46 protein-coding genes and 3 pseudogenes (2 of these 49 cut by a window edge) are annotated in these 57,252 nt (G+C 74.7%); 23 read left to right on the plus strand and 26 right to left on the minus strand.

The annotated features are described in order from the left end of the window. The 6 genes from MF672_RS26050 to MF672_RS26075 all read right to left on the minus strand — a co-directional run. Positions 1-110 carry the 5' end (the start) of an ATP-binding cassette domain-containing protein gene (locus MF672_RS26050; RefSeq protein WP_242380370.1) on the minus strand. 655 nt of this gene lie to the left of the window's left edge, so 110 of the gene's 765 nt are visible here — the first part of the coding sequence; its start codon is at positions 108-110; its stop codon lies beyond the left edge, outside the window. Positions 111-173: 63 nt separating this feature from the next. Beyond that, on the minus strand, positions 174-2,183 hold the full coding sequence (locus MF672_RS26055; RefSeq protein WP_242380368.1) for a mannosyltransferase YkcB-related protein: 2,010 nt from the start codon (positions 2,181-2,183) through the stop codon (positions 174-176). Continuing rightward, the gene (locus MF672_RS26060) at positions 2,180-3,355 is read right to left on the minus strand and encodes a bifunctional glycosyltransferase family 2/GtrA family protein (RefSeq protein ID WP_242380366.1); all 1,176 of its coding nucleotides are present in this window, start codon (positions 3,353-3,355) and stop codon (positions 2,180-2,182) included. Before MF672_RS26060 ends, MF672_RS26055 begins: the two co-directional genes overlap by 4 nt. A gap of 24 nt (positions 3,356-3,379) precedes the next feature. Beyond that, positions 3,380-4,729, minus strand: coding sequence for a HAMP domain-containing sensor histidine kinase (locus MF672_RS26065; RefSeq protein WP_242380364.1), 1,350 nt, complete (start codon positions 4,727-4,729; stop codon positions 3,380-3,382). After that, positions 4,726-5,424, minus strand: a complete 699-nt coding sequence (locus MF672_RS26070) for a response regulator transcription factor (protein ID WP_242380362.1) — start codon at positions 5,422-5,424, stop codon at positions 4,726-4,728. Before MF672_RS26070 ends, MF672_RS26065 begins: the two co-directional genes overlap by 4 nt. Positions 5,425-5,488: 64 nt before the next feature. Further along, on the minus strand, positions 5,489-6,691 hold the full coding sequence (locus tag MF672_RS26075; protein ID WP_242380360.1) for a cytochrome P450: 1,203 nt from the start codon (positions 6,689-6,691) through the stop codon (positions 5,489-5,491). 85 nt (positions 6,692-6,776) lie between these two features. On the opposite strand from MF672_RS26075, the gene MF672_RS26080 reads away from it, so the two are divergent. Continuing rightward, positions 6,777-7,334: a TetR/AcrR family transcriptional regulator gene (locus MF672_RS26080; protein WP_242380358.1), complete on the plus strand. Its 558-nt coding sequence runs from the start codon at positions 6,777-6,779 to the stop codon at positions 7,332-7,334. 38 nt (positions 7,335-7,372) lie between these two features. On the opposite strand, the gene MF672_RS26085 is transcribed toward MF672_RS26080, so the two are convergent. Both MF672_RS26085 and MF672_RS26090 read right to left on the minus strand, forming a co-directional pair. After that, the gene (locus tag MF672_RS26085) at positions 7,373-8,890 is read right to left on the minus strand and encodes a phytoene desaturase family protein (protein WP_242380356.1); all 1,518 of its coding nucleotides are present in this window, start codon (positions 8,888-8,890) and stop codon (positions 7,373-7,375) included. Positions 8,891-8,935: 45 nt separating this feature from the next. Beyond that, a complete protein-coding gene (locus MF672_RS26090) occupies positions 8,936-9,826 on the minus strand; it encodes a LysR substrate-binding domain-containing protein (RefSeq protein ID WP_242380354.1) in 891 nt (296 codons plus the stop codon). A 70-nt stretch (positions 9,827-9,896) separates the two neighbouring features. On the opposite strand from MF672_RS26090, the pseudogene MF672_RS52220 reads away from it, so the two are divergent. From MF672_RS52220 to MF672_RS26110, 5 genes and pseudogenes are all read left to right on the plus strand, one after another. After that, positions 9,897-10,379 (plus strand): annotated as a pseudogene (locus MF672_RS52220) (putative sulfate exporter family transporter); the annotation flags it as partial. A gap of 58 nt (positions 10,380-10,437) precedes the next feature. After that, a complete protein-coding gene (locus MF672_RS51135) occupies positions 10,438-10,908 on the plus strand; it encodes a putative sulfate exporter family transporter (RefSeq protein ID WP_254723821.1) in 471 nt (156 codons plus the stop codon). A 176-nt stretch (positions 10,909-11,084) separates the two neighbouring features. Beyond that, positions 11,085-11,960: pseudogene (locus tag MF672_RS26100) on the plus strand (pseudouridine-5'-phosphate glycosidase); the annotation flags it as partial. Then, on the plus strand, positions 11,957-12,886 hold the full coding sequence (locus tag MF672_RS26105) for a carbohydrate kinase family protein (protein WP_242380348.1): 930 nt from the start codon (positions 11,957-11,959) through the stop codon (positions 12,884-12,886). The pseudogene MF672_RS26100 and the gene MF672_RS26105, both read left to right, overlap by 4 nt. Before the next feature lie 82 nt (positions 12,887-12,968). Then, positions 12,969-15,512: a hypothetical protein gene (locus MF672_RS26110; RefSeq protein ID WP_242380346.1), complete on the plus strand. Its 2,544-nt coding sequence runs from the start codon at positions 12,969-12,971 to the stop codon at positions 15,510-15,512. A gap of 52 nt (positions 15,513-15,564) precedes the next feature. On the opposite strand, the gene MF672_RS26115 is transcribed toward MF672_RS26110, so the two are convergent. Continuing rightward, complete coding sequence (locus MF672_RS26115; RefSeq protein WP_242380344.1) at positions 15,565-16,068, minus strand: hypothetical protein; 504 nt, start codon at positions 16,066-16,068, stop codon at positions 15,565-15,567. Positions 16,069-16,160: 92 nt separating this feature from the next. Between MF672_RS26115 and MF672_RS26120 the strand changes: the two genes are divergently transcribed. From MF672_RS26120 to MF672_RS26130, 3 genes are all read left to right on the plus strand, one after another. Continuing rightward, positions 16,161-16,667, plus strand: coding sequence for a winged helix-turn-helix transcriptional regulator (locus MF672_RS26120; RefSeq protein ID WP_242380342.1), 507 nt, complete (start codon positions 16,161-16,163; stop codon positions 16,665-16,667). Positions 16,668-16,749: 82 nt separating this feature from the next. Next, entirely contained in the window at positions 16,750-17,946 is a 1,197-nt protein-coding gene (locus MF672_RS26125; RefSeq protein ID WP_242380339.1) for an MFS transporter, read from the plus strand. A gap of 69 nt (positions 17,947-18,015) precedes the next feature. After that, the gene (locus MF672_RS26130) at positions 18,016-19,614 is read left to right on the plus strand and encodes an alpha/beta fold hydrolase (protein WP_242380338.1); all 1,599 of its coding nucleotides are present in this window, start codon (positions 18,016-18,018) and stop codon (positions 19,612-19,614) included. Positions 19,615-19,636: 22 nt separating this feature from the next. Here the strand turns inward: MF672_RS26130 and MF672_RS26135 are convergent, their stop codons facing one another. Beyond that, positions 19,637-20,860: an MFS transporter gene (locus tag MF672_RS26135; RefSeq protein ID WP_242380336.1), complete on the minus strand. Its 1,224-nt coding sequence runs from the start codon at positions 20,858-20,860 to the stop codon at positions 19,637-19,639. A gap of 93 nt (positions 20,861-20,953) precedes the next feature. On the opposite strand from MF672_RS26135, the gene MF672_RS26140 reads away from it, so the two are divergent. After that, on the plus strand, positions 20,954-21,409 hold the full coding sequence (locus tag MF672_RS26140) for a winged helix-turn-helix transcriptional regulator (protein WP_242380334.1): 456 nt from the start codon (positions 20,954-20,956) through the stop codon (positions 21,407-21,409). Between the two features lie 69 nt (positions 21,410-21,478). Here the strand turns inward: MF672_RS26140 and MF672_RS26145 are convergent, their stop codons facing one another. From MF672_RS26145 to MF672_RS26170, 6 genes are read right to left on the minus strand one after another with little or no spacing between them, the layout of a single operon-like run. Beyond that, positions 21,479-24,481 carry a helix-turn-helix transcriptional regulator gene (locus tag MF672_RS26145; protein ID WP_247815436.1) on the minus strand — a complete coding sequence of 1,001 codons (3,003 nt, stop codon included), beginning with the start codon at positions 24,479-24,481 and terminating at the stop codon, positions 21,479-21,481. Positions 24,482-24,530: 49 nt separating this feature from the next. Beyond that, entirely contained in the window at positions 24,531-24,965 is a 435-nt protein-coding gene (locus MF672_RS26150) for a GNAT family N-acetyltransferase (protein ID WP_242382281.1), read from the minus strand. Between the two features lie 57 nt (positions 24,966-25,022). Then, positions 25,023-26,159, minus strand: a complete 1,137-nt coding sequence (locus MF672_RS26155) for an acyl-CoA dehydrogenase family protein (protein ID WP_242382282.1) — start codon at positions 26,157-26,159, stop codon at positions 25,023-25,025. 2 nt (positions 26,160-26,161) lie between these two features. Beyond that, a complete protein-coding gene (locus tag MF672_RS26160) occupies positions 26,162-27,067 on the minus strand; it encodes a hydroxymethylglutaryl-CoA lyase (RefSeq protein ID WP_242382283.1) in 906 nt (301 codons plus the stop codon). Next, on the minus strand, positions 27,067-29,016 hold the full coding sequence (locus MF672_RS26165; protein WP_242382284.1) for an acetyl/propionyl/methylcrotonyl-CoA carboxylase subunit alpha: 1,950 nt from the start codon (positions 29,014-29,016) through the stop codon (positions 27,067-27,069). Before MF672_RS26165 ends, MF672_RS26160 begins: the two co-directional genes overlap by 1 nt. Positions 29,017-29,018: 2 nt before the next feature. Beyond that, positions 29,019-30,590, minus strand: a complete 1,572-nt coding sequence (locus MF672_RS26170; RefSeq protein ID WP_242382285.1) for a carboxyl transferase domain-containing protein — start codon at positions 30,588-30,590, stop codon at positions 29,019-29,021. Positions 30,591-30,651: 61 nt separating this feature from the next. On the opposite strand from MF672_RS26170, the gene MF672_RS26175 reads away from it, so the two are divergent. The 4 genes from MF672_RS26175 (at position 30,652) to MF672_RS26190 (ending at position 33,867) form a co-directional block, all read left to right on the plus strand. After that, positions 30,652-31,251 (plus strand): SACE_7040 family transcriptional regulator, encoded by a 600-nt coding sequence (locus tag MF672_RS26175; protein WP_242382286.1) that lies wholly within the window; start codon positions 30,652-30,654, stop codon positions 31,249-31,251. Positions 31,252-31,571: 320 nt separating this feature from the next. After that, a complete protein-coding gene (locus MF672_RS26180) occupies positions 31,572-32,033 on the plus strand; it encodes a PadR family transcriptional regulator (RefSeq protein ID WP_242382287.1) in 462 nt (153 codons plus the stop codon). Further along, positions 32,033-33,010, plus strand: coding sequence for an ATP-binding cassette domain-containing protein (locus MF672_RS26185; RefSeq protein ID WP_242382288.1), 978 nt, complete (start codon positions 32,033-32,035; stop codon positions 33,008-33,010). The genes MF672_RS26180 and MF672_RS26185 overlap by 1 nt, the downstream gene beginning before the upstream one ends. 2 nt (positions 33,011-33,012) lie before the next feature. Next, positions 33,013-33,867 (plus strand): ABC transporter permease, encoded by an 855-nt coding sequence (locus MF672_RS26190; RefSeq protein WP_242382289.1) that lies wholly within the window; start codon positions 33,013-33,015, stop codon positions 33,865-33,867. Between the two features lie 89 nt (positions 33,868-33,956). Here the strand turns inward: MF672_RS26190 and MF672_RS26195 are convergent, their stop codons facing one another. Next, entirely contained in the window at positions 33,957-35,312 is a 1,356-nt protein-coding gene (locus MF672_RS26195) for a hypothetical protein (protein WP_242382290.1), read from the minus strand. A gap of 198 nt (positions 35,313-35,510) precedes the next feature. Between MF672_RS26195 and MF672_RS26200 the strand changes: the two genes are divergently transcribed. After that, complete coding sequence (locus MF672_RS26200; protein ID WP_242382291.1) at positions 35,511-37,733, plus strand: thiamine pyrophosphate-dependent enzyme; 2,223 nt, start codon at positions 35,511-35,513, stop codon at positions 37,731-37,733. Positions 37,734-37,741: 8 nt separating this feature from the next. On the opposite strand, the gene MF672_RS26205 is transcribed toward MF672_RS26200, so the two are convergent. Then, a complete protein-coding gene (locus MF672_RS26205; RefSeq protein ID WP_247815437.1) occupies positions 37,742-38,017 on the minus strand; it encodes a hypothetical protein in 276 nt (91 codons plus the stop codon). A gap of 170 nt (positions 38,018-38,187) precedes the next feature. Here MF672_RS26205 and MF672_RS26210 point away from each other — a divergent pair, with 170 nt between their 5' ends. Further along, complete coding sequence (locus MF672_RS26210; RefSeq protein ID WP_247815438.1) at positions 38,188-39,102, plus strand: hypothetical protein; 915 nt, start codon at positions 38,188-38,190, stop codon at positions 39,100-39,102. Here the strand turns inward: MF672_RS26210 and MF672_RS52225 are convergent. Both MF672_RS52225 and MF672_RS26220 read right to left on the minus strand, forming a co-directional pair. After that, positions 38,988-39,710, minus strand: a pseudogene (locus MF672_RS52225) (serine/threonine-protein kinase); the annotation flags it as partial. The gene MF672_RS26210 and the pseudogene MF672_RS52225 overlap by 115 nt on opposite strands. Before the next feature lie 40 nt (positions 39,711-39,750). After that, entirely contained in the window at positions 39,751-40,449 is a 699-nt protein-coding gene (locus MF672_RS26220) for a M50 family metallopeptidase (RefSeq protein WP_247815440.1), read from the minus strand. A gap of 73 nt (positions 40,450-40,522) precedes the next feature. On the opposite strand from MF672_RS26220, the gene MF672_RS26225 reads away from it, so the two are divergent. Genes MF672_RS26225 through MF672_RS26235 form a run of 3 tightly spaced genes read left to right on the plus strand, consistent with a single transcriptional unit; the run spans position 40,523 to position 42,991 of the window. After that, positions 40,523-41,377 (plus strand): amidohydrolase family protein, encoded by an 855-nt coding sequence (locus MF672_RS26225; protein WP_407654781.1) that lies wholly within the window; start codon positions 40,523-40,525, stop codon positions 41,375-41,377. 1 nt (position 41,378) lies between these two features. Then, entirely contained in the window at positions 41,379-41,852 is a 474-nt protein-coding gene (locus MF672_RS26230) for a nuclear transport factor 2 family protein (protein WP_242383845.1), read from the plus strand. Positions 41,853-41,863: 11 nt separating this feature from the next. Next, entirely contained in the window at positions 41,864-42,991 is a 1,128-nt protein-coding gene (locus MF672_RS26235) for a magnesium and cobalt transport protein CorA (RefSeq protein ID WP_242383844.1), read from the plus strand. Between the two features lie 162 nt (positions 42,992-43,153). Here MF672_RS26235 and MF672_RS26240 read toward each other — a convergent pair whose 3' ends face one another. From MF672_RS26240 to MF672_RS26260, 5 genes are read right to left on the minus strand one after another with little or no spacing between them, the layout of a single operon-like run. After that, on the minus strand, positions 43,154-43,936 hold the full coding sequence (locus MF672_RS26240; RefSeq protein WP_242383843.1) for a Clp protease N-terminal domain-containing protein: 783 nt from the start codon (positions 43,934-43,936) through the stop codon (positions 43,154-43,156). 41 nt (positions 43,937-43,977) lie between these two features. Continuing rightward, complete coding sequence (locus tag MF672_RS26245; RefSeq protein ID WP_247815441.1) at positions 43,978-46,044, minus strand: transglutaminase TgpA family protein; 2,067 nt, start codon at positions 46,042-46,044, stop codon at positions 43,978-43,980. A gap of 56 nt (positions 46,045-46,100) precedes the next feature. Beyond that, complete coding sequence (locus MF672_RS26250; RefSeq protein WP_242383284.1) at positions 46,101-47,207, minus strand: DUF58 domain-containing protein; 1,107 nt, start codon at positions 47,205-47,207, stop codon at positions 46,101-46,103. Then, positions 47,207-48,229, minus strand: coding sequence for an AAA family ATPase (locus tag MF672_RS26255; RefSeq protein ID WP_242383285.1), 1,023 nt, complete (start codon positions 48,227-48,229; stop codon positions 47,207-47,209). Before MF672_RS26255 ends, MF672_RS26250 begins: the two co-directional genes overlap by 1 nt. Before the next feature lie 13 nt (positions 48,230-48,242). Then, positions 48,243-50,396 (minus strand): fibronectin type III domain-containing protein, encoded by a 2,154-nt coding sequence (locus MF672_RS26260; protein ID WP_242383286.1) that lies wholly within the window; start codon positions 50,394-50,396, stop codon positions 48,243-48,245. Positions 50,397-50,546: 150 nt separating this feature from the next. On the opposite strand from MF672_RS26260, the gene MF672_RS26265 reads away from it, so the two are divergent. From MF672_RS26265 to MF672_RS26280, 4 genes are all read left to right on the plus strand, one after another. Then, on the plus strand, positions 50,547-51,746 hold the full coding sequence (locus tag MF672_RS26265; protein WP_242383287.1) for a hypothetical protein: 1,200 nt from the start codon (positions 50,547-50,549) through the stop codon (positions 51,744-51,746). Further along, complete coding sequence (locus tag MF672_RS26270; RefSeq protein WP_242383288.1) at positions 51,743-52,978, plus strand: hypothetical protein; 1,236 nt, start codon at positions 51,743-51,745, stop codon at positions 52,976-52,978. Before MF672_RS26265 ends, MF672_RS26270 begins: the two co-directional genes overlap by 4 nt. A gap of 69 nt (positions 52,979-53,047) precedes the next feature. Continuing rightward, positions 53,048-54,616 (plus strand): coiled-coil domain-containing protein, encoded by a 1,569-nt coding sequence (locus tag MF672_RS26275; protein ID WP_247815443.1) that lies wholly within the window; start codon positions 53,048-53,050, stop codon positions 54,614-54,616. Beyond that, positions 54,613-56,094 (plus strand): coiled-coil domain-containing protein, encoded by a 1,482-nt coding sequence (locus MF672_RS26280; RefSeq protein WP_247815444.1) that lies wholly within the window; start codon positions 54,613-54,615, stop codon positions 56,092-56,094. Before MF672_RS26275 ends, MF672_RS26280 begins: the two co-directional genes overlap by 4 nt. A 42-nt stretch (positions 56,095-56,136) precedes the next feature. Here MF672_RS26280 and MF672_RS26285 read toward each other — a convergent pair whose 3' ends face one another. Further along, a protein-coding gene (locus tag MF672_RS26285; protein WP_242382707.1) for a citrate synthase crosses the window boundary here: on the minus strand, positions 56,137-57,252 show its 3' portion. It continues 174 nt past the right edge of the window; 1,116 of the gene's 1,290 nt are visible here — the last part of the coding sequence; its start codon lies beyond the right edge, outside the window; its stop codon occupies positions 56,137-56,139.

Below are 57,252 nucleotides of genomic sequence, written 5' to 3' on the forward strand. Positions count from 1 at the left end.
ATCAGCGCCACCACCTCGCCCGGCCGCAGCGTGAAGTCCGCGCCGCGCAGCGCCTCGACCTGGCCGTAGCTCTTCACGATCCCGCGGGCGGCGAGCAGGGGGGCGGCCATAGCACCATGAAGAATCGGACTGACATCGTTGTCAAGACCGAAACGGCCGCGACGGGCGGCGGGTCAGCCGTTGCCGGCGCAGTCGTAGAGGCCGTCCTGGCCGTCCACCGCCGTGCAGTTCTCCTGGACCCAGGTCGTCACCTCGCTGTTGCCCCGGCCGGGGCCGCCGCCGTCGCCGGTCAGGACGTAGCGCAGCCGGTCCGAGGAGACGAGCTGCCCCAGCCGGTCCACGGTCATGGCCGGGTCGCTGCCGGTGAAGCCGCCCATGGCGATCACGGGCTTGCCGGTGGCCAGGATCAGGCCGCCGGCCTGCTGGGCGCTGTTGACGGCGACCAGCCAGGTGGCCCGGCCCTGGTTGGAGATCAGGTACTTGGCCATGGTGTCGCTGACGCCGCCGGGGCCGCCGCGCGTGAACGCGCGCCCGCCGCCGCCCTGCCCGCGCACCCAGCCACCGTCGCGGCCGTCCTGGCCGGTCTGGCCGGTCTGCTGCGGGCCCGGCGGGCGGCCGCCCGGCAGGCCGCCCGGCCGGCCGAAGCCCATCCCGCCCGACGACGGCCCGGCCGTCGGGTTCGTGCCGTTCCCCTGGGACGCCAGCGGCGTCACCGCGTACGCGGCGGGCCCGGCCAGCGTCGCGACCACCGTCGCCGCCAGCGCGAACGCCGCCACCCGCGCCGTCACCTGCGCCCGCACCCGCGCCAGGACCAGCACCGCCACCGCCGCCAGGGTCGCCCCGAGCACGACCCAGGCCAGCCACGGCGTCCAGTCCGGCGTGCGGCGCAGCACGGCGAACGCCCACGCCCCGGTCGCGGCCACCGCGATCGGCAGCAGCCAGGCCCACGCCCGCGAACCCCGGTACGCCTGCCACATCACGACCGCGCCCATGCCGCTCAGCGCGGCCACCGCGGGCGCCATCGCGGTCGTGTAGTACGGGTGGAAGGTGCCGCTGGAGAAGCTGAACACCGCGAAGTGCACGGCCAGCCAGCCGCCCCACACCAGCCAGGCCGCGCCCGAGGGCGCCGCGGCGACCGGCAGCCGGCGCACCCGCAGGAGCACCGCGACGGCCAGCGTCACCGCGCAGAACGGCAGCAGCCAGGAGATCTGCCCGGCCATCACGTCGTTGAACAGCCGCCCGGCCCCGGCCTCGCCGCCGAAGCTCGCGCCGCCGCCCCCGCCGAAGCCGCCCCCGCGGTTCTGGCCGAAGATCCGGCCCAGCCCGTTGTAGCCGATGACGAGGTCCCAGACCGTGTTGTCGGTGGAGCCGCCGATGTAGGGCCGCGAGTCCTTCGGCCACAGGTCGACGACCGCCATCCACCAGGCGCTGGAGACCAGCAGCACCAGCCCGGCCGCCAGCAGGTGCCCGATCCGCCGCCCCCACGACGCGCGGGCGCAGGCCAGGTACGCCACCCCGAACGCGGGCACCACCAGGTACGCCTGCAACATCTTGGCGTTGAAGGCCAGCCCCACGAAGAGCGCGGCGAGCAGCAGGGAGCGCGGCCGCCCGGTGCGCAGCGACTCCAGGCAGAACCAGGCCGCCAGCACCAGCAGCAGCACGAGCACGGTGTCGGGGTTGTTGTCCCGGTTGATCGCCACGGTGATCGGCGTCAGCGTCATGACGACCGCCGCCACCAGGGCCGCGACGTGGCCGGTCCGGCCGGCGGGGAAGGCCCGGCGCACCGCGGAGTGCACGAGCGCGACCGCCGCCACCCCGGCCAGCGCCTGCGGCAGCAGCATGCTGTAGGTGCCGTAGCCGAAGATCCGCGCCGACAGCCCCATGACCCACAGCGCCAGCGGCGGCTTGTCCACCGTGATGAAGGAGCCCGCGTCGATCGCGCCGAAGAAGAACGCCTTCCAGCTCTTGGTGCCCGACAGGACGGCGGCCGCGTAGTACTCGTTGGCGTTGCCGCTGAGCGCCCAGGCGTACAGGACGGCGGCGGCGGCCAGCACCGCCCACAGGGCGGGACGCGCCCAGCGCGGGCCGGTCTCCGGGCCGAGGAACAGGCGGGCGGGCAGGGCACGGCCCGGCGCGGCCCCGTGCGCGGGCCGCGGTGCGGTGTCGTTCATCGTGTCGTTCATCGCGCGTTCCTCCGCCTGGGGTTGAACACCCACACGCGCAGGAGCAGGAAGCGGACGAGCGTGGCGGCGGCGTTGGCGGCGATGACCGCGGCCAGCTCGACGCCGTGCGCGACCCCGCCGGGCAGCAGCGCGAGGCTGCCGGAGGTGAGCGCCAGCCCGACGAGGAAGGCGATCAGCCCCTCGAACTGGTGCCGCACGGCCCCGGCCGTGCCGGTGACGCCGAAGGTGAAGCGCCGGTTGGCGGCGGTGTTGGCCACGGCGGTGACCAGCAGCGCGATCGCGTTGGCGGCCAGCGGCGGGACGGCCAGGCGCAGCAGCGAGTACAGCGCCAGGTAGGCCAGCGTGCTGATCACCCCGACGATCGCGAAGCGGGGAAGCTGCCGGGCCATGCCGCGCGGCAGCTCGGCCCGCCGCACCCGGGCCGGCATGGGGATGCCGGCCGCCCCGGACAGCGTCTTGCGCGCCACCCTGGCCAGGCCGCGCAGGTCGTCGAGGGCGGTCCGCAGGATGTCCACCCGGCTGTCGGGGTCGTCCACCCAGTCGACGGGCACCTCGTGGATGCGCAGCCCGTGCCGCTCGGCCAGCAGCAGCAGCTCGGTGTCGAAGAACCACTCCTCGTCCTCGACGCCGGGCAGGAGCGCCTGGGCGATCTCGGTGCGCACGGCCTTGAAGCCGCACTGGGCGTCGGAGAACCCCGCGCCCATGAGCGAGCGCAGCAGCAGGTTGTAGGAGCGGGAGATGAACTCCCGCTTGGGCCCCCGCTCGACCCGCGAGGCCCGCGCGAGCCGGGTGCCGATGGCGAGGTCGCTGTGGCCGGACAGCAGGGGCGCGACCAGCGGCAGGAACGCGTCGAGGTCGGTCGAGAGGTCCACGTCCATGTAGCTGACGACGTCGGCCTCGCTCTGCGACCAGACCCGGCGCAGCGCCCGGCCGCGGCCCTTCTCGTCGAGGTGCACGGCCCGGACGTGGGCCAGCTCCCGCTCCAGCTCGGTGGCGATCTGCCAGGTGTTGTCGGTGCTGGCGTTGTCGGCGATCGTGATCCGGAATCCGTAGGGGAAGTTCCTGGTGAGGTACCCGTGCAGGCGGGTCACGCTCGCGCGGAGCGCCCGCTGCTCGTTGTACACGGGGACGACGACCTCGACCAGGCGCGTCCTCAGTGCTGTTGTGTCCATGCACCCAGCTCACGATTCGGGTCTTTAACCTGACTTATCCGATTCTGAGTGACGGATGAGAGTTCCCGGTAGATCCAGAGTTGCGATCGCTCCGCCACCCGGCGCGTTCGCCAGGCTCACCTGACCGCCCGCCTCCGCCACCGACTGGGCGACGATGGCCAGGCCGAGGCCGCTGCCGGGCAGGCCGCGGGCGGACGGGGAGCGCCAGAACCGCTCGAAGACGTGCGGCAGCTCGTCCTCCGGCAGCCCGGGGCCGTGGTCGCGGACGGTCAGCCGGCCGTCGCGGAGCGACACCTCGACGCCGCTGTCGGGGCTGAACTTGGCGGCGTTGTCGATGAGGTTGAGCACGGCCCGCTCCAGTGAGGCCGCGTTGCCGACGACGTACCAGGGGCGCAGGTCGGTGACGACCTCCGCGCCGCGCAGCCGCGCCCGCTCCACGGCGGCCGTCACCACCTCGTGGAAGGGCAGCTCGACGTGCGGCTCGTGGTCGGTGTCGCCGCGGGCGAGCTGGAGCAGGTCGGCCACCAGCGTGGACAGCTCGGCGAACTGCGCCTTGACGTTGACCAGCAGCCGCCGCTTGGCGTCGGGGTCGAGGCTGCGGCCGGTCTGCTCGCTGCGCAGCAGCAGGTCGATGTTGGTGCGCAGGGTGGTCAGCGGGGTGCGCAGCTCGTGCCCGGCGTCGGCCACGAGCTGTTTCTGGCGCTCGCGGGAGCCGGCCAGGGCGGCCGTCATCGCGTTGAAGGAGGACGACAGGCGGGCGATCTCGTCGGTGCCGCGCACCGGGATGCGGGTGTCGAGATCCTCGGTCTGCGCGATGTGCTCGACCGCCCGGGTCAGCTCGCCCACGGGACGCAGGGCGGTGCGGGCGACCGCGAACCCCGCCATGGCCGCGCCGAGCGCGCCGAGCGCCGCGATGCCGCCGAGCCCGGCGGCGGCGTAGCGCAGGGTGCGCTGGATGTGCCACAGGGGCCGGGCCTCCAGCACGGCCTTGCCCGGCTCCAGGTTGACGGTGACGACGCGGACCTGCTTGCCGTCGCGCGTCACGCCGTCGCGGAAGACCGGCTCCGACAGGGGCTCCAGGGCCCGGGCGTCCTCCGGCGCGGGCACGATCGCCGGGCCGAGCGAGCAGGTGCTGCCGTCGGGGTAGAGCACGGTCGCCATGCCCTCGAAGAACGGCCCCCGCGTGCCCTCGGGCCGGCACTCCTCCAGGAGGTACTTCTTGTCGCCCTTGGTGTCCTGGATGCTCATGTCCACCTGGGCGACGACCAGCATCCTGATGATGAACCAGGACAGGACCGCGCACAGCACGACGGCGAACGACACGGCCGCGGTGACCAGCACGATCAGCCGCGTGCGCAGGCTGCCCTTGCTCACGCGGCGGCCCGGAGCACGTACCCCACCCCGCGGACGGTGTGGATGACGCGGGGCTCGCCCCCGGCCTCCGTCTTGCGCCGCAGGTACATCACGTACACGTCGAGGGAGTTGGAGGTCGGCTCGAAGTCGAAGCCCCACACCTCGCTGAGGATCTGGTCGCGGGTGAGGACCTGGCGCGGGTGCGACAGGAACAGCTCCATCAGCAGGTACTCGGTCCTGGTCAGGTCGAGCCGGCGCGCGCCGCGGGTGACCTCGCGGGTGGCCGGGTCCATGCGCAGGTCCGCGTACGTCAGCGTGTCGCCCTCGCGGCCGCCGGTGCTGAGCGCGCCGCGGCGCAGCAGGGCGCGCACCCGGGCCAGCAGCTCGTCCAGCTCGAACGGCTTGACCAGGTAGTCGTCGGCCCCGGCGTCGAGCCCCGAGACCCGGTCGCCCACCGCGTCGCGGGCGGTGAGCATGAGGACCGGGATGTGGTTGCCCGAGGAGCGCAGCCGGCGGCAGGCGGTGAGCCCGTCGAGGCGCGGCATCATGACGTCGAGCAGCACCGCGTCGTAGGGCTCGCGGGCCAGCTCGTCGAGGGCCGCCTGCCCGTCGTTGGCCGTGACGACCTTGTAGCCCTCGAACTCCAGGCTCGACTGCAGCGCCTCCCGCAGCGCGGGCTCGTCGTCCACCACCAGCAACCGTGCGGCCTCACTCATGCCTTCAACGCTAGGGGACCATCATGAGAACCCTATGAACGGGGCCGTCCGCGTTTCCTGAGGATCACCACGCGACGGGCAGCGCGGTGAGCCCGAAGATGGGGCCGTCGTACTTGGCCGGCAGCTCCTCGTCGGGCGCCGTGACCCGCAGGCCGGGCAGCCGCTCGAACAGCACGCGCAGCGCGATCTCCAGCTCGGCGCGGGCCAGGTTCTGGCCGAGGCACTGGTGGACGCCGTAGCCGAAGGCCACGTGGTTGCGCGCGCCGCGCCGCACGTCGAACTCGTCGGGCCGCTCGAAGGCCCGCTCGTCGCGGTTGGCGGAGGCGCCGAGCACGAGAATTCCCTCGCCGCGCCGGACGAGCTGCCCGCCGATCTCCAGGTCCTCGGCGGCCACCCGGTCGAAGGCCGCCCAGTCGACGATCGAGTGGTAGCGCAGCAGCTCCTCCACGGCCATCGGCCAGCCGGACGGGTCGGCGCGCAGGGCGTCGAGCTGGGCGGGGTGGCGCAGGAGGGTGAGCACGGAGAGCGGGAGCATGTTGGCGGTGGTCTCGTGGCCGGCGACGAGCAGCAGGAAGATCACGCCGACGATCTCGGCGTGGGTGAGCCGGCCGCTGCCGATGACCCGGCCGAGCAGGTCGTCCTCGGGGCCCTTCTCGGCGGCGGTGACGAGCGCGTCGAGGTAGCTCCTGATCTCGGCCATCGCGGTGAAGCGCGCCCCGTCGTCCGCGGAGACGGAGAGCATCCTGCGGGTGCGCGACTGGAAGAACTCGTGGTCCTCGTACGGGACGCCGAGCAGCCGGCAGATGACCAGGGACGGCAGCGGCAGCCCGAAGTCGGCCACCAGCTCGGCCTCGTCGCCCTTGGCCAGCATGTCGTCGATGAGCCGGTCGGCGATGTCCTGGATGCCGGGGCGCAGCTCCCTGACCCGGCGGACGGTGAACTCGGGGATGAGCAGCTTGCGGAAGCGGGTGTGCTCGGGCGGGTCGAGGTCGATGAAGTGGCCGACGGAGAACTCGGCGAGGACCGCGATCTCCTCCGGCGTGGGCGGCTCCGGCCGCATCGCCCGGCTGGGGTGGCCGGGGGTGGCGGGGCTGGTGCTGATGCCGGCGCCGGACAGCACCTGCTGCGCCTCGGCGTGCCGGGTGACCAGCCACGCCTCGCCGCCGGGGAGCGCGGCCCGCACGAGCGGGGCCTGCTCGCGCATGGCCGCGTACTCGGGGGGCGGCTCGAACGGGCACCTGCGCGGGACGGGGAAGGGCTGAGCCATAGTCTGCTCCCTACAAGCCGGACGGCATTGCTTACTTACACGAAAGTAAGCAATGCCGGGACCGGCCGTCAAGGATGGGAGCGGAATGGCAGGGCGGCGGACGGACACACGAGAGCGGATCCAGCAGGTCGCGCTGGAGCTGTTCGCCGAGCGCGGATACGACAAGACCACGTTGCAGGAGGTCGCCGAGCGGCTGGAGATCACCAGGCCGGCGCTCTACTACCACTTCAGGACGAAGGAGGCGATCCTCTCCAGCGTCGTGGACCGGCTGGCCGAGTCCATGGACGAGCTGGTCGCGTGGGCCAGGGAGCAGCCGCCGACCACCGAGGCCAGGAAGGAGATCCTGCGCAGGATCTCGGGCATGCTGGAGGACCAGTGGCGTCCCCTGTTCCGGTTCGCGCAGGTCAACCAGGGCGTGATGCGCGACCTGCCGGCCGGCGACCGCATGCAGCGGGGCCTGCTCGGCATGCTCTCGGTGTTGTCGGCGCCGGGGGACGACCCGGTGCGGCAGTTCGAGGCCCGGCTCGCGGTGTTCGCGGTGATCCTGGGCAGCGTGCCGTTCCTGTTCGAGCTGGACCTGCCGGAGGCGCAGCGCACGGCGGTGGCCCTGCAGGTCGCCGGCAAGCTGATCGCGGACGACTGACCACCGGCGGGGCACCGAGCCGGCGCCCCCGCCCGGCCTCACCGCCCCAGCAGGGCCATCGCGGCGTTGTGGCCGCCGATGCCGCTGACGCCGCCGCCCCGGCGGGCGCCCGCGCCGCACAGCAGGACGCGCTCGTGCTCGGTCTCCACGCCCCAGCCGCCCCGGCCGTCCTCGTCGTAGGGCCAGCTCAAGTCCGTGTGGAAGATGTGGCCGCCGGGCAGCCCGGCCTCCCGCTCCAGGTCCACCGGGCTCTTCGCCTCGACGCACGGGGTGCCGTCGGGGGCGCGGAGCAGGCAGTCCTCGATGGGCTCGGCGAGGACGGCGTCCAGGCCGGCGAAGGTGGCGCGCAGGGCCGCGCGGCGCGCGCCCTCCGGGTCGGCGCGGAACAGGCGGGCGGGCATGTGCAGGCCGAACAGCGTCATCGTCTCGGCCCGGCCGCGCAGCTCCGGCCCGAGGATCGACGGGTCGGTGAGCGAGTGGCAGTAGACCTCGGCCGGCGGCAGCTCCGGGATCCGGCCGGCCGCGGCCTGGGCGTGGGCGCGGGCGAGCTGGTCGCGGGACTCGTTGACGTGGAAGGTGCCGCTGAAGGCGGCGCGCGGGTCGGCGGCGGCGTCCTTGAGCCTGGGCAGCCTGCTCAGCACCATGTTGACCTTGAGCTGCGCGCCCTCGGGGACGGCCGGGGGGCGGCCGAGCAGCCGGTCGAGCACCGCGGGCGGCAGGTTGGCCAGGACGTGCCGGCCGGTGACGGTGTGCTCGGCGCCGCCCTCGCTCTCGCGGAAGGTGACCTCGCCGGACGGGTCGATGGCGACGATCTCCGCGCCCGTCCTGATCTCCGCGCCCGCCCGGCGGGCCGCCGCCTCCAGCGCGCCGGACACCGCGCCCATGCCGCCCACCGGGACGTTCCACTCGCCGGTGCCGTCGCCGATCACGTGGTAGAGGAAGCACCGGTTGGCCAGCAGGTCGGCGGCGGGGTCGGCGAAGGTGCCGATGAGCGCGTCGGTGAGGACGACGCCGCGGACGGTGTCGTCGGCGAACCGCTCGTCCACGGTCTGCCCGATGGGCCGGGCGAACAGGTCCCGCCACGCCTCCGGGCCGACCAGGCGCTCGATCTCGGCGGGGCGGCGGAGGGGTTCGAGGAGGGTGGGGGCGAGGGTGCGCGCCACGTGCCCGGTCAGGGCGTAGAAAGCCTCCCAGGCCTTGTGGTCGGCCGCGCCGCCGGTGACGGCGGCGAAGGAGGCGGCCGTGCGGGCGGCGTCGTCGTTGTCGACCAGCAGGCCGCTCCCGCCCACCGGCGTGTACGAGGCGTAGCGGCGGCGGCGCAGCTCCAGCTCAAGCCCGAGGTCGCGGACGATCCGGGAGGGCAGGAGGCTGACCAGGTAGCTGTAGCGCGACAGGCGGACGTCCACGCCGGGGAAGGCGCGGGCCGAGATCGCCAGGCCGCCCGCGTGGCCGAGCCGTTCCAGCACCAGCACGCTGCGCCCGGCCCGCGCCAGGTACGCCGCCGCCACCAGCCCGTTGTGCCCCGCCCCCGCCACGATCACGTCATACGCGCCCATTCCGGCACCTTAAGTCCCGTAGCACGCCATCCGTCAATGGCCGGGTCAGCGCTGGGTGGCGACGGAGAGGAGGGTGGCGGCCGGGGCGGTGAGCGACCGGCCGCGCCGCCACACCGCGCACAGCCGCCGCCCCAGGTCCAGCCCGGCCAGCGGCACCTCCACCAGCCGCCCGGCGGCCACCTCGGCCTCCACCGCGTACGCGCTCAGCACCGCGGGCGCCGCCCCCGCCTGCGCCGCGCCCTTGACCGCCGAGTTCGACCCCAGCTCCAGCCGCGGGCCGGCCCGGTGCAGGCCGCTGAAGGCGAGCTCCAGCGTCTCCCTGGTGCCCGACCCCGGCTCGCGCACCACGAGCGGCGTGGCGGCCAGCTCCGCGCCGCGCAGCGCCGTGCGCCGGCGCGCCCAGGGATGCCCGGGCGCCACCACGACCACCAGCCGGTCGGTGCCGACGACGCGGCTGGCCAGCCCCTCGGGCACGCTCGGCCCCTCCACGAACCCCAGCTCGACGTCCCCGCCCAGCACCCGGGCGGCGACGTCGGCCGAGTTGACCACGTCCAGGCCGACCTGGACGTCCGGCTCGCGGTGCTGCAGCTCGCCCAGCCACCGCGGCACCAGGTACTCGGCCACCGTCATGCTGGCCGCCACCCGCAGGTGGGCCCGGCCGGCGTGGCGCACCGCCGCGACCGCGCGCATCAGCTCCTCGGCCGCCGCCAGCACCTGCGCCGCCCAACCGGCGACCATCTTGCCCTCGGTGGTCAGCGTCGAGCCGCGGGGCGTGCGTTCCAGGAGGGGGACGCCGAGGCGGCGTTCGAGCTGGGCGACGCGCTTGCTCGCCGACGGCTGCGCGATGCCGGCCGCCTTCGCCGCCCGTCCGAGGCTGCCCAGCTCGCCGACGTCCACGAGCAGCCGCAACGACTCCAGGTCGGGCAACCCTCTCATAGCCACAGGCTATGACCTCCAAGGCAACGACCGGCTACCGGCCGCCCGGACCGCCGCGAAGACTGGGATCATGCTCAGTTCGCGCGGCACCGCCACCGCTCCGGCGCAAGCCCTGGCGCCGGGGGTGGCGGTCACCGCCGTGGCCTTGGTGCCGGCCCTGGTGGTCAACCGGTTCGTCCCCGCGCTCAGCCCGGCCGTGGTCGCGGTGGTGTGCGGGGCGGCGCTGGCGAACCTGGCCGGGATCCCGGCCCGCCTGCGGCCGGGGCTGGCGTTCGTGTCGCGCCGCGTGCTGCGGGTGGCGATCGCCCTGCTCGGCCTGCAGATCGCCGTGCCGGACGTGCTCGCGCTCGGCCTGCCGACGCTGGCCGTCGTGGCGGTGGCGACGACGGTGACGTTCCTGGTGACGCCGCGCGTGGGGCGGGCGCTCGGGCTGTCGCCCGGCACCTCGCTGCTCGTGGCGGCGGGCGTGTCGATCTGCGGCGCGTCGGCGATCGCCGCGATGCGCGACGGCGTCCCCGGCGGCGATGACGACGACGCGGCCAACGCGCTCGGCGTCGTCGTCCTGTACGGCACCGCCGCGATCGTGGCGCTGCCCGCGCTGGCGGCCGTCCGTGCGCCTGCCGCCCGCCCGGCTGGCCGTCTGGACGGGGGCCGCCGTGCACGAGGTCGCCCAGGTCGCCGCGATCGGCGCGGCCACGGGCGTGCTGGCGGCCGCCGTGACGGTCAAGCTGGCCCGCGTGATCCTGCTGGCCCCCATGGTCGCGCTGACCGCCTGGGCCCGGCGCCGGGCGTCCCCGGCGGGCGCGGGCGACGTGGCCGCCGGGCGGCCGGCGGTCCTGCCGCTGTTCGTGGCCGCGTTCCTCGGGCTGGCCGCGCTGCGCGGCACGGGCTGGGTGCCGGGGCCGGTGACCGCCGTGGTGCCGCAGGTGACGGGGGTGCTGACGGCCGCCGCCCTGTTCGGCCTCGGCACCGGGATCGACGTGCGGAAGCTGGCGAGGGGCGGCCGGGTGCTGCTGCTCGGCGGGTTCGCCAGCACGCTCGTCGCGGGGATCTCGCTCGCCGGGGCGATGCTGTTCGTATGATCGTCCTGGCTGGACGACAGGCTCCCGGAATGGCCGTAACCTGCAGTATCAGCGACATATGTCGTAAAGTTCGCCATTCCCCCCGTACCGGGGTCCAGGATCACGCGAGGAGCACGAGACCCACCATGCGCAGCACCGCCGACACCGTCCTCCAGCCGTCCGACGAGGTAGCCGAGGCCCTGGCCGCCGGCGCCCCGGTGGTGGCGCTGGAGTCCACGATCATCTCCCACGGGCTGCCGCAGCCGCGCAACCTGGAGGTCGCGCGCGAGCTGGAGGGCATCGTCCGCGCGGCGGGGGCCGTGCCGGCCACGATCGCCGTGCTGGACGGCGTGCCCCGCATCGGCCTGAGCGAGGTGGAGCTGGAGCGCATCGCCACCGAGTCCGGGCTGCGCAAGCTGGGCCAGCGCGACCTGCCCGTGGCCGCCGCGCTCAAGGCGAGCGGCGCGACCACGGTGTCGGCCACGTCGTTCCTCGCCGCGCGCGCCGGCGTGCGGATCTTCGCCACCGGCGGGCTGGGCGGCGTGCACCGGGGCTGGACCGAGGACCAGGACGAGTCCGCCGACCTCGACACGCTCGCCCGGACCCGCATCACCGTCGTCTGCGCGGGCGTCAAGTCGATCCTCGACGTGCCCGCGACGCTGCAGCGCCTGGAGACGCGCGGCGTGAGCGTGGTCGGCTACCGCACCGCCACCTTCCCCGGCTTCTACCTCAACAGCTCCGGGCAGCCCATCGACTGGCGGATCGAGACGCCGGAGGAGGCGGCGGCCGTCATGCGCGGCCAGGACGCGCTCGGCGGCCAGGAGACCGCCCTGATCGTCGCCAACCCCGTCCCGGTGGACCAGCAGCTCGACCCCGCGCTGCACGACCGCGTGCTGGCCGAGGCGCTGGCCGCCGCCGAGCGCGAGGGCGTCAAGGGCCAGGCGATCACCCCGTTCCTGCTCGGCTACCTCGTGGACGGCACCGCCGGCGCCTCGCTGGAGGCCAACCTCGCGGCCGTGCGCGGCAACGTCGCCCTCGCCTCGCAGATCGCCCTGAGCTGGGCCCGCGCGTGACCGACCGCGGCCTCCTGGTCGTCGGGGACGCCGTCACCGACGTGGTCGCGCGGCACGCCGCACCCGTCCAGCCGGGCACGGACACCGCCGCCGACATCGTGCTGCGGCCCGGCGGCTCGGGCGCGAACACCGCCGCCTGGGCCGCCCACCTGGGCGCCGACGTCCGGCTGCTGGCCCGGCTGGGCTACGACAGCAGCGACTGGCACATCGCCGAGCTGACCAGGACCGGCGTCCGGCCGCAGGTGACGGTGGACCCCGACCATCCCACCGCCGTCGTGATCGCGATGGTGGACCACAGCGGCGAGCGCTCCATGCTCACCAACCGGGGCGCGGGCAGCCGGATCTCCGAACGCGACTGGGACCCCGCCCTGCTGGACGGGGTCGCGCGGCTGCACCTGTCCGGGTACGTCTTCTTCGCCCCGCCGGGCCTGCGCCTGGCCAGGGCCGCGATGGCGGACGCGGCGGCGGCCGGGGTCGCGGTCAGCCTCGACCCGGCCTCCACCGGGCCGCTGCGCGACTTCGGCGTCGAACGTTTCATGGCCGAGACCGCCGGGGCCGGCCTCGTCATCCCCAACCTCGACGAGGCGCTGCTCCTGTCCGGCGCGCCCACGCCGGAGCGGGCCGCCGAGGCGCTGAGTGAGAGATACGGCACAGCGGTCGTGAAACTCGGCGCCGGCGGCGCGCTCGCGGCGGTGGACGGGGCCCTGGTCGCGCGCGTGCCCGGCGTGCCGGCCGACGTCGTGGACACGACCGGAGCTGGGGACGCCTTCGCCGCCGGGTTTCTCACGGCCGCCTTGCGGGGATGCGGGGAAAGAGCCGCTCTGGAGGAAGGTTGTCGTGCAGGTGCCGCATGTGTGGCCCAGGTGGGGGGTCGTCCACGGTACGGTTTGGATCTGAACCGTCTTTACCCTATTCACACTGATTGATAGCTTGCCGCGTAGGCTGCACCATTAGCCACATGCGCAACGGGCAGCACACGCGGCACACTGGGGAGGATAAGGTCCGCCGATGGAAGTCGAGTCATCGATCTGCCTGAGCGACCTGGTCCCTGCTCTGCGCTGGAGCCGACCACAGCAGGTGGCGGAGGCGCTGGGCGATTCCCGGCTGCCCGCGGGATGGTGGTCCTCCCTTCCGCTGTCCAAGGCGCTCGGCACGGCGGGGCTCGACTGGATCTGTGAACGGCTCGCCCGGCTGGCCGCCTCCCGCTGGGACCACCTGCCGCTGGCCGACCTGCTGCCCGCGCTGAGCGTCCACACCGTCGATCCCGCGCTGCCCGGCTGGTCCGAGGCCACCCGTACGGCGGTGATCGGGCTCGGCGGCTGGCAGCGGCTGCGCCGCCTGTCCCCCAGCGACCTCGGCACCCCGTCGGCGACGCCCGAGGTGGTGGTCACGGCGGTCCTGCGCGAGGTCATCGCCCGCATCCCGGCCGCGCCGGCCGCGGCCGACCGGCCCGAGGTCACCCGCCCGCTGCAGCGCGGCACCGCCGCGGGCGCGGGGGCCGGCGCCGGGGGTCTCGCCGAGGACCCCAGGAGCACCGGAGCCTTCCCCGCCGTCGGGCAGAGCGGCCCGTTCGCCGCCCAGCCCGCCACGCCCGGTTCCCCCTTCCCCGCCACCCCGAACGCCCCGCTCCCGGCCGCCGGCCAGAGCGGGCCGCTGCCCGGCCAGAGCGGGCCGCTGCCCGGCCAGACGGGGCCGCTGCCCGGGCAGAGCGGGCCGTTCGCCGCTCAGGGCAACCCGCGCCCCGGCCAGGGCACGGCACAACCGGGCAGCGCACAACCGGGCGCCGCACAACCGGGCGCCCAGCAACCCGGAGCCGCACAACCGGGCGCCCAGCAACCCGGAGCCGCACAGCCCGGCACCACGCCTCCCGGCCTCACGACGCCCGGCACCACAGCGCCCGGCGCCACCCCTTCCGGCACCACGACCCCCGGCACCACGCCTCCCGGCGCCACGGCCCCCGGCCCGAACTTTGGTCAGCCCGGCCAGAACACGGCCCAGCCCGGCCAGGGCGGCGGGGGTACGTCGTCCGGTCAGCCCGGCCAGTCCAGTCAGTCCGGTCCGTTCGGCGCGCAGCCGGGCGCCCTCCCCGGCCGTCCCGGCGACCGCGGCACCGGCTCGTTCCCCGCGCAGAGCGGTTCGTTCCCGGCCCAGAGCGGCTCGTTCCCCGCCCAGCCCCAGAACGGCTCCCCGCGCCAGGGCTTCGCGGGCGACGCCCTCCCGCAGCGCCCGTCCCCGGGCCAGCCCGCCCAGCCGGCGGGCCAGCCCGACCGCCTGCCGCAGCGTCCGGGAGCGGCCCGGCAGCCCGGTCGCGAGAGCACCGGCTCCTTCCCCGCCTTCTCGAACGGCCCCCTGCCGAACGGCACCACCCCCAACGGCACGGCGAACGGCGCCCCGAGCCCCGCCTCCCCCGGCGGCCCGAGCACCGGCTCCTTCCCGGCGGTCCCCGGCGCGGACCCTGCCAAAGCCGCCAAGTCCTCCCCGGTGCCGTTCGACGCCGACCACGCGATGGTCCGCGTCGTCGACAACCTGTTCCGCGGCCTCGACAAGCTGGAGCTGGCCGTCGCCGTGCACCGGCTGTTCGCCGAGGACCCGGTCAGCCTGCGCACGCTCGCCCACAAGCTGCTGGTCGAGCGCGAGGCCCTTTCCCACGCTCAGCGCACGGCCGAGGAGCGGGTCCTGACCTGGCTGCGTTCGTCGGAGTCCGCGCCGGTGACCGGGCACATGTTCCGGCTGACGGAGTGGCTGGGCGCGGCGGCCACCGAGGAGCAGCTGATCGGCGCCGACCCGGCGCACCCGGTGATGGTTCCGTCGCTGCGCACCCCGCTGTGGCGGGTGCTGGTCACGCTCATGCCCGACCGCCGCCTCCAGGACGGCTGGCTCGTGGTGGGCGACATCCACGGCCTGCAGGCCCGTACGCGGCAGCTCCTGGCCGCCGCCCCGCCGGACGCCGACCTGGTGGAGCTGATGGCCGAGCTGGGCATCCGCGCCCACTCCGCGAAGGCGTGGCTGGAGGCCCTGCCGCCGGAGTCCGCCGACCCGATGGCCTCGGCGCCGTCCTCGTCCCAGCCCCTGCCCCGCCGCACCCCCGGCGCGAACGGCCACCACCACCGCGGCGGCCAGCCGATCCCGGCCGCGACGGCCAGCTCGATCGACCCGTCGGCGGCGCTCGCGACGTTGTCGGCGCTGTCCGGCGGCCGGTCGAACATGCTGCCGAACGGCCTGGTGGCGGGTTCGCCGGCCACGCCGCCCCCGCCGCTGCCGAGCCCGTCCTCCGACCCGCGCCGCTGGCAGCGCATCGAGGTCACGCCGGAGCACCTGCGCGGCGGCCCGGTGCCGGTGCCGGAGGGGTACGCGGCCCAGCTCGGCATGCGCCCCGGCACCCTGCTGTCGGTCACGGGGCCCGGCGACAACGCCATCGTCCTGGTGTGGCAGGGTCACCAGCCGGTCTTCGACTCCCTCCAGCCGGTCCTCATGCGGCTGAACGCCCGGCCGGGCGACCAGGTGTACGTGACGGTGGACGGCTACCGCCTGGAGGCCCAGCTCACCGCCTGACCCCGGCCGCGCCTCACCCCGTACGGGAGCGCGGGAGGCGGGCCCGCTCGGCTCACCCGTACGGGAGGCGGGCCCGCTCGGCCCGGGCGGCGGCGATGCGCTGCGCCGCGAGCGCCCGCGCCCGCCCGCCGTCGCTGCCGGTGAGCCGCGTCAGGATCGACGCCAGCGGCGTGATCCGCCCCTGCCCGCCCCAGCGCCCCTCGGGGATCTCGGTCGGGAACACCCACACCCGGCCCGCGTCCCGCGGCCAGGCGCCGTCCTCGGCGTCCAGGATCGCCTCGGTGACCTCGGCGACCACGGCGGCCCGCGCCTCCTCGTCGAGCTGCCCCTCGGGGACGGAGGGGACGACCTTGTAGCGCGGGGCGTCCGCCGGCGCCCCGCCGACGTACACCGCGGCCGGCCGGTGCAGGAACACCCAGGAGACGGACCGTGTCACCGGGTCGGCCGGGTCGAACCCCTCGTGGCGGATCAGGATCTCGGTGAGCCGGTTCACCAGCGCCGCTTCCGCCTCGCGGCCGAGCGCGCCGTCGGGGATGTACACGTCGAGCATGGGCATGACCGTCCTCCTGGATTTAATTCAGCAACTTAGCGCGACGACCGTACGGAGGCTGAGGAGCAGATGTCAACCCAGGGGGTTATGATCGCCTCGTGCAGACGCAGCGCATCGACCCGGCGAACTGTTCGGTGGCCCGTGCCCTGGCGGTGGTGGGCGAGCGCTGGTCGCTGCTGATCGTGCGCGAGGCGCTGGACGGGGCGCGCCGCTTCCAGGAGTTCCGTACGCGCCTCGGCATCGCCAGCAACCTCCTCGCGACCCGGCTCGACACCCTCGTGGCCGCGGGAGTGCTGCGGCGCGTCCCGTACCAGGACCCGGGCGACCGGCGGCGCTTCGAGTACCGGCTGACCAGGCAGGGGCTCGACCTGCGGCCCACGCTGATCGCGCTGCTCGAATGGGGCGACAAGTACCTCGCGGACCCGGAAGGGCCCTCGGTCGTCGTCCGCCACCGGCCCGACGACGAGCAGGACGCCTGCGAGGAGCCGGTCAGGGTCACGCTCGAATGCGCCGCCGGGCACACCCACCTGCCGTCCGACGCCGTCTACCGCGCCCCCGGCCCGGCCGCCCGCTTCCTCACCGACCCCGCACCGCCACCCCGCTGACCGGCCCCGCCGACCGGCCCGCCACGCGGCGATGCGCGAACTCCCGCCCTCCCCCCACCACGCACGCACGCGAAGGAGTTCCATGACCCCCCGTCCCGCCCCGGCCGAGCAGCGCACCCCCTGGGGCACGATCACCCTCGTCTACCTCGGCGGCGTCGTCGCGGCCATGAGCCTCGGCAAGTTCGCCCCGGTGGGGCCGGCGGTGACGGCCGAGCTGGGGCTGTCGCTGGCGCAGCTCGGCTGGGTGATCTCCACGGTGGTCGGCGTCGGGGCCGTCGCCGGTCTGCCGGCCGGCTACCTGGTCCGCCGGTACGGCACCGACCGCTCCCTGGTCGCCGGGCTCGTGCTGGTGGCGGCGGCGAGCGGCGCGGGCGCGGCGGCGGGCGGCTACGCCTGGCTGCTGGTCGCCCGGGGCGTCGAGGGCGTCGGCTACCTGCTGGTCACCATCGCCTGCCCGGCGCTGATCGTACGCCTGGCGCGCGACCGGGACCGCGGCACCGCCCTGTCGATCTGGGCCACGTTCGTCGCGGTGGGGCTGGGCGCGAGCACGCTCGCCGGTGGCGTGATCGGCGGCGCCGCCGGGTGGCGCGGCTGGATCGGCGTGCTCGCCGCGCTCACGCTCGGGACGGCGGTGGTGGTACGGGCCCGGCTGCCGCGCGAGGCCGCCCGGCGGCCGGAGGCGGGGGCCGTTCCCCGGGCCCGGGCGCTGGTCTGGCCGGGCGTGCTCGCCGCGGGGTTCTGCCTGACGGCGCTCATGACCATTCCGGTGATCGTCCTGCTGCCGACGATCCTGGTCGAGCGGCACGGCCACTCGGCGGCGTCGGCGGGCGCGGCCACCTCGGTGATCTCGCTGCTCAGCGCGCTCGGCGGGGTGGCCCTGGGGATGCTGCTGCGCCGCGGCACGCCGATCGGCGTCCTCGCGCCGGCCGGGCTGCTCATCCTGCCGGCGGCCTGGCTCATGTTCGGCGGTCACGGGCCGGGGCCGGCCGTGCTGGCCGGCGCGGGCGTCATCTCGGTCATGAACGGGTTCCTCGGCGCCCTCGTCTTCGCCGCCCTGCCGCTGCTGCTGGAGCGCCTCGACCACGCCGACGTCGGCAACGGCGTGGTCGCGCAGGCGGGCAGCCTGGGCTCCCTGCTCGGCCCGCCCCTGTTCGGCCTGGTCGCCGAAGGGGCCGGCCTGCCGGCTCTCGTGCCGGTCATCGCGGCCGGCGTCACGCTGTCCGTCGCCGCGCTCCTGCTGGCGGGCAGGCGGACGGCACACCCGCTGCCGAGCGCGTGATACCGCCCGGCCCGCGGGAGAGGCGGCGGAAACGCCGAGGAAACACCCGCTGCCGTAGGACTGGCCCCCATGACGTACCGAACCACGGTGCCGGCGCTCGCCCTGGCACTGGCCGGGCTGGTGGCGCATCCCGCCGTCGCCGCCGCCGCCGTGAACCCGAGCCCGAGCCCGAGCCCCAGCCCGAGCACGAGCACGAGCACGAGCACGAGCACGGTCGCGCCGTCCGTGCAGTGGAAGCCCTGCCCGTCCTATTCGGACGAGGTGGCCCGGGCCCTGGGCGCGACGACGGAGGCGAAACTGGCGGCCTTCCGCGGCCTGATGAAGCGCCTGGAGTGCGGGACGGTCAGCGTCCCGCTGAATCACGGCGACCCCGCCGGGCGGCGGATCGACATCGCGGTGACGCGGCTGGCGGCCACGGACCGGGCCCGCCGCCTCGGGGCCATCTCCATCCTGCCGGGCGGGCCGGGCGGCAGCGGGTACCTGGACGCGGTCCTGCGGGTGGTGCCCAGCAACGAGCGGATGGCGGGGCTCAACGAGCGCTACGACCTCATCGGCTTCGACCCGCGCGGGGTCGGCTACAGCACGAAGGTCGCCTGTGTCCTGCCCATGGGAGGCCCGGCGGAGCCCGGCCCGCTGACGAAGGAGACGGCCAGGACGCTGTACGACGCCCAGGTCGCCGCCAACCAGGAGTGCGCGGGCTCCGACCCCGCCTTCATCGGGCAGCTCACCACCGAGAACGTGGCCAGGGACCTGGACCTGGTGCGGGCCGCGCTGGGCGAGAGCAGGTTCAACCTGCTCGGCTTCTCCTGGGGCACCTACCTGGGCATGGCGTACCGCAGCCGGTACCCCGGCAGGACCGGCCGCGCCTTCCTCGACAGCGTGGCGCCGCCGGTACTGAACGTCGAGCAGCACGCCGAGGGATACACCGAGGCGACCGAGCGCAACTTCGGCCGCATGGCCGCCTGGCTCGCCGGCCACGACGGGACCTACGGGCTGGGCGCCACCGCGCGCGAGGTGCGCGAGCAGGTGGCGAAGCTGATCCGTGCCTACGACCGGAGCCCCAGGACCTACTCCGACCTGCAGCGTCCCGTGGACGGCTCGGTCGTCGCCGACCTGGCCGCGCGCGCCTCGGTGGACTGGGCCCGCGCGGGCAAGGCGCTGGCCGAGCTGCGCACGGCGACGGGCGCCACCGCCCCGCCCACCGTCAAGGAGCTGATCGGCGCCCCGATGACGCGGACGCCCGTCCCCGGCATGCCGGAGCTCTCGAACGGGACCATGAACCTCGCCACCGTCTGCAACGAGGACAGCAGCCGGGCCGGCTTCGACTCCGCCTGGAGCACGTACCAGCAGATCCTCAGGCGTTATCCGGTGACCGGCCGGGCCGCGCCGCTGCCGGTCCTGTGCTCCGGCTGGCCGCTGCCGGTGCAGCGGACCACGCTGAGGCGGAGCGGCGGGTCACTGGTGCTGGCCGGGCATCTGTACGAGTTCATGTCCCCCTACGAGGGGGTGCTGCGGTCGTGGCATGCCGTCGGCGGCACCGTCTACACGGTCGCCGACGACGTGCACGTGTCGGCCACCCGGGTGGCCGGATGCGCCGCCGACGTGGCGCGGTACTTCGAGACGGGCCGCATCGGCAAGGGCTGCGCGGGCATGCCCAGCCCGAGCTGACCACCCGCTCCCCGGCCGCGCCTCACCGGCAGGGCGGCGCGGCCTGTGCGGCTTCCGGCGCGCGGGCCCCCGGCAGGACGGTCTCGGGCCCGGCGGTGTCGCGCCGGGTCGCGAGGGCGGTGAGGAGCGCGAGGGCGGCGTAGGCCGCGCCGAGGGCGCTCGCGGCGGGCCAGCCCAGCGCGCTGGAGGCCCAGGTGGTGGTGATCGCGCCGAGCGCGGAGCCGAGGGAGTAGAAGGCCATGTAGACGCCGATGACGCCGCCGGGGCGGGCGGCGGTGAGCAGGTGCTGGTTGCTCACGTGGACGGCCTGCACGGCGAAGTCCAGGACGATGACGCCCGCGACCAGCGGCCAGAGCGACCACCCCGCCTGCGCGATGAGCAGCCACGAGCCCGTGAGCAGGGCCAGCGACCACAGGGTGACCGGGGACGCGAGCCCCCGGTCGGCCCAGCGTCCGGCCCGGGCCGCGCCCAGCGCCCCGGTGAGCCCGGCGAGCCCGAACGCGCCGATCCCGGCCGGGCCGAGGTGCCAGGGCGCGGCGCCGAGCGGCAGGGCCAGCCCGCTCCACAAGGTGCCGAACGAGGCGAACAGGAAGAACGCCACCGCTCCCCTGCCGAGCAGCAGCCGGTCGCTCACCGCCAGCCGGCCCAGCGAGGACAGCACCTGCCCGTACCGGGCCCGGGGCCGTCGCGCGTCGGCCGGGAGGGTGAGCCGGACGGCGAGCGCGAGCGCCGCGCAGAGCGCCGCGATGCCGGCGTAGACCGCCCGCCAGCCGGTCAGCTCGCCGAGCGCGCCGGCGAGCAGCCGTGCCCCGAGGATCCCGGCGACCACGCCGGAGGTGACCGCGCCGATGTTGCGGCCGCGTTCCCCGTCCGGGGAGACGGCCGCGACGTAGGCCACCGTGATCTGGACGACCACGGCGAACAGCCCGGCCAGGGCCAGCCCCGCGATCGCGACGGCCGCGCCGGGCGCGGCGGCGGCCGTCGCCGCGCCGGTCGCCGTCAGCAGCAGGTGGGCCGTGATGAGCCGGCGGCGGCCGAGCACGTCGCCGAGCGGGACCAGCAGCAGCAGCCCGGCGAGGTAGCCGATCTGCCCGGCGGCGACCAGCCACCCCAGCGCGCCCTGTCCCAGCCCCAGGTCCTCGCCCGCGGCCTGGAGGACGGGCTGGATGCCGTACACGGCCGACACCGCCGCCGCGCACACCAGCGCGAGCAGGGCCCGCCGCCTTCCGGTCAGTCCTGACGCCATGCGACCCCCCGATAGGTTTCGAAATGCAACTCTTCGGACGGTAGGGCATACTGGTTTCAGATTGCAACTCATCGCACGGGTACGGAGGAGCCGGTGGACGTCACACTCGCGGCCGGAGGCGCCTGGACCGATCCGGCCTGCCCGGTCGCGCGCGCCGTCGACCTGGTCGGCGACCGGTGGAGCCTGCTGATCGTCCGGGACGCCATGGACGGGGCGGCCACCTTCACCGAGTTCCACCGGCGGCTGGGGATCGCCCGCAACATCCTCACCGACCGGCTGCGGCGGCTCGTCGAGCACGGCGTCCTCAGCAGGAGCGCCGCCGACGGCGACGGACGGCGGCACGTCTACCGGCTCACCGAGGCCGGGCAGGACCTCTTCACCGCCGTCGTCGCCCTCCGCCAGTGGGGCGAGCGCCACGCCTTCGCCCCGGGCGAGCCGCACTCGGTGCTGGTGGACGGCCAGGGGCGGGAGCTGCCCGAGCTGCGCCCCCTCGCCCAGGACGGCACGCCGCTCTCCGCCACGACGTCCCGCGTCCGCAAGACGCTCTGACCGCCCAGCCGAAGGCGGACCGGGCGGCTCCCGGGCTGCGGCGCCCCTTGCGAAAGGCGGACGATCGAGTCAGGGCAGGTCGTCGAACAGGTGGAGGCGGTGGGCGGTGGCGGCGGCCTCGCCGCGGCTGGCGACGCCGAGCTTGGCCAGGATGTTGGAGACGTGCACGCTCACCGTCTTCACCGAGATGACCAGCTTCTCGGCGATCTCGCGGTTGCTGTGCCCCTCGGTGACCTCGCGCAGCACCTCCAGCTCGCGCGCCGTCAGCCCGAGCGGCTGCCCCTCCCCCGCGGGCTCCTCCGCGACGGCCCCGCCACCGCCACCGCCGCCGCCGATGCGGGCGCGGCGCCGGACCGTGTCGAGCTGCTCCAGCAGCGGCGCGGCGCCGAGCCGGGCGGCCAGCTCGCGCGCCCGTTCGAGCCGCGCCGCCGCCTCCTGCCGGTCGCCCGCCGCCAGCAGCGCCTGCGCCGACGGCAGCAGGCTCCTCGCCTCCGCGTACGGCTGCCCGAGCGCCACCCAGGCGCGCACCGCGCGCTCCCACGCCTCCACCCGCCAGCCGACCTGTTCCGCGGCGTCGGCGTCGGCGGCGGCGGCGTGGGCGGCCGGCGTCTCGGGGCCGAGCAGCGCCTCGAACGTGAGCCGCTGCGCCTCCTGCAGGTCGCCCTCGGTGCCGAGCTTGCGGGCCGGCTCACGCAGCCTGGGCAGCAACGCCGCCGCCCGCGCCCTGATCGCCTCGGACGCCGGCCCGCCGGCGCTCGCGATGCCGGTCAGCAGGCGGGCGAAGCTCACCAGGAGCTGCCACACGTAGCGCGGGCTGGACACCAGGTCGCGCTCCTCCAGGGCCCGCGCCACCGCCTCGACCGCCTCGCCGTCCGCGCCGCGCGCCGCCAGGATCGACACCTCCCGCCGCAGGTGCGGCAGCAGCGTCTGGTCCCGGTACGTGCCCCGCGACAGCACGCTGCGCGAGGCGTTGAGCAGCTGCTCGGCCCGGTCGAGCTGGCCGCGCGCGAGCGCGATGTCGGTGACGAACCCCTGCAGGCTGGCCCGGTAGGGCGGCGGCGGCGCGAGGTCGAAGGCGTGCTCGACGACCTGCAGCGCCTCGTCCCACCGGCCGAGCGAGACCAGCGGCTCGGCGAGGTTGATCGCGAGGAAGGTGCCGGAGGTGCGGGCCAGGCCGTAGTGGGCGGACTCCTCGATGCCCTCGCGGGCGACCCGGGCGGCCCGCTCGTGCCAGCCGGCGCCCTCCAGCGCGTCGGACTCGGAGATCGCGCAGCGCATGAGCGCGTTGTACGCCTCGCCGTCGGCGGCGATGCGGCGCGCCTCGGCGAACGCCTCGAGCTGGGCCTCGACCTCGGTGTAGCGGAAACGCGCCCAGGTGGCGGTGATGAGGCTGTGCGCCTCGACGTTGGGGTCGCCGACCACGCGGCCGATGTCGCGGGCCACCTCGGCCGTGGCGATCTTCTCGGTGAGGTCCTCCGGCCGGTAGAGCATCCGCGACAGGCTCTCCAGCACCTGCCCGCGCAGCCGGGTGGGCGGCTCGGCGGGCACCAGCGTGGCGGCGCGGCGCAGGTCGTCGAGATTTCCCTCGCGGCCCAGGTCGTAGCGGGTCAGGCCGCGCTGGCGCAGGATGGCGGCGGTGCGGATCGGGTCGGTCGCGGGGTCGAGCTCGGCCAGCGCGGCCCCGGCCATGGCGATGCCGCGTTCGTACTCGCCGGCCAGGTGGGCGACGACGGCGGTGTGGCGGAGCACGTCGAACCGGTCGCGGCCGATGCGCGCGGCGGCGTCGGGCACCTGGTCCCACAGCTCCAGGACGCGGGAGAGCATGCGGAGCTGCTCGTCGTAGGCGGTGGAGGTGCGGGCCGCGGCGGCCGCGTGCCAGGCGCTGACCAGCGCCCAGGTGGCGTCGTGGGCGGCGTGCCAGTGGTGGGCCAGCTCGATCGCGCCGCGCGGGGCGGGCAGGATCGACAGGTCGCGCTCCAGCGCCTCGGCGTAGCGGGTGTGCAGGCGGGTGTGCTCGCCGGGCAGCAGGTCGTCGTGCAGCGCCTCGCGGATGAGCGCGTGCCGGAAGCTGTAGCCCTCGCCGTCGACCACGAGGACGTTGCCCGCGACGGCCGGGCGCAGCGCCCGGGACAGGGCGTTCTCGTCGAGCCCGGCCACGGCCGACAGCAGGTCGTGCTCGATGCGCTGGCCGCCCGCGCTGGCCACCCGCAGCAGCTCCTGGGTCTCCTCCGGCAGCCGCTCGACGCGGGCCAGCAGCAGGTCGCGCAGCGACTCGGGCAGGTCGCCGCCGCCCCCGCCCCCGCCCTCGCTGAGCAGCGCCTCGACGAACAGCGGGTTTCCCTCGCTGCGGGCGTAGACGAGGTCCATGTCGGCGGCCGGGAGCTGCCGCTCCAGGATGCTGGCCGCCTGCGCCACGGCCTCGCGCCGGGTGAGCCTGCGCAGCTCGGCCCTGCTCACCCACTCGACCCGGCTCAGCTCGGCCAGCATGGGCCGCAGCGGGTGGGTGCGGTGCAGCTCGTCGGTGCGGTAGGTGACGACGAGCAGCAGCCGGCCGGCGGTGCGCTGGTAGCGGACGAGGAAGGACAGCAGGTCGCGGGTGGAGCGGTCGGCCCAGTGGGCGTCCTCGATGACGAGCACGACCGGGCGGTCGTCGGCCAGCCGCTCCAGCAGGCCGAGCACCAGCTCGAACAGGCGGGCCCGGGCCTCGGGGCCGTCCTTGCCCGGCTCGCCGAACTCGGGCAGCAGCCGCGCCAGCGCGCCCGTCGCGCCGCCGGGCACCAGCGCGGCGACGCCGTCGTGGCCGAGCCGCCGCACCAGGCCGCGCAGCACGGCGGTGAACGGCGCGAACGGCAGGCCGTCGGTGCCCAGCTCCAGGCAGCCGCCGACGAGCACCAGGGCGTCGTCGGCGCGGTCGGTGAACTCGACCAGCAGACGCGTCTTGCCGACGCCGGCCTCACCGCCCACGAGGACGGTGGACGACACCCCGGCGCGCGCCCTGGCCAGGGCGTCGCCGAGGACGGCGAGCTCGCGGGCGCGCCCGACGAACAGCGGGCTGACGGCATGGACACTCACGTAGGCAAGGATGCCATCCGGCTCCGACAGAAGTGCCGCCCGATCGCCCTCAGCGCAGGACCTTGCGGAAGAACGTGGCCGACGCCTCGTAGCCGAGGGCGTGGTAGAACTCCGGCGCCCGCCGCGTGGCCATGGCGACGTAGCGGGCCTCGCGCGAGCGGGCCCACCGCTCGAACTCCTCCAGCAGCGCCCGCCCGATGCCCTGCCGCCGCGAGCCCGGCTGCACCATGGCCTCCTCCACCCAGGCGACCGGCCCGTTCGCGAACAGCGTCAGGTGCACGAACCCGAGCAGGTAACCCCGCACCCGCCCCTCGCCGACGGCCGCGAGCAGCAGGGCGTCCTCGTTCGCCAGCAGCTCGGGGAGGGCGGCGTCGAACGCCTCGCGCTCGGGCCGGAACGTCAGCCCGAAGTCGCGGGCGAGGGCGAACACCTCGTCCGCGTCCGCCTTCTCGGCCCTCCTGATGAGAAGATCGTCAGCCGTCATGACCCATGACAGTAGATGTTCCCGCCCGGCCCGCGCAATCAGCGAAGTCCTCGCACGTCACAGGTCCGCCAGCCCGAGCTGGCGGGCGATGAGCATGCGCTGGACCTCGCTGGTGCCCTCGCCGATCTCCAGGATCTTCGCGTCGCGGTAGAAGCGGCCGACGGGGTACTCGTTCATGAAGCCGTACCCGCCGAACACCTGGGTGGCGTCGCGGGCGTTGTCCATGGCCGCGTTGGAGGCGACCAGCTTGGCGATGGCGGCCTCCTTCTTGAACGGCGCCCCGGCCAGCATGCGCTCGGCCGCGTGGTAGTAGGCCAGACGCGCAGTGTGGGCGCGGGCCTCCATGTCGGCGACCTTGAACTGGATGGCCTGGTAGTGGCCGATGGGGTTGCCGAAGGCGCGCCGGTCCCTGACGTACTTGACGCACTCGTCCACGCAGCCCTGCGCGAGGCCGACGCTGACGGCGGCGATCGCGATGCGGCCCTCGTCGAGGGTCTGGAGGAACTGGGCGTAGCCGCGGCCGCGCTCGCCGAGCAGGTTCTCGGCGGGCACCCGGCAGTCGGCGAAGGCCAGCTCGCGGGTGTCGGAGGCGTTCCAGCCGACCTTGGAGTACTTCTTCGACACGGTGAAGCCGGGCGTGCCGGCCGGGACGAGGATCGTGGAGATCTCCCGCTCGCCGGTGAGCGCGGCCACGCCGACGACGCTGGTGAGGTCGGTGCCGGAGTTGGTGATGAACGCCTTCGTCCCGTTGACCACCCATTCGCCGCCGTCGAGCACGGCGGTGGTGCGCATGCCGCCGGGCACGTCGGTGCCGCCGCCGGGCTCGGTGAGGCCGAAGGCGCCCAGCTGCTCGCCCCTGGCGAGCGCGGGCAGCCAGCGGGCGCGCTGCTCGGCGGTGCCGAAGCGGTAGATGGGCATCGCGCCCAGCGACACCGCCGCCTCCAGAGTGATCGACACGCTGGAGTCGACCCGGGCGAGCTCCTCCAGGGCCAGGCAGAGGGCGAAGTAGTCGCCGCCCATGCCGCCGTACTCCTCGGGGAAGGGCAGGCCGAACAGCCCCATCGCGCCCATCTGCCGCACGATGTCGTACGGGAACTCCTCGCGCTCGTAGTAGCCGCCGATCACGGGGGCGACCACGTCGCGGGCGAACGCCTCAACCGTCTTGCGCAGTTCTTCGTACTCGTCGTTGAGCATGGTCAGCCTTTCGCGAGCGCCTGTACGACGCGGGACGGGCTGGGCCGGCCGAGCAGACCGGCCAGCCAGATGCTGGTGGCCACGAGCTTGTCCAGGTCGAGGCCGGTCTCGATGCCGAGCCCCCGCAGCATCCAGACGAGGTCCTCGGTGGCGAGGTTGCCGGTCGCCGACCGGGCGTACGGGCAGCCGCCGATGCCGCCGGTGGAGGCGTCGACGGTGGTGACGCCCGCCCTGAGCGCGGCCAGCGTGTTGCCGAGCGCCTGGCCGTAGGTGTCGTGGAAGTGCACGGCCAGCCGCTCCGGCGAGCGGAAGGCCCGGATCAGCTCGGTGACGTGGCCGGGCGTGCCGACGCCGATCGTGTCGCCCAGCGACAGCTCGTGGCAGCCGAGCCCGAGCAGCCGCTCCCCCACCCGCACGACCTGCGCGATCGGGGTCGGCCCCTCCCAGGGGTCGCCGAAGCACATCGACACGTACGCCCGCACCCGCACCCCGTGGTCGAGCGCCCTGGCCACGACCGGCTCGAACATCTCGAACTGGCTCTCCAGGCCGCGGTTGAGGTTCTTGGCGGCGAAGGTCTCGGTGGCGCTGGCGAAGACGGCGATCTCCTCGACGCCGCGTTCGAGGGCCCGGTCGAGGCCGCGCTCGTTGGGCACCAGCACCGGGTAGCGGACGCCGGGCCTGCGGCGCAGCCGGGTCAGCAGCTCGTCCCCGTCGGCGAGCTGGGGCACCCACTTGGGGTGGACGAAGCTGGTGGCCTCGACGACCTTGTGCCCGGCGTCCACGAGCCGGTCGATGAACTCGGCCTTGACCTCGACCGGCACGACCGCCTGCTCGTTCTGCAGCCCGTCGCGCGGCCCGACCTCGTACACGGTGACGCGCTGCGGGAGACCTTCCATCGGGTACGGCATCACGCCTCCTCGGGGGTCACGACGGCCAGGACGGCGTCCATGTCGACCGGCTGGCCGGGCTGGACCGGCAGCTCGGCGAGCACGCCGGCGCAGGGGGCGGTGACCGTGTGCTCCATCTTCATGGCCTCGACGATGACCAGCGGCTGCCCGGCGCTCACCCGGTCGCCCGGCTGCGCCTTGACGACCAGGACGGTGCCCGGCATGGGGCTGCGGACCACACCGTCGCCGGCCGCGGCGGCGCCAGGCCGGTCGCCGGGGTCGCCGATGAGGTGGCGGGTGAACGACCAGGCCCGCCCGTCGCGGCCGAGCCAGAGCGTGTCGCCGTCGCGGGCGCACAGGTAGCGCGTGGTGCGATCGCCGAGCGTGACGGCCAGGCCGCCGCCCTCCTGGCGGATGCGGGCGGGCACCGCGCGGCCGTCCAGCAGCACCTCGGCGGCCTCGGCGGGCAGGCCGCGGACGCGGACCGCGTGCCCGCCGTCCCTGGACTCCAGCCGCCAGGTCGTCCAGGCGCGCTCGCCGACCCGCCAGCCGTCGGTGACCTCCCACGGGTCGTCGCCCTGCGGCAGCGCGTGGAAGGCGAGCCCGGCCGCGGCGGCGACCTCGGCGGGCGCCCCGGCGGCGGGCACCAGCTCGGGCAGCGCCCGCTCGACCAGGCCGGTGTCCAGCTCGCCCGCGCGCACGGCCGGATGGCAGGCCAGGGCGCGCAGGAACGGCACGTTGGTGACCACGCCGAGCACGGCGGTGCCGGCGAGCGCCCGGTCGAGGACGCGCAGCGCCTCCTTGCGCTCCGGCGCCCAGGCCACCACCTTGGCGAGCATGGGGTCGAACTCGCTGCCGACGACCCCGCCCTCGGCCACCCCCGAGTCCACCCGCACGACGGCGTCCGCCGGGGAGGCGGGCTCGCGCAGCAGCAGGACGCGCCCGCCGGTCGGCAGGAAGCCGCGCGCCGGGTCCTCGGCGTAGACGCGGGCCTCGACGGCGTGCCCGTCCAGGCGCACGTCGTCCTGGCCGAACGGCAGCGGCTCGCCCGCCGCGACCCTGAGCTGCAGCTCCACCAGGTCGAGGCCGGTCACCAGCTCGGTGACGGGGTGCTCGACCTGGAGGCGGGTGTTCATCTCCATGAAGTGGTAGGCGCCGGTGGCGCCGTCCACGATGAACTCGACCGTGCCGGCGCCGACGTACCCGACCGAGCGGGCGGCCTCGACCGCCGCCGCGCCCATGCGGGCGCGCAGCTCGGGGGTGACGAACGGCGACGGCGCCTCCTCGATGATCTTCTGGTGCCTGCGCTGGAGGCTGCACTCGCGCTCGCCCAGGTGCACGACGCCGCCGAGGGCGTCGGCCAGGACCTGGATCTCGATGTGGCGGGGGCTGTCCACGTACCGCTCGATGAGCAGCGTGCCGTCGCCGAACGCGGCCCGCGCGGTGCGCCGGGCCGACTCCAGCGCGTCGGGCAGCTCGGCGGCCGAGCGCACCACCACCATGCCCTTGCCGCCGCCGCCCGCGGACGGCTTGATCAGCGCTGGGAAGTCGCGCCACTCCGTCAGGACGTCGTCGGGCTCGGCCCCGCCGGGCACCACCGGCACCCCGGCGGCCGAGACCGTGGCCTTGGCCCGGATCTTGTCGCCCATGGCGTCGATGGCCTCGGGCGGCGGCCCGACGAACGCCGTCCCGGCGGCGGCGCAGGCCCGCGCGAAGGCGGCGTTCTCGGCCAGGAACCCGTAGCCGGGGTGCACGGCCTGCGCCCCGGACGCGAGCGCCGCCCCCACGATCGCGTCGGCGTCGAGGTAGCTCGGCACCTCCACGGCGGCGTCGGCCTCGCGCACGTGCCGGGCGCCCGCCTCGGACGGCGTGTGCACGGCCACCGCCGTGATGCCGAGCCGGCGCAGCGTACGGGCGACGCGCACGGCGATCTCGCCCCTGTTGGCGATGAGGACACGGTCGAAGAGCATGATCACATCCGGAAGACGCCGTACCCGGCGGGTTCGAGCGGGGCGTTGGCCGCCGCGGACAGCGCCAGGCCGAGGACGGTGCGGGTGTCGAGCGGGTCGATCACGCCGTCGTCCCACAGCCTGGCCGTGGAGTAGTACGGGTTGCCCTGGTGCTCGTACTGGGCCCTGATCGCGTCGGCGTCGGCGTCGCCGACGGTGGTCAGCACGTTCGCGGCCTGCTCGCCGCCCATGACCGAGATGCGGGCGTTGGGCCACATCCACAGGAAACGCGGCGAGTACGCCCGCCCGGCCATCGCGTAGTTCCCCGCGCCGAACGACCCGCCGATCACCACGGTGAACTTCGGCACCCGCGCGCAGGAGACGGCGGTGACCATCTTCGCGCCGTGCTTGGCGATGCCGCCCGCCTCGTACGCCTTGCCGACCATGAAGCCGCTGATGTTCTGCAGGAAGACGAGGGGGATGCGGCGCTGGTCGCACAGCTCGATGAAGTGGGCGCCCTTCATGGCCGACTCGCTGAACAGGATGCCGTTGTTGGCCACGATGCCGACGGGGTGGCCGTGCAGGTGGGCGAAGCCGGTGACGAGGGTGTGGCCGTACTCGGCCTTGAACTCGAGGAAGCGGGAGCCGTCCACGAGCCTCGCGATGACCTCGCGCACCTCGTACGGCTGCCGGGTGTCGGCGGGGACGATGCCGTACAGCTCGCGCGGGTCGTGGCGGGGCGGCTCGGGCGCGATGACCGGCCAGGGCCGCTCGGCGCGCGGCGCGAGCGTGGCGACGATGTCGCGGACGATCGCGAGGGCGTGCGCGTCGTCCTCGGCCAGGTGGTCGGTGACGCCGCTGACCCGGGCGTGCAGGTCGCCGCCGCCCAGCTCCTCGGCCGTGACCTCCTCGCCGGTGGCCGCCTTCACCAGCGGCGGGCCGCCCAGGAAGATCGTGCCCTGGCCGCGGACGATGACCGCCTCGTCGCTCATCGCGGGGACGTACGCGCCGCCGGCCGTGCAGGAGCCGAGCACGGCGGCGATCTGCGGGATGCCGCGGGCGGACATCGTGGCCTGGTTGTAGAAGATGCGGCCGAAGTGGTCGCGGTCCGGGAACACCTCGTCCTGCCTGGGCAGGAAGGCGCCGCCGGAGTCGACGAGGTAGACGCACGGCAGGTGGTTGTGCAGGGCCACCTCCTGCGCGCGCAGGTGCTTCTTGACGGTCATCGGGTAGTACGTGCCGCCCTTGACGGTGGCGTCGTTGGCGACGATCACGCACTCCCGGCCCGAGACCCGGCCGACGCCGGTGATGATGCCGGCGGCCGGGGCCTGGTCGTCGTAGAGGCCGTGGGCGGCCAGCGGCGACAGCTCCAGGAAGCGGGAGCCCGGGTCGAGCAGGCCGTCGACGCGGTCGCGCGGCAGCAGCTTGCCGCGCTCGACGTGCCGCTGCCGGGACCGCTCGGGGCCGCCGGGCGCGGCGGCGGCGAGCCGGTCGAGCAGGTCGGCGGCCAGGCGCTCGTTGAGCTCGGCGTTGCGTTTGTACGCCTCGCCGGACGGGTCGGCGGCCGATCCCAGGACCGGCCAGGCGCTGCTCATGAGTCCCCTCTCATGCCCCGAATGTTAGTCAACGTTAACGTCAGCGTCTAGTATGTGAGACGTGACCACTGCCTCCTCGTCCCCTGCCCGCCCCCGGCGCAACAGGCGCGCGGAGATCCTGGAGGCCGCCGCCCGCCTGTTCGCGGCGCGCGGCTTCCACGGCGTGTCGATCGAGGACCTCGGCGCGGCGGTGGGCGTCTCGGGCCCGGCGCTCTACCGCCACTTCAGCGGCAAGGAGGCGCTGCTGGCCGAGATGCTGCTCGACGTCAGCTCGCGGCTGCGCGAGTCGGCCGTCGCGGTCGTCACCTCCTCCCCCGGCCCAGAGCAGTCGCTCGACGCCCTGCTCAACGTGCAGATCACGTTCGCGCTGGAGCAGCCGGCGCTGATCACCGTGCACGACCGGGAGCTCGGCAACGTGCCCGAGCCGCAGCGCCGGCAGATCCGGCGGCTGCAGCGGCTCTACGTCGAGGAGTGGGTGACCGTGCTGGCCGAGCTGCACCCCGCGTGCCCGGCCGCCCGGCTGCGGGCCGCCACGCACGCGGTCTTCGGGCTGCTGAACTCGACCCCGCACAGCGCGGGCGAGCTGCCGGGCACCGACATGCGGCCGCTGCTGCGCGTGATGGCGCGGGCCGCGATCCAGGCCGCCGTTAACGTGCGCTAACAAAGTGCGGGGTCGTGTAACGGCCTTGTCCGTCGCAACTATCTAGATATATCGTCGCGATATCTCGATAGTTGGAGGTCGTCATGGACGAGCCCGATTTCTGGGATGACAATCCCCCCGTACCGCCCCCGTTCCCGCCGGGGCCCCTCGGCCCGCCCGGCCACCCCGGCCATCACGGTCCCCCCGGCCATCTGGGTCCCCCCGGGCACCTCGGGCACCCGGGCCACCACCTCGGGCACCCGGGCCACGCGCCGCTCCCGCCCCTGCCGCCGATCCCGCCGATCCCGCCGGCCCCCCCGGTCCCCGGCTTAGGGCCCGGGGTGCACTGGGGGCGGCCCGCGCCGCGGGTGCGGCGCGGCGACGTCCGGGCCGCCCTGCTCGCCCTGCTCCACGAAGGGCCGCGCAACGGCTACCAGATGATCCAGGACATCGAGGAGCGCAGCGGCGGCGTCTGGCGGCCCAGCCCCGGCTCGGTCTACCCCGCGCTCCAGCAGCTGGAGGACGAGGGCCTGGTCGCCGGCGACGAGACGGGCGGCAGCCGGACGTACCGGCTGAGCGACGGGGCCCGCGCCCAGGCCGCCCGGCACGCGGACGAGGCCCCCTGGGAGGAGGTGGCGAGGAGCGTCCCCGCCGACCAGCACGAGCTGGCCGTGTTGTGGTCCCAGCTCAACGAGGCCTTCGCGCACCTGGTGCGCACCGCGAGCGACCGGCAGGTCGAGGAGGCCAAGAAGCTCATCGGCAAGACCCGCAGAGCCGTGTTCCAGATCCTGGCGGAGGACTGATGGACGGGGAGGCAGCCGTCGCCGTACGGGGCCTGCGCAAGGCGTACGGCAAGGTCGAGGCCGTCAAGGGCGTCGACTTCGAGGTGCTGCCCGGCGAGGTGTTCGGGTTCCTCGGCCCGAACGGCGCCGGCAAGACCACCACCATCAGCATGCTCTGCACCCTGGTCAACCCCACCGGCGGCAGCGCCACGGTCGCCGGGCACGACGTGGTGCGCGAGCGCGACGAGGTCCGCAGGAACATCGGCCTCGTCTTCCAGGACCCCACGCTCGACGGCTACCTCAGCGCCGAGCAGAACCTGCGCTTCCACGCCGAGCTGTACGGGGTGCCGAAGAGCGTCGTCGGCGACCGCATCCGCCAGGTGATGGAGATGGTCGCGCTGTGGGACCGCAAGGACGCCAAGGTGAACACCTTCTCCGGCGGCATGAAGCGGCGGCTGGAGATCGCCCGCGGCCTGCTGCACTCGCCGCGCGTGCTGTTCCTCGACGAGCCGACGGTCGGGCTCGACCCGCAGACCCGCTCGGCCATCTGGGGCTACATCAACCGGCTCCGGCGGCTTGAGGACATCACCATCTTCATGACCACCCACTACATGGACGAGGCCGAGTACTGCGACCGGATCGCGATCATCGACCACGGCGAGATCGTGGTCATCGACTCGCCCGAGGCGCTGAAGGCCAGCGTCGGCAAGGACCGCGTGCAGATCCAGACCGGCGACGACGCGGCGGCCATCGAGGCGCTGCGGGAGCGGTTCGGGCTGGAGGCGGCCGTGCGCGAGGGCGCGGTGACGTTCGCGGTGGCCTCCGGCGAGGAGTTCGTGCCGCGGCTGTTCGCCGAGCTGGGGATGCCGATCACGGCGGTGAGCGTGTCACGGCCGTCGCTCGACGACGTGTTCATGTCCTACACCGGCTCCACCATCCGCGACGCCGAGGCCGGGGCCGACACCATGACCTTCATGCGCGCGATGGCGAGGAGGTAGCGATGGCGACAGAGGCGATCGGCGTCCGCGTCCCGGCCCGCAGCGCCGGGCACGACCTGCGCGCCGTCAAGATCGTGCTGCACCGGGAGATCCTCCGCTTCGTCAACGACCGCACCCGCATGGTGTCGTCGCTGGTGCAGCCCGTGCTCTGGCTGTTCGTCATGGGCGCGGGGCTCGGGTCGCTGGTGCGGGGCTCGATCCCGGGCATCGACTTCCGGACGTTCATGTACCCCGGCATGATCTCCATGACGGTGATCATGACCGGCATGTTCTCGGCCGGCTCCATCGTGTGGGACCGCGAGTTCGGCTTCCTGCGCGAGATGCTGGTCGCGCCCGTCTCGCGCGGGGCGATCGTGGTCGGCAAGTGCCTCGGCGGCGCGCTCGTGGCCACCGCGCAGGGCGTCATCATCCTGGCGATGGGCGGGCTCGTGGGGGTGCCCTACGCGCCGGGGCTCATGGTCACGCTGCTGGCCGAGATGTTCCTCGCGGCCTTCACCGTGACGGCGTTCGGCGTGATGCTCGCGGCCCGGATGAAGAACATGCAGTCCTTCTTCGGGCTCATGCAGATGGCGATCATGCCGATGATGTTCCTGTCCGGGGCGATGTTCCCGCTGGCCAACCTGCCCTCGTGGCTGCACGTGCTCACCGTGGTCAACCCGATGACGTACGCGGTGGACCCGATGCGCCAGGCGGTCTTCTCCCACCTCGACGTGCCGCCGCAGGTGAACGCGCTGCTGAACCCGGGGGTGCGGTGGTTCGACCTCCAGGTGCCGGTGCCGCTGGAGCTGGGGCTGGTGGCGGCGCTCGGCGTCCTGCTGATGGGGGTCGGCATCGCCCAGTTCCGCCGCGCGGAATAGCGGCGGAGAAGAGCAAGTTGCCCAATTAGCTGTTCGGCGTCATGGGCAAGGCCCGGAGCGTGGGCTCCGGGCCTTGTCGTTGCTCATTTTCACCGGGTCACGCGGACATAATCCGTACGGCTGTAAGACCCGTACGTGTCGCCGTCACCCTGGTACACGAATCGCCAGTACCCGGAGTCCCAGGCCTTGGCCTTGACGTAAAGGCGTCCGCTGTCGCTCGACCGGAACATCTTCACGTACTCCCACTTGCCGGATCCGGCCTTCTTGAAGTACAGCGCCACCTTGCCGGCGTAGCCCTCCCAGGTCCCCTCGTCGGAGATCTGCAGCTTGCCCTTGAACGTGAGGTACTTGCCGCGGGCGATCGGCTCGGGGTAGGCGTTGAACTTGCTGAGGCGGGTGTCCGCCTTGGCGGGCGCGGGCTGGTCGACCGTCACCCAGTCGGCGCCGCTGACGGTGCCGTTGACGCCGCGGGTGCCCACGTACTGGGCGCGCCACCAGCCGGAGGCGACCGCCGTGGCGGCGGCCTCGAAGCGGCCGTGCCTGCCGGTCACCGCGCTGGTCACGTACTCCCACTGCGAGGAGCCCGCGGCCCTGAAGAAGATCGCCACGCGCTGGCCGGGGAGCCCGTCGCGGCCCTCGGCGAGCAGGGCGCCGGTGAAGGTCAGCGAGTCGCCCTTGACGACCGGCTCGGGCCGGGCGTCGAAGCCGGCGATCGTGCTGTTCACGACGCGGTGCCGGACGAGGACGCGGGCGAGGTCGCTGGTCGCGGCCTTGGCGGCGGAGGTGCCGGCGAAAACGGCACGGAACGAGCCGCTCTCCCGCACCCGGACGCCGGCGCCGAACCAGCCGCCGTCCCCGGTGGTCACCTTGGCGACCTCGCGGAAGTCACCGGAGTGCCGACCGCGGAACTGGATCGAGACGCTCTGGCCCGGGTACCCCTTGCCGTCGGCGAGCAGGCGGCCGAACACCTTGACGGCGTCGCCGCGGTCGACCACGCCGGGGCGCACCCCGAACGAGGCGAACGAGGTGTCGGCGGCCTTCTTGACGACGACCTCGAACGTGCCCGTGCTCGACTTCTCCTGGCCGCCGCCCGTGGCCGTGGCGAGATAGCTCCACGTGCCGGTGGGCGAGGTCTCGAACTTCTTGGTGCCGGTCCACCTGGTCCACTCATGGCCCGGCGACTTGGTCAAGGCGCCGACGGAGCTGTAGACCCCGAGCGGCGGCTTGAGCTGGAGCGTGGCCGTGTCCGCGCCCTTCGTGAAGAAGGTGAAGGTGGCGGTGACCGGCCCGCTGGTCACGTCGATCGGCGGTTTGGGGGTGATGTACACCTGGCCGATGGTGACGGTGTTCTGCGGGGCCGCCGACGCTGCGGCCGGCGCGAGGGCTACCAGGGCCCCGGCGCCGATCATGACGGCGAAGGCGGCGACACGGATGCGTTGTAACATGTGGGTTCCTTTCTGGAGACCCCAGTGCTTCAACGCGGCATTGAGGGTGCCACGTGTGTCTATTAAGTAGACGTGCGCGTGACGGGGATAGTTGTGAATACTGACAAACGGTTATAGATCAGGGTCGATTAGGACCGGACCGCAACATGTCCCCCGCGTCCGGCAGACGTCGAGCCCATTGGAAGACATAATCGGGGTGTGGCGCGGGACACTGTTGAGACGCATTTCATCGAGGCCGTTGCGACGCTGAAGTCGGGCCCCCCGCGAGATCCGGCCCTGCCGGTCCGCGAGGGCACGTCGCTGACCGGCGAGCGGTGCCGGGCGCTGTTCCGGCGCCAGCTCGACAGCCGGCTGCTCGACATCGCCGCCCGCTGGCTGCGCGAGCAGGACGAGGGCTTCTACACGATCGGCTCGGCCGGGCACGAGGGCAACGCCGCGGTCGCCGCGGCGCTGCGGCCCACCGACCCGGCGCTGCTGCACTACCGTTCCGGCGCGTTCTACCTGACCAGGTCCGAGCAGCAGGGCAGGCTACCCGAGCAGGGGCTGCGCGACGTCCTCATGGGCCTGGCGGCCGCCGCCGACGAGCCGATCGCGGGCGGCCGGCACAAGGTGTTCGGCCACCCCGACCTGGCGGTCATCCCGCAGACCTCGACCATCGCCAGCCACCTGCCGCGGGCCGTCGGCGTGGCCTTCGCCGTCGAGCGGGCCAAGGCGCTCGGCGCGCCCTCCAAGTGGGGGGCCGGCGACGCGGTCGTGGTGTGCAGCTTCGGCGACGCCTCGGTCAACCACGCGAGCGCGCTGTCCGGCCTCAACACCGCCTCCTACGCCACCTTCCAGGGGCAGGCGCTGCCGATCCTGTTCGTGTGCGAGGACAACGGGCTCGGCATCAGCGTCCGCACGCCGAAGGGCTGGGTGGCGGCGGCGGCGCGGCGGCCCGGCATCGAGTACTTCGCCGCCGACGGCTGCGACCTCGCCGACGCCTACGACGCCGCCGTCCGCGCGGCCGAGCACGTACGGGCCCGCCGCTCCCCCGCCTTCCTGCACCTGTCCACGGTGCGGCTCATGGGGCACGCCGGCTCCGACGTCGAGGTGGCCTACCGCACCCAGCGCGACATCCGCGCCGACCTGGAGCGCGACCCGCTGCTGCGCACCGCCGCGCTGCTGGTCGAGGCCGGCCTGGAGACACCCGACGAGCTGCTCAAGCGGTACGAGAGCGCGCGCGAGCACGTGCTGCGCATCGCGCTGGAGGTCACCCGCGCCCCGCGGCTCGGCACCGCCAAGGAGATCATGGAGCCGATCGCGCCGCGCCGGCCCGACCTGATCGCCCGCATCAGCCCCACGGCGGCGACGGCCGCGGCCAGGGAGAAGGCGTTCGCCGGGGCGCTGCCCGAGCAGGAAAAGCCGCTCACGCTCTCCCTCGCGATCAACCGCACGCTCGCCGACGCGCTCACCGTCTACCCCGAGATGATGGTGTTCGGCGAGGACGTCGGCAGGAAGGGCGGCGTGTACGGGGTGACGCGCGGCCTGCAGAAGCGGTTCGGGGCCGGGCAGGTGTTCGACACGCTGCTGGACGAGCAGGCCATCCTGGGGCTGGCGCTCGGGTCGGGCGTGTCGGGGCTGCTGCCGGTGCCGGAGATCCAGTACCTCGCGTACCTGCACAACGCGCTCGACCAGATCCGCGGCGAGGGGGCGACGCTGTCGTTCTTCTCGCGCGGGGCGTACCTCAACCCGATGGTGGTGCGGGTGGCCGGCTACGCCTACCAGAAGGGGTTCGGCGGGCACTTCCACAACGACAACTCGGTGGCGGCGCTGCGCGACATCCCCGGCCTGGTCATCGCCTCGCCCGCGCGCCCCGACGACGCCGCCGCCATGCTGCGCACCTGCCTGGCCGCCGCCCGCACCTGCGGGTCGGTGTCGGTGTTCCTGGAGCCGATCGCGCTCTACCACACGCGCGACCTGTTCGAGGAGGGCGACGGGGGGTGGCTGGCGCCGTACGTGCCGCCGTCGCGGTGGGCCGAGACGCACGTGCCGATCGGGCGGGCCCGCTCGTACGGCGACGGGCGCGACCTGACGATCGTCACGTTCGGCAACGGGGTGCGGATGAGCCTGCGGGCCGCCGTGCGGCTCACCCAGGAGGGGTACGGCTGCCGCGTCCTCGACCTGCGCTGGCTCGCGCCGCTGCCCGTCGAGGACCTGCTGCGCGCGGCCGAGCTGACCGGGAAGGTGCTGATCGCCGACGAGACCCGGCACAGCGGCGGCGTCTCGGAAGGGGTCATGGCCGAGCTGGCGGACGCCGGGTTCGACGGGCCGATGGCGCGGGTGACCTCGGCCGACAGCTTCATCCCGCTGGGGGCGGCGGCCGAGCACGTGCTGCTGTCGGAGGCGGAGATCGAGCAGGCGGCGCGCAAGCTCCTGGGCTGAGCCTTTTATTACTGGCGGCGGGCCTTCGCGCCTCTGATGCAGGCCGGCTTGGACCAGGCGACCGTCGTCTGCTCGGAGATGCGCAGCGGGACGCCCACCAGGAAGCAGTAGCCGGCGCCGGGGTCGAGGCCCGCCACGCGGGTGGTGGTGGCGCCCTGGCCGAGGGCGGTGATGGGCTGCTCGCCCTTGGCCACGGGGCTGCGTTGCAGGACCACCGGGTAGCGGCGGGCGTTCGCGGGCAGGGCCCAGCTCAGCTCGACCAGGGCGCCCTGGTCGGCGGTCACCTTGAGCTTGCGGGGGGCCAGGGCGGCGATCTCCTGCTCCTCGATGGGGGTGGTGTCCTGGGGGGCGGCCTGCTGGGTGGCGGTGTTCCTGGGGGGGGGTGTCGCCCGGGAGGGAGACGTAGACGGCCGCGGCCGTGCCCGCCACGGCGGCCAGCGCCACCGCCGCGCCGATGAGCAGCGCCTTGGGGGCGCGGCCGGGTGACGTGGACGGCGCGGGCGCGCGGTGCGGGGCGGGCGCGGGCGCGGCCTGCCCGTGGGTGGCCAGGGAGTGGGCGGCCTGCGGGTGGGCGGCCTGTCCGTGGGCGGCCTGCTCGTTCGGGGGTGCGGTCGGTGCCGCGTACGGGGTGGGGTGCTGGAGCGGATGGTGCGCCGGGAGAGGCGCGGCCGGGTGCTGGTGCGCGGTGGGCGGCACGACCGGGTCGGGCGCCGCCTGCGGTTCGGCCGGGGACGCCGCGTGCCGGGCGTGGCGAGCGGGCCGGGTCGGCCCGTGGACGCTGCCCGCGCCCTGCGTGCCCGCCCCCTGCGCACCCCCGCCGTACGTGCCCCCGCCGTACGTGCCCCCGCCGTACGTGCCCGCGCCCGGCCCGGTCTGGGGGCCGGAGCCTGGGGAGGCGCCCGCCGCCCCCTGCCCCGAGGGCGGCGCCGGGGCGTGCTGCCCGGTGGACGGGAGCCCGCCGGACCACGTCACCCCCTGCGCCTCCGGCGCGAACGGCGACACCTCCGCCGCCGGCAGGTGGTGCCCGGTGGAGGGGATGGGCGACGGGTCCGGCTGCGGGGCGTCGGGGCGCGGGCGCGGGACCGTGGACAGGTTCGGCCCCGGCCCCGGGTCCTCGCCCACCAGGTCCGTCACCGGCAGCCCCAGCTCCGCCTGGAGCGCCTGGAGCTCGCGGGCCAGCTCCCGCGCCGACGCCTGCCGCGCCTCCGGCTGCTTGGCCATGGCCCGCAGGATCGCCTGGAAGACCTGCGGCGGCAGGTCGGCCCGGCCGATGGGCGGCGGTTCGAGGCTGAGCACCCGGTACATCAGCGGCGCGATCGACGGCTCGGCCGGGTTGTGGAAGGCGGGCTGCCCGGCCAGCAGGTGGTAGAGGGTGGAGCCGAGCGAGTAGATGTCGGTCGGCACGCTGTGCGGCGCGCCGGTGAGCACCTCGGGCGCGGCGTGCAGCGGCGTGAACGCCTGCGAGGTGGCCGAGATCTCCGACGAGTCGACCACCCGGGCCACGCCGAAGTCGGCGATCGCGGGCTCGCCGTACCGGGAGATGAGGATGTTCTGCGGCTTGATGTCGCCGTGCAGCACCCCGGCCTCGTGGACGGCGGCGAGGGCACCGGCCAGCTTGACCCCGGCCCGCAGCACGTCGGGCACCGGCAGCGGGCCCTCTTTCCTGACCTTGTCGCGCAGCGAGCCGTTCTCGAAGAAGTCCATCGCGATGTACGGCTTGCCGGAGCGGGTCACGCCGGTGTCGAAGACAGTGACGACGTTGGGGTGGCCGGTGAGCCGCCCGGTGAGCTGGAGCTCGCGCTGGAAGCGGCGCATGGTGCGCTGGTCCACGCGGTCCACGGACAGCACCTTGAGCGCCACGACCCGGTCGAGGCGTTCCTGGTAGGCCCGGTAGACGACGGCGAATCCGCCCTGGCCGGCCTGGTCGAGCACGCGGTAGCCGGGCGCGTCCTCCGCTGGCAGCACGGCGGCGCTCACTCCCCCCTGTTGCAGGCGAGTTTAGTGCGAAATTTCGCGATTAGAGCGGGTTCATGAGGTAAGCGCCGAACGCGGCGGCCGTCACCGCCACCACGAAGAAGAAGAACACGAAGAACCCGCCCGGCAGGATCGTCAGCCGGGCGAGCTGGTCGGCGTCGGAGTCGCGCGCCTGACGGCGGCGCCGCTTCTGCTGCAGCTCGATGATCGGCCGGATGCCGCCGAGCAGCAGGAACCACACCGCGACGAAGGCGACGCCCTGCTGGACGGCGGCCGGGGCGTACATGATGAGCGCGAACACCGCCCCGCCGGTCGCGAGCAGGATCAGCGCGCCGTACAGGTTGCGGACCAGCAGCAGCATGCAGACCAGGAACAGCAGCACCGCCCAGATCAGCAGCGTGATGCGCCCCTCCTCGGTCAGCCAGGCGGCGGCCAGGCCGAGCAGCGGGGGCGCGAGGTAGCCCGCCATCGCGGTCAGCACCATGCCGGGCCCGGTCGGCCGGCCCCGGGTGAGCGTGACGCCGGAGGTGTCGGAGTGCAGGCGGATGCCCTCCAGCTTGCGCCGGGTGAGCAGCGCCATGAGCGCGTGCCCGCCCTCGTGCGCGATCGTGATCAGGCCCCGGGACACCTGCCACGGCATGCGGAAACCGACGATCACCAGCGCGACGAGAGCCGAGACCACCACGACCCAGGGGTGGGGGTCAGGCTGCACCTTGATCAGGTTGGCCCAGAGCTTGTCCATCGAGAGAGAACCCTATCCAGGTAAAGTCTCGGCCGTGGCCACAGAACGACATTCTGCCCAGTCCGACCAGGGAGTGCCGGAGTGGTGGCGGCGGCTGGGGCTGCCGGGGCTGATCGACCTGCACGTGCACTTCCTGCCCGAGCGAATGGAGCGGCGGGTCTGGCACCACTTCCGCAACGGCGGCCCGCTCATGGGCGACGGGTGGCGCATCTCGTACGCGTGGCCGGCGGCCGAGCGGGCGGCGCACCTGCGGGCCATGGGGGTGCGGAGCTTCCCCGCGCTGGCGTACGCGCACAAGCCGGACATGGCGGCCGACCTCAACGCCTGGACGCTCGACTTCGCCCGCCGCACGCCCGGCTGCCTGCCGTCGGCGACGTTCTATCCCGAGCCCGGGGCGGCGGGCCACGTGCGGCGGGCGCTGGCGGACGGCGCCCGGGTCTTCAAGGTGCACCTCCAGGTCGGCGGGTTCGACCCGCGGGCGCCGGAGCTGGCGGAGGTCTGGGGGCTGCTCGCGGAGTCGGGCGTGCCGGTGGTGGTGCACGCCAGCTCGGTGCCGGTGCCCGGCGGCTACGTCGGCCCCGGCCCGATCGGCGACGTGCTGCGCCGGCATCCGCGGCTGCGCGTGGTGATCGCGCACCTCGGGATGCCCGAGTACGAGCCGTTCTTCGAGCTGGCCGGGCGCTACGAGCGGGTGGCGCTGGACACCACGATGGCCTTCACCGACTTCAGCGAGGCGGGCATGCCGTTCCCGGAGCGGCTGCGGCCGGCGTTGCTTGATCTGGGGCTCGCGGGGAAGGTGGTGCTCGGCAGTGACTTCCCGACCATTCCGTACCCCTACGCGCACCAGCTCGACGCGCTCGCCCGCCTGGACCTCGGCGAGGACTGGCTCAGGGCCGTCTGCTGGCACAATGCCCAGGCCATGATCTGATATGAAGGTGAACGATCGTCACGTGGCGCTGATCAGCGCTTTCTACGACGCCCTCGGGCGGGCCGACCTCGCGGCCATGGAGAGCTGCTACCACCCCGAGGTCAGTTTCGGTGACCCCATCTTCCAGGAGCTCGAGGGCCGCGACCGGGTCATGCGGATGTGGCGCCTGCAGCTCGGCGTGCGCGACGGCCTGCGTTCCGACTACCGAAACGTCTCGGCCGACGACCACACCGGCACCGCGCACTGGACCGCCCGCTACACCTTCTCCAGCACCGGCCGGGAGGTGGTGAACGAGGTCGAGGCGCTGTTCAGGTTCGAGGACGGGCTCATCGTGCGGCACCATGACGACTTCGACTTCCGGCGCTGGTCCAGGATGGCGCTCGGCCGGCCGCACGGGCTGCTGTTCGGCTGGACGCCGATGTGGCGCAAGTCCATCAGGGACCGGGCCACGCAACAGCTCGACGCACTGGGGTAGCAAGAGGGGGCATGAGGAACATGGCCAGGGTCAGGAGTCTGCGCCGCGGGGCCGACGTGCGCGAGGAGCCGCCGGAGCACTCGATGGACCCGCGGGCCACCGAGGAGCCCCCGTACCGGCCCACCGTCATCGACAACGCGATCTACCGCGACGGCGAGCGCGTCGACAACCCGGGCTCGCTCGCCGACGCCTTCGAACGCCTCAAGGAGATGCCGGGCAGCATGGCCTGGATCGGCCTGTACCGGCCGAAGGAATGGGAGCTGGTCAAGCTCGGCGAGGAGTTCGAGCTGCACGAGCTGGCCCTGGAGGACGCGATCGTCGGCTCCCAGCGGCCGAAGTCCGACCGGTACGGCGACACGCTCTTCGTGGTGCTGCGCGCGGCCCGCTACCTCGACGACGTGGAGGAGGTGGCGTTCGGCGAGCTGCACGTCTTCGTCGGCCCCGACTTCGTGATCACCGTCAGGCACGCCGAGGCCCCCGACCTGCAGGGCGTGCGCCGCCGCATGGAGTCCGACCCCGAGCTGCTGCGGCAGGGCCCGCAGGCGGTGCTGTACGCCATCCTCGACACGGTGGTCGACGGCTACGCGCCGGTCGTGGCCGGGCTGCAGAAGGACATCGAGGAGATCGAGGTCCAGGTCTTCAGCGGCGACCCGTCGGTGTCGCGGCGCGTGTACGAGCTGTCCGGCGAGGTGATCGAGTTCCAGCGGGCCACGGCGCCGCTGGTCGGCATGATCCACGGGTTCATCGCGGGCGCCCCCAAGTACGGGCTGAACGACGAGCTGCAGAGTTACCTGCGCGACGTGGCCGACCACGCGATCACTGTCTCCGAGCGGGTGTCGTCCTTCCGGCAGATGTTGCAGAACATCCTGGTCGTCAACTCGACGCTGGTGACGCAGGCGCAGAACGCGGAGATGGCCCGGATGACCGAGGCCAGCATCCGGCAGGGCGAGGAGGTCAAGAAGATCTCCGCGTGGGCGGCCATCCTCTTCGCGCCGACCCTGGTCGGGACGATCTACGGCATGAACTTCGACTTCATGCCGGAGACGCACTGGGCGCTCGGCTACCCGTTCGCGATCGTGCTGATGGCCGCCGTGTGCCTGGTGCTCTACATGGTCTTCAAACGCCGCGACTGGCTGTGACCCGGCGCGGGTCACGGGTGGTGGCGCCTCCGGAGGAACGGAAGCGCGGGTCGAGGCCGCTGTTGTCCACGTCCACCTAGGGAGCCGATCACCACAGGGCGGCGACGATCAGGCCGACGAGGACGAGGGCGACGAGGACGGCGCGTAACGCGCTGAGCGCGCTCATGGCCGGAGGCCGGCGTGCTCCTCCAGGCGCTCCAGACGCTGCACGAGCGGCTGGAGTTCGGCCCGGAGCGCGGCCTTCAGCAGCTCGGCCTGGCCCTGCGCCGGCCCGGGCGCCTGGGCGGGCTGGGCGGGGCCGGGCTGCTGGGCCTGGGCGCGCAGGTGGACGTAGCCGGCCAGGGCGGCCGACACGGCGCGGCGGGTCAGGCGGGGCTCGGCGCCGAGGGCGCGCAGGACCTGCCCGCCGGTGCCGTCCGGCTCGGCGACGAGGCCCAGCAGGAGGTGCTCGCAGCCGACGTAGTTGTGGCCGAGGGACAGCGCCTCGGTGACGGCGAACTCCAGGGCGTTGGCGGCGGAGGTGCTGAAACGCCGCGTCCCGGCCTCGGCTTCGGCATCGGGCTGAGGGACGGGGCGGGCGTGCTGGTCGAGGTCGCGGCGGACGTGGTCGAGGCTGATCTCCATGGCCCGCAGCACGTGCAGGGCCAGGTTGCCGCCCTCGGTGAGCATCGCGCCGAGCAGGTGCTCGGTGCCGACCTCGGCGGCGCCCTGGGCGCGGGCGCCGTCGGCGGCGAGCTTGAGCACGGTGCGCGTCCGGCCGGTCAGGTGGGTGAGGGCGCCGGTCGGGGTCTCCAGGTCGAGCTCGCCGAGCGAGGACTCCCTGATCGCGGTCACCCGGCGGACCGCCTGCTCCAGCGCGCGCTGGCAGACGGCGGACACCGGCACGCCGGCCTCCTTGACGGCCTCGGCGAGGTCGTCGGGCAGGTATACGTTGATCTTTGGCATGCCCCCACTGTAACCCCAATGGGGGTAGACGTCTATAACCCCTACCGGAGAAGGAGGCGGCGGCGCAGGCGGGCCGGCAGCGGGGTGCGGGCGCGGAGCGTGCGGCGGAGGGCGTCGCTGTGCCGCCAGGCGGCCGCGGCGGTCTCGTCGGTGACGGCGTCGGGGGCGTATCTGGCGAAGTTCGACAGGTCCGCCAGCGGGCGGAGGTCGGCGGCGACGTCCGGCGGCTGGGCGGCGAGAACGTCCGCGGCCGTCAGCGCCCGGTCCCCGGCCAGGCCCAGGTCGTCGCGGGCCTGCCGCCACGCGCCGAGCACCCGGCCCTCCGGGCTGCCCGCGCGGCGGCGTCTCCTCCGGCGCCACGGCGGCAGGGCCGCCGCCAGGCCCGCGTACGCCAGCACCAGCGCCCCGCCCGCGACCGCCGCGAGCGTCCACGGGGACGGGCCCGCCTCCTCCCGGCCGCCGCCGCCCTGCGGCCGGGACTCCGGCGCGCGGTCGCCGCCGCCGCCCCGCGTGAACTCGCCCTCCAGCTGCTCGCTCTCCTCGATGGCCGACGACACCACCTCGTGGTCGTCCTTGGCGCCGCTGCGGCCCGGCGTCGGGTAGAACGGCCGCCAGCCGATCCCCTCGAACTCGATCTCCGCCCACGCCATCACGTGCCCCGACCTGACGTGGTAGACGCCGCCGGCGGGCGTGCCCGGCCGGAAGCCGACGACCACCCTGGACGGCAGCCCGAGCGTCCTCGCCATGAGCGCGAACGTGGTCGCGAACTGCTCCGACGTGCCCCGGTGCGTGGTCCGCAGGAAGAACTCCAGGCCCTTGAGCGAGTGGCCGGGAGGGGCGGTGACGTCGTAGCGGGCGCTGGTGCGGAGGTAGCTCTGCAGCCGGTACGCCTGCCGCATCGGCTCCTCCGCCCCCTTGACCGCCTCCCTGGCGAGCCTGCCGAACAGCTCCTTCTGCGGCCCGCCGGGGAACGCGGTCAGCGCGGGGTCGCGCGCCGGCACGGCGGCCAGCAGGTCCTCCTTGGACGGCTTCGGCACCCGGGAGGTGACCTCGTAGCTGAAGCCCTTGGCGGGCTTGACGCCGGCCAGCAGCGCGCCGCTGGCCGGGTCGGCGGCCAGGCCGCGCACGCCGTCCACCTTCTCGGGCCGTTCGGCCGCCGGCAGCCAGGTGCCGGGCAGGCCGTCGAAGGTGATCCGCTGGCGCACGACGTCGGCCTCGCCGGTCCACGGGCCCTCGGGGACGCGGCCGCCGGTGGGCTGGAAGCGGGCGCCCGAGGTCCAGCGCACCCCGTCGTAGCGGTCGAGCACGGCCAGCCGCCAGTTGAGCGGTTCGCCGGCCTGGACGGTGAACAGCTCCCGGTCGGGGATCTGCAGCCAGGCCGAGACCCGGTCCAGGGGGCTGACGCTGTCCACGCGGACGGGCGGCGGCAGGTCGGCGTCGTCGCGCGGGTTGTACGGCTGCGCCGCGATCGGCAGCAGCGGGCCGGCGACCAGCGCGACGGCGGCCAGCGCGGCCGCCACCGGCAGCCCGGCCAGCAGCCAGGACGCGGGGCGGCCGGCGCGCACCAGGGCGAGGGCGGCGATCAGCGTGAACAGCGCGGCGGCGACCGGCAGGTTCGAGCCCTCGCCGTCCACGCCGAGCAGCAGGGCCAGGCCGTACACGAGGAGGGCGGGCAGCGCCGGGGCGATCCTGGTGGCGGTGCGGGTGAGCAGCTCGGCGCCGGTCGTGGCGGCCGCCCACACCAGGGTGTGGACCAGGACCAGCAGGCCCGGGTCCGGCTGGGCGGGCAGCAGGGTGGTGAGCAGCGCGTGCCAGGAGTTGGCCACGTCCCTGAGGAGGGCGGGCTCCAGACCTCCGTAGAGCGGGACGGTCCCGGCGAACCAGACGACGAGATCGAGCATCAGCGCCAGCCAGAGCGGGCGCCTGGCGGTGAGCGCGGCGACGAGCGCGGGGGCGACGGCGGCGGGGACGACGGCCAGGAGCAGCTCCTGACCGGCGGGGAAGACCCGGTGGAAGCCCCACCCGGCGGTCCCGGCGACCGCCGCGACCAGCGCGAGGCCGGCGGCCCGCCGCCACAGCGGCGGGGTGCCGCCGGCGGGAGGGACCATCGGGGGCCCTTGGGCGGCGGAAGGCTGCATCTGGGGCCCCCGGGTGGTGGCCGCCGTCATCGGGAGCCCCAGAGCGGCGGGAGGGCGTCGAGCGTGGTGACGGGCAGCAGGGTCACGCCGGGGACGGCGACCGGCGCCGCGCCCACGTACACGCAGATGACCCGGTCGAAGCGGCGGCGCACGCCCGCGACCCGCCCCGCCTCCGCCGGGTCGGCGGTGACGAGCACGAGCGACCCGCCGCCGCGCGCGAGCCGCAGCGCCTCGCCGACGCCCGCCGCCGTGCCGCCGACGACGGCCAGCCGGTCCAGGACGGCCTCCGCGTCGGGCCTGGCGTCCGGCAGCGGCCCGTCGCCGGTGATCACCCGCACCGGGAACCCGGCGCGGGCGGCGGCGACGGCGACCGAGGCGGCGGCGTCCACGGCCAGCTCGGACAGCTCGCCCCGGGTGTCGAGCACCACGGTCGTGGTGGGCAGGCTGGCGTCGATGAGCTGGCGCACCATGAGCGTGCCGGTGCGGGCGCTCGAGCGCCAGTGCACGTGCCGGAGGTCGTCGCCGACGACGTACTCGCGCAGCGTGTGGAAGGTGACGGTGCCGCTGGGCGCGTTGTCGCTGGTCGGGCCCTCCAGGTGGTGGGCCCGGCCGGACGGGGGCACGGGGAGCGGCACGGTGCGGGGCCGCACCAGCAGCGTCGCCGGGCTGCCGTACGGGCGCACCCGGCGGGTCAGCCCGAACGGGTCGGCCCGGACCACGACGAGCGGCCCGACCGGGATCTCGCCGCGCACGCCGGTGGGCAGCGGGTACGACACGGTGCGGACCCCGTTCCTGGGCAGCCGGGGCAGCTCGACCGTGTGCTCGGCGGCGCCGATGCGGTCCTGGGCGCGCAGGCCGGACAGGCCGCGGCGGCCGAGGTTGGCGACGGTGAGCACGGCCACGGCGGCCTCGCCGCGCGGCACCTTGAGCGGCGTCACCTCGCGCCGGACGTCCAGCCGGGGCCGGGGCGCGGTCCAGGCGAGCGCGGCGGCCAGCGCGAGCAGCCCGCCGGTGGCCAGCACGACGGGCTCGGGGTAGCCGAGGGCGAACCCGGCCGCGTACAGGACGATCGACCCGGCCAGCGTGCCCCACCCGAGCGGGGTGAGCACGCCGCTCCACCGCGCGGCGTCCACTACGCCGCCTGGGGCACCGGCGTCCCGGCGGTGATCTCGCCGAGCACGGCCGCGGCCGTGACGTCGCGCAGCTCGGCGTCGGGCGAGAGGATCAGGCGGTGCGCGATGACCGGGACGGCCAGCGCCTTGACGTCCTCGGGCACCACGTAGTGCCGCCCGGCCGCGGCGGCCTTGACGCGGGCGGCCCGCAGCAGCGCGAGGCTGCCCCGAGGGCTCGCGCCGAGCCGCAGGTGGGGGCTGGTCCTGGTGGCCGCGCACAGCGCCACGACGTAGTCGTAGACCGGGTCGGCGACGTGGATGCGGGAGGCGAAGTCGATCATCCCGGCCACGTCGGAGGCGCGCGCCACCACGGGCAGCCGCTCGACCTGCGGCCCGGTCGGCATGCCCTTGAGCACCTCGACCTCGGAGACGTGGTCGGGGTAGCCGACGGAGATCTTCATCAGGAACCGGTCGAGCTGGGCCTCGGGCAGCGGGTACGTGCCGTCCATGTCCACCGGGTTCTGCGTGGCCACGACGAGGAACGGCCGGGGCACCGGGTGCGGCTCGGCGTCCACCGTGACCCGGCGCTCCTCCATGACCTCCAGCAGCGCGGCCTGCGTCTTCGGGGAGGCGCGGTTGATCTCGTCGGCGAGCACGATGTTGGCGAAGACGGGCCCGTGGTGGAACTCGAACTTCTGGTGCGCCTGGTTGAAGATCGACACGCCGGTGATGTCGCTGGGCAGCAGGTCGGGCGTGAACTGGATGCGCCGCCACTCGGCGTCCACGCTGGCCGCGAGCGAGCGGGCGAGCGTGGTCTTGCCGGTGCCGGGGACGTCCTCGATGAGCAGGTGCCCCTCGGCGAACAGGCAGATCAGCGCCAGCTCGATCGCCTCGTGCTTGCCCCGGATGATCCGCTCGATGTTGCCGGCCAGGAGCTGGAAACGCTGGGCGAACTGCTGCGCCAGCTCCTGCGGCTGGTGCTGGTACGCCTGGGCGGCCGGCTCCTGGTGGTACTGGGTCGACTCGTAGTGGTACTGGGTCAACTGAGTCCCCTTCTCAGTCGGTGCACTCGAAGAGCGGGCCCTCGGGGAAGCCGCCGTCGGGAGTGGCCACCAGGGTGTCGTTCAGGTAGCCGTTGCCGTACTGGGTCTCGACGCGGTTCCAGATGTCGCTGCTCTTGCCGGTCGAGGGGTCGGTGTAGGACGAGCCCTTGACCTGGCAGACCACGGTGAGCGTGATGTACGCCTTCCTCGGGATGCGGCCCGCCTCGCCCGACCCGGAGGGGCCGGGGCGGATGAGCGTGTCGCTGTCCTCGTTGCTGGCGTTCTGGTACTGCTGCTTCGGGTAGGCGAGGTCCACCTCGGCCGTCGCGACGTCCGGGCTCTCCCCCGCCGCGTTCCTGGCCTTGAGCTTGAAGGCGTGCTTCTGGTTGTTTTTCAGGCCCTCCACCGTGTACGACGTGCCCTTGATGGAGTCCGCGGTGGCCGCGCCGGTCAGCTCGTACGTGGTGTCGTCGCCGGCGTTCTCCGGGGCGTTCCAGGTCAGCTCGGCGCCCCGGTTCTTGGCCTTGGCCGTCAGGCCGGTCGGCGCGCCGGGCGCCACGCAGGGCCGCACCCCGGCGCTCGGCTCCGAGCTGACCTCGCCGCCCGCCCAGTGGGCGACGACGGTGAAGGTGTACTCGCGGGAGCAGTCGCCGCCGGTGAACTCGAACTGGTACGGCCCGCCGGCGGGCACCGACTGCGGCTCGGCGCGGCCGGAGCCGGCCGTCTTGAGCGTGTAGCGCTCGACCTTGCCGCCGGTGGACGGGGTGAAGCCGATCGTCACCTTGCCGGGGCCCGAGCGGGCGGTCACGCCGCCGGGCGCGCCGGGCGCGCTCGGCGTGGGGGTCGGCGTCGGGGTGGGCGTGGGCGTCGGGGTCGGGGTCGGGGTGGCGGTCCGCGTGGGGGACGGCTCCCGGGTGGGCGTCCCGGCCGGGCGCGACCGGGTGGGGCTGGGCGCGCCGGTCGTCTCGACCGGGTCCGGCTGCGGCGGCGCGTCGGTGTTGGTCGGCTCGTTGCGCGGCGTCTGCCGGGGTTTGGGGGTGTTGGTCGGGCCGGGGACGTCGGAGTCGTCCTTGTCCACGTCGTGCTTGCGGCCCTCGGGGTCGATGACGACCGCGCGGTCGCCGTGCTCGTCGTTGGCCCACAGCAGGCCGTCCTTGACGAACACGTCCACCGGGCCGGGGCCGTCGGCGACCTGGAGCGTGGTGGGCCGCCCGCCGGCCGCGCTGTCCCAGACGATCAGCGCGCCGCTGCCCTGGTCGGGCACGTACACCTTGGTGCCGAGGACCTGCGGCACGCCGAGCTTGGCCGGGTCGCGGACGGTGAACTTGGTGCTGAGCACCGCGTTGGAGGCGGTGTCGAGCACGACGAGCAGGCCGGAGTCGCCGGCCGTCAGGATCGGCACCAGCGAGCCCTCGGTGGCGGCCGGGGCGAGCGCGCCGCCCTTCGCGGCCTGGGCCACGCCCTTGGGCAGGGCGATCTCGCCGACGCCGCCGTCCGAGCCGACGACCGTCGCGGTGGCGGCCCGGGTGTTGACCACGACCGGCAGGCCGCCCGCGATCGTCACCGACAGCTCCTCGCCGGGCTCGCCGACCTTGAGCGGGCCCGCCGCCGCGCCCTGCGTGACCGGGACGACCTCGCCCCGCGCGGTCACCGGCACCCACAGCCGGCCGCCGCCGTCGACGCGGGCCGCGCCGAGCGGGCCGGGCAGGGTGAGGGGGTCGCCGACCGAGTTCAGCGTGTACGGGTGGATCTGCTGCACCGTGCCCGCCGCCGGGTCGACGGCGTAGGCCGTGTCGCCGGACAGCGCGAGCTGCAGCCCGGCCGCGCCGAAGTCGCGGGTCTGGGTGACGTCGAGCTGGCTGGGCTCGATCCGGCTGACGAAGCCGGTGCGCTCGTCCACGAGCAGCACGTTGCCGCCGTCCTGGACGACGCGGAGCTGCCGGCCCGCCTTGTCGTTCAGGTAGCCGTCCACCTCGCCGGACAGGCCGTTGACGTGCACGATCCGGCCTTTGGCCGCGGTCCAGAGCCAGGCGCCCACGTCGGCGAGCTTGGGATTGGCGCTGGAGACCCCCACGCCGAACCACGCCGCCGCGGCGACCAGGACCACCGCCGCGACGCCGGCGACGACCGCGGTGGTGCGGTCGCGCCGGAGTGCGGGGATACGCATCCTCACTCACCCCGTACGTACGATTACTTACCGTTTGCCCCCGTATTATCGGGGATCACCCTAGCGCCCGGACATGACAAATGGGGGCGTACCGACTGGTAGCAGCGTCGGGTTCTCTGACTGTCGGTGTGAAGCCGTACCTTAGAGCGCGTGCCCGAGCAGCCCCTGACCCTCGACGCGGTCCTCACCGACGAGGCGGTCCTGTCCACCTACCGCCGCATGTTCGCCGCGCTGGCCCGCGACAGCGGGGCCGTGGTCGACGACCCGGTGCTGGTCGACATCGCCGAGACGCTGTTCGCGGCGTTCGCCGAGGCGGGCGAGGAGTGGCTGACGCACGAGCAGATGCGTTTCGCCTGCCGGGCCTACCCGGCCGAGCAGTTCGACAACCGGCTGCGGGTGCTCAAGGGGCTGGGCGCGATCCGCGAGGTGTTCCCCAAGCCCAACCAGCTCCGCTACCGGGCCTCGTTCACGAGCGTCGTCGGGCTGATGTTCATCCGGCGGATGATGGACGACGGCGGGCAGTCCGAGATGCACCGGCTGCTGGCCCTCGAAGACCTCAACGTCGCCGACCCGCGCACCACCGCCGAGGAGGCCAGGCAGAGCGCGGTCAACCTGGCGCGGGCCTTCCGGCTGTGGGCGCTGGAGCTGATCACGCTCACCACCGGCACCATCGAGGAGCTGCGCGAGCAGGCGCCCAAGCTGTGGGGCACCGAGGAGATCGCGCGGCGGGCCCAGGGCCTGCACGGCACGATCCTGACCCGCTGGCCCGAGCTCGACCGGGTCTGCACCGACCTGCGGGCCGCCATCTACGCCTACAGCGACGCCTCCCGGCGGGCGGCCGGGCGGCTGGCCGACTCCGCGGGCACCACCCGCAACCTCACGCTGCTGCCCACCGAGACGTGGCGCACGTTCGCGCAGACCGCGTCCAAGGAGCGGCTGGCCGCGGTGCTCGACGGGTTCCTGTTCGACGCGCCCGCGCCGTGGCACGACCCGGCGGCCGTCGCGCGGGCGGTGGACGAGGCGCCGCGCCCGGCTCCGGCGCAGCCGACGCCGCCGCGCTCCACGCTGCCCGACCCGGGGCCGTCCGGCTCGCTCGACTCCTCGCCCGGGGCCGCCGTCGAGCGGCTGCGGGAGATGGCCGAGACGCTGCTCGGCGGGTCGCCGCGGGTGGCGCTGGCCGACGTGCTCGGGCCCGGCTGGGTGACGGCCCGGCGGGTCCTCGCCGACCTCACCAGCATCGACCTGCGGCCGGAGCTGCCGTACCGGCTGGTCTGGCGCGACGAGCTGTCGGTGGAGCCCGGCCGCGAGCCGGCCTGGCTGTCCCACGGCTACCTGGAGCGCACCCGATGAGCGGCGCGGACGGGGTGGAGGGGCAGCGGCTGGCGCACGTGCGGGCGCGGGCGGGCGGGCCGCTGCCGCTGGGGCCCGGGGCGCCCGCCCCGGCCGGTATGGTCCGCCTGACCTGGCCCGACTCCACCGGGCAGGCGCTGCCGGCCTGGCCCGACGGGGCGACGCCCGCGCTGCTGGAGGAGTACCAGGTCGCGCCCGCCGCCGTGGAACGCGCCGGAGAGACCCGGCGGGTGCTGGCGGCGGTGCTCAAGTGCTGCTGGAGCGACCTGTCGGCGGACCCGTGGCCGGGCTCGCCCGCGCCGGTGGAGCTGGTCCTCGACACCTACCGGGCGCTGATCGGCCGCACCGACGACCTGATGCGCAACTGGGCGGTCGGCGCGCTGCGGCGGCTGCACGACTCGGCGTGGATCGTCCTCGACGACGGCGTGGTCGTGCTCGGGCCGAGGTGCGCGCTGTGGCCGGTGGAGGCGCACGCGCAGCTCAAGGAGCTGGTGCGGCGGCTGCCCTCGCCCGAGCGGCCCGAGCTGACCGTGGTCGGCGACGCCGACATCGTCGCCGCCGCCGCGCCCGACCCGGCCGGCGGCGGGGCCGGCGGGCGCGCCGAGCCCGCCGACGCCGAGTTCGGCGACCTGCTGGGGGCCTACGACGAGCGGCGGCGGGCCGAGCTGGTGGCCGCGTTCATGGTGGTGGAGCACGCGGCGGAGCCGGTGCAGGAGGTGCGCTTCGCGGCGCTCCGCGACCCGGCGCTGCGGCACACGCTCGGCGAGATGCTGGCCCGGCGCGGGCGGGTGCTGATCCAGCACCGCGACCGCTGGACCTCGGGCTACGACGACGCCTGCGCCGCCGCCCTGGCCGGTGCCGGGCCCGTCATGGGGGTCGCCGAGCGGGCGGTGCTGACGCTGGTGCTCGTGCACTCGGTGGCGATCCCGCGCGCCGAGGGCCTGCTGCCCGAGGACTCCTGGTCCTCGCCGCACCCCACGCCGGGCGACGAGCTGCGCCGCCACACCCAGCTCCCGATCGGCGAGCTGGAGGCGGCGCTTCGCACGCTGCGCCACGCCGGGCTGCTCGCGCAGGTCAAGGCGGGCGAGGAGGCGGGCGGCTACGTGCCCGGCCCGCAGTTCCACCGGCTCACCCCGGCGGCACGGCGGCGGTTGCAGGAGGAGCTGATCCTGGCGGCGGGGCCGAACACGCCGCTCGCGGCGGCCGTACGGGCGCGCAGGTCGGCCACATGAGCGCGGGCCCGCAGCACGGCGGGCACGCCACAACGTTTGGAAGGGTTACGGGGGTCACAGGTGTCGCAGGTGGAGAACGTCGTCGGGGACCGCGTGCTGATCGCCGTGCAGGCGGTCAACATCTCGCGGCTGTCGACCCATCCGGTGCCCACGGTCCCCGGCACGCTCATCGTGGTGGCGGGGGCCGGGCCGAAGGACTCCAACGGCGCGGGCAAGTCGTCGTTCATCGCCTCGATCACGGCGCTGCTCGGCGACGAGCAGTGGCGCTTCGCCTCGGGAGCGAAGGCGGTCTCCGAGCTGCTGTTCAACGCCGAGCTGGCGAGCGGCGCGGGCGGCCGCCAGTGGGCGAGCGCCGACCACGGCTACATCGTGGGCGTCTTCGCCCCGCCGGGCATGAACGGCTTCCCGTCCGCCGACCAGCCGCAGGGCCCCGTCGCGGGCTCCCCGGAAGGCGGCGCGGCGGCGGTGGCGGCCGCCCCGTCGCTGCTGGAGCAGGAGGAGCCCGATCACGCGGAGGGCGGCGAGCTGTTCGAGGTGCCCGACACCTCCGGCGGCGCCCTGACCGTGTGGCTGCGCGTCAACCAGGAGGCGCCGCACCTGGAGATCCGCTGGCGCGACGGCGTGCACCTGGCGGCGTCGCCGTCGGAGGCCGAGCGGGTGGCGCGGGCCGACGAGATCTGGGCGTCGCTGCCGCGGTCGGCGGGCAAGCGCGACGTGGTGGCCCGCGACCTGACCAGGGCCCTGTACGGCGACCGGGTCAGGTGCGTGTCGTTCCTGTCCACCTCGGTCCGCAGCAAGGTCGCCACGAACCTGCTCTCCCAGCCGCTCAACGAGATCTCCCCCGAGCGCGTCTTCGAGGCCATCGCCGCCCTGACCGGCCTGGACGCCGAGCTGGAGCAGGAGCGGGAGGCCCGCCGCGACGAGCACGCCAAGCGGGTGCACGCGGCGCAGGCCGCCGACCGGCTGGCGGAGTTCGAGGCCGAGTCCAAGGCGCTGCTGGGCACGTTCGACCGGCGCGACCAGGCGCGCGTCCGGCTGGCTGAGGCGCTGCGGTGCTGGCGCGGCCGGCAGGCGCGCAAGCTGGCCGACGCCGCCGCCAAGGACGAGGCGCTGAGCGCCGACCTCGCCCGCCACCGGGCGGCCGGCGCGGCGGCGGCCGAGGCGGCCGCCCTGGTCAAGGCCGAGATCGCCACGCTGCGCGAGGACACCCTCGACCGGCAGGTTGCGCAGGCCCGCAAGGAGCTGGCCGCGTTGCAGGCCAGGGCCGCCAAGCTCGACGCCGACCGCGCCGTCACCGAGAACTCCGCCGACGAGCTGCGCGGCCGCATCCCGGCGCTGGAGGAGAGCCGCAGGTTCGCCGACGGGCGCGACGTGCCGGCGGCCGAGCGGGAGCTGCGCGAGGTCCGGCTCCGGCTCAACGAGGCACTGAAGGCGCTCGGCGTGGCCGACCAGGAGGCCCGCTCGGCGCAGGCGGCGCTCGACGACGCCGAGGGCGGCCCCGCCGCGGCCCAGCTCAACGCGCTCGCCGCGGCGGGCGTCGGCGCGACCGGCCTGCTCGACGCCCTGACGTCGCCGAGCAGGCCCGCGACGCCGCCCACGCGGCGCGGCTGCGCGGGTGGCCGCACGAGCACGCGGTGATCGTGGACGCCGACCGGCTCGGCGCGGCGGCCGGGGCGCTGGCCGGGCTGCCCGGGTCCGTGCTGGTCAGCGCGGCCGGGGTGAGCGTGGTGGGGGCGTTCGAGGGGGTGGCGACCGGGCGCGAGGCCCGCATCAAGGCCGCCGAGCAGCGCCTCCACCGGGCCAGGGACGCCCAGGAGACGGCCGCCCAGGTCGTCGGCGACGCCGAGGAGGCCGTGGCCGAGGCGCAGCGGCGGCTGGAGGGCGCGCAGGCCGGGGTGCGGCTGGCCGAGGTGGAGGCGAGGCTGGCCGAGCGGCGCTCCCGGCTGGCCGAGCTCAACGCGGCCGTCGAGGAGCTGGCGCCGGCGGTGGCCGAGGCCGAGCGGCTGGCCGGCTCGCTCGACTTCCGGGCCCGTACGCGGGACATGGAGATCGAACGGCTGGAGGGCCGCAGGCAGCGGCACGAGGGCGAGCGGGCGCAGGCCCGCGACCAGGAGGCCAAGGTCGCCGCCGAGCGGGAGGCGCTGCGGCTCGACGCGCTCGCCGCCGACTGGGGCGGCACGGCCGAGACCGCCCGCCAATGGCTGGAGGCGCTGCCGGAGGAGGAGCGCCCGCGCACCGCCGACGAGTGGTGGCGCATCGCCGAACGCCACTTCGACCAGGCGTTGCGCGACACGTTCCCGGAGGAGGACGCCGAGGTCCCCGAAGAGCTGGCCTTCCTGCTGAGCGAGCGGGGCGGCAGCACCGCGCGGGAGCAGGCGACGTTCGCGGCGGTGTGCGGGGCGCTGGCGTCGTACCTGCGGGGGCAGGAGGAGTACGAACGGCACCAGCGGCGGCAGATCGAGGCGCAGCTCGGCTCCCGCCAGCGCGACCTGGCGGCGGCGGCGCGGGGCGCGGAGGAGGCCGCGCAGTCCACGGCGGTGCACCGGGCGGCGCTGACGGCGGCGATCAAGGCGCGGCTGACGCGGGTGGCGGAGGAGTTCGACAAGCTCGACACCTCGTACGGCGGTTACGGCGCGACCCTGGAGTTCCCGGTGCCGCCCGCGCCGGCCGACCCCGAGCAGCGCTGGCAGTGGCGGGTGACGCCGAAGTGGCGGCGCGGCGAGGGGCAGGGGTTCGTGCCCTACAACCGGCGGGCCAACACCGCGCTCATGGACGAGAAGGCGGTCAAGCTGGTGTGCGCCGCCGCCATCGCCTCCTCCGGGGGCGGGCACCTGTGCCTGGTCCTCGACGAGCTGGGCCGCAACCTGGGCAAGGAGCACCGCAGGGAGGCGGTGGCGCTGTTCCGGCGGATCGGGGAGACGTACGGGATCACGGTGATCGGGGCGTTGCAGGACGACATGGAGCCGTACGCGATCGACGCCTGCGGCCAGTACGTCAAGCTGCGGCGCTCGTCGGACGCGATGCCGTACAACGAGCCGCCGGTGATCGTGGGGCACGACCAGCACGCGGAACGGGTCCGCGCCCTGGCCGCGTACGTGGAACGCCCGGCCACCTGACGGGCGGCCGGCCGGCCGGCGCGGGGCCGTGCGGGAGGGCGGCTACCTGACGGGCGGGCCGGTGTAGGAGGCGCGGAGGCGGAGGAGGGAGCCGCGCTCGTACTCCTCCATGGCGTGCGCCAGCCACCCGGCCGTCCGGGCGACGGCGAAGACGGCCTCGCCCGCGCCGCGGATCATGCCGGCGACGGCGGTGAGGACGGCGAGGGCGAAGTCGACGTTGTGCTCGGGCAGCCGGCGGCGGCGCAGCTCGGCCACCACGGCGGCGCCCGCGGCGATCCGCCCGTGCCCCGGCGCGGCCCGTTCGACCAGGTCGAGCAGCAGGGCGCCGCGGCCGTCGCCGTTGTTGTAGATGCTGTGCCCGAAGCCCGGGACACGCTCGCCGCGCCGGATCCGCTCGGCGACCGCGCGGACGGCCTGGCCCGGCTCGGCGACCTCGGCCAGCAGGCGCTCGGCCCCGTACGACGCCCCGCCGTGCAGCGGGCCGCCGAGCACGCCGAGCCCGGTCAGCACCACCGCGTACGGGTCGGCCCGCGCGGAGGCCGCCACGCGGGCGGCCAGGGTGGAGGCGGCCAGCTCGTGGTCGGCCAGCAGCACCAGCGCCGCCCGCAACGTGTCGAGCAGGGCGGGCGTGGCGGGGTGCGGGCACAGGCGGGACCACAGCCGTTCGGCGACGGAGTCACCGCACGGCTCGCTCAGCTCGGGCAGGGCGTCCACCAGGCCCCCGATCAGGCGGCGGCCGGTGGCGGCGACCGAGGCGGGGTCGAGCTGGAAGCGGAGGGAGTCGGACGCGCCCAGCACCGTGGTGATCACCTGGAGCCGGTCGAGCGGCAGGAGGTCGGCGGGCAGCCCCCGCTGAGCCGCCACCGCCGCCCGCAACGCCTCCCCCTCGCACCGCCACCCCCCTCGTCCGGCACCGGCATCGGGGACGGCACCGGCATCGGGAACGGCACCGGCATCAGGAACGGCACCGGGGGAGGCGCCGGGAGCGGCCGGGTCCGGGGAGGGGGTGCGGGTGGCGGGGCCGGCGGCCCACAACCACTCCGCGACCGCCTCGAACGGGTGGGTCCGGGCCAGCTCCAGCGCGTCCACCCCCCGGTAGTACGGCCGGTCCTGCCCCAGCGCCGTCACCGCCGACTCGATGACCAGCTCCGGCGGCTG

Source organism: Actinomadura luzonensis, assembly GCF_022664455.2.
In the GTDB taxonomy this organism is placed as follows: Bacteria; Actinomycetota; Actinomycetes; order Streptosporangiales; family Streptosporangiaceae; genus Nonomuraea; species Nonomuraea luzonensis.

Coding starts and splice junctions, on each gene's coding strand:
- MF672_RS26235 (WP_242383844.1), top strand. CDS start 41,864: ATGAGGAACATGGCCAGGGTCAGGAGTCTGCGCCGCGGGGCCGACGTG.
- MF672_RS26080 (WP_242380358.1), top strand. CDS start 6,777: ATGGCAGGGCGGCGGACGGACACACGAGAGCGGATCCAGCAGGTCGCG.
- MF672_RS26170 (WP_242382285.1), bottom strand. CDS start 30,590: ATGAGCAGCGCCTGGCCGGTCCTGGGATCGGCCGCCGACCCGTCCGGC.
- MF672_RS26190 (WP_242382289.1), top strand. CDS start 33,013: ATGGCGACAGAGGCGATCGGCGTCCGCGTCCCGGCCCGCAGCGCCGGG.
- MF672_RS26150 (WP_242382281.1), bottom strand. CDS start 24,965: ATGACGGCTGACGATCTTCTCATCAGGAGGGCCGAGAAGGCGGACGCG.
- MF672_RS26090 (WP_242380354.1), bottom strand. CDS start 9,826: ATGAGAGGGTTGCCCGACCTGGAGTCGTTGCGGCTGCTCGTGGACGTC.
- MF672_RS26185 (WP_242382288.1), top strand. CDS start 32,033: ATGGACGGGGAGGCAGCCGTCGCCGTACGGGGCCTGCGCAAGGCGTAC.
- MF672_RS26060 (WP_242380366.1), bottom strand. CDS start 3,355: ATGGACACAACAGCACTGAGGACGCGCCTGGTCGAGGTCGTCGTCCCC.
- MF672_RS26130 (WP_242380338.1), top strand. CDS start 18,016: ATGACGTACCGAACCACGGTGCCGGCGCTCGCCCTGGCACTGGCCGGG.
- MF672_RS26260 (WP_242383286.1), bottom strand. CDS start 50,396: ATGCGTATCCCCGCACTCCGGCGCGACCGCACCACCGCGGTCGTCGCC.
- MF672_RS26075 (WP_242380360.1), bottom strand. CDS start 6,691: ATGGCTCAGCCCTTCCCCGTCCCGCGCAGGTGCCCGTTCGAGCCGCCC.
- MF672_RS26055 (WP_242380368.1), bottom strand. CDS start 2,183: ATGAACGACACGATGAACGACACCGCACCGCGGCCCGCGCACGGGGCC.
- MF672_RS26125 (WP_242380339.1), top strand. CDS start 16,750: ATGACCCCCCGTCCCGCCCCGGCCGAGCAGCGCACCCCCTGGGGCACG.
- MF672_RS26240 (WP_242383843.1), bottom strand. CDS start 43,936: ATGCCAAAGATCAACGTATACCTGCCCGACGACCTCGCCGAGGCCGTC.
- MF672_RS26115 (WP_242380344.1), bottom strand. CDS start 16,068: ATGCCCATGCTCGACGTGTACATCCCCGACGGCGCGCTCGGCCGCGAG.
- MF672_RS26110 (WP_242380346.1), top strand. CDS start 12,969: ATGGAAGTCGAGTCATCGATCTGCCTGAGCGACCTGGTCCCTGCTCTG.
- MF672_RS26070 (WP_242380362.1), bottom strand. CDS start 5,424: ATGAGTGAGGCCGCACGGTTGCTGGTGGTGGACGACGAGCCCGCGCTG.
- MF672_RS26160 (WP_242382283.1), bottom strand. CDS start 27,067: ATGCCGTACCCGATGGAAGGTCTCCCGCAGCGCGTCACCGTGTACGAG.
- MF672_RS26165 (WP_242382284.1), bottom strand. CDS start 29,016: ATGCTCTTCGACCGTGTCCTCATCGCCAACAGGGGCGAGATCGCCGTG.
- MF672_RS26135 (WP_242380336.1), bottom strand. CDS start 20,860: ATGGCGTCAGGACTGACCGGAAGGCGGCGGGCCCTGCTCGCGCTGGTG.
- MF672_RS26155 (WP_242382282.1), bottom strand. CDS start 26,159: ATGCTCAACGACGAGTACGAAGAACTGCGCAAGACGGTTGAGGCGTTC.
- MF672_RS26220 (WP_247815440.1), bottom strand. CDS start 40,449: ATGGACAAGCTCTGGGCCAACCTGATCAAGGTGCAGCCTGACCCCCAC.
- MF672_RS26195 (WP_242382290.1), bottom strand. CDS start 35,312: ATGTTACAACGCATCCGTGTCGCCGCCTTCGCCGTCATGATCGGCGCC.
- MF672_RS26085 (WP_242380356.1), bottom strand. CDS start 8,890: ATGGGCGCGTATGACGTGATCGTGGCGGGGGCGGGGCACAACGGGCTG.
- MF672_RS26210 (WP_247815438.1), top strand. CDS start 38,188: ATGAGCAGCGCCTTGGGGGCGCGGCCGGGTGACGTGGACGGCGCGGGC.
- MF672_RS26270 (WP_242383288.1), top strand. CDS start 51,743: ATGAGCGGCGCGGACGGGGTGGAGGGGCAGCGGCTGGCGCACGTGCGG.
- MF672_RS26230 (WP_242383845.1), top strand. CDS start 41,379: ATGAAGGTGAACGATCGTCACGTGGCGCTGATCAGCGCTTTCTACGAC.
- MF672_RS26245 (WP_247815441.1), bottom strand. CDS start 46,044: ATGGTCCCTCCCGCCGGCGGCACCCCGCCGCTGTGGCGGCGGGCCGCC.